Origin of the sequence: Tenuifilum sp. 4138str (assembly GCF_041102575.1) — a bacterium.
GTDB classification, from domain to species: domain Bacteria; phylum Bacteroidota; class Bacteroidia; order Bacteroidales; family Tenuifilaceae; genus Tenuifilum; species Tenuifilum osseticum.
Genome location: NZ_JBGCUE010000011.1, coordinates 57,672 through 115,342 on the forward strand (window position 1 = coordinate 57,672; position 57,671 = coordinate 115,342).

57 protein-coding genes and 1 tRNA gene (2 of these 58 cut by a window edge) are annotated in these 57,671 nt (G+C 41.1%); 35 read left to right on the forward strand and 23 right to left on the reverse strand.

The annotated features are described in order from the left end of the window. A protein-coding gene (locus AB6811_RS10675; protein ID WP_369490451.1) for a DNA cytosine methyltransferase crosses the window boundary here: on the reverse strand, positions 1–418 show its 5' end (the start). Its footprint begins 737 nt before the window's first position; the window shows 418 of its 1,155 coding nt (coding positions 1–418); the start codon lies at positions 416–418; the stop codon falls past the left edge of the window. Positions 419–589: 171 nt separating this feature from the next. Between AB6811_RS10675 and AB6811_RS10680 the strand changes: the two genes are divergently transcribed. From AB6811_RS10680 to AB6811_RS10695, 4 genes are all read left to right on the forward strand, one after another. Beyond that, entirely contained in the window at positions 590–1,300 is a 711-nt protein-coding gene (locus tag AB6811_RS10680) for a DNA alkylation repair protein (RefSeq protein ID WP_369490452.1), read from the forward strand. Positions 1,301–1,398: 98 nt separating this feature from the next. Beyond that, positions 1,399–2,634 (forward strand): hypothetical protein, encoded by a 1,236-nt coding sequence (locus AB6811_RS10685; RefSeq protein ID WP_369490453.1) that lies wholly within the window; start codon positions 1,399–1,401, stop codon positions 2,632–2,634. Positions 2,635–2,739: 105 nt separating this feature from the next. Beyond that, positions 2,740–4,680 carry a biosynthetic peptidoglycan transglycosylase gene (locus AB6811_RS10690; RefSeq protein ID WP_369490454.1) on the forward strand — a complete coding sequence of 647 codons (1,941 nt, stop codon included), beginning with the start codon at positions 2,740–2,742 and terminating at the stop codon, positions 4,678–4,680. Positions 4,681–4,749: 69 nt separating this feature from the next. Beyond that, complete coding sequence (locus tag AB6811_RS10695; RefSeq protein ID WP_369490455.1) at positions 4,750–5,418, forward strand: MBL fold metallo-hydrolase; 669 nt, start codon at positions 4,750–4,752, stop codon at positions 5,416–5,418. Positions 5,419–5,422: 4 nt separating this feature from the next. Here the strand turns inward: AB6811_RS10695 and AB6811_RS10700 are convergent, their stop codons facing one another. Continuing rightward, a complete protein-coding gene (locus tag AB6811_RS10700; RefSeq protein WP_369490456.1) occupies positions 5,423–6,121 on the reverse strand; it encodes a metallophosphoesterase family protein in 699 nt (232 codons plus the stop codon). 4 nt (positions 6,122–6,125) lie between these two features. On the opposite strand from AB6811_RS10700, the gene AB6811_RS10705 reads away from it, so the two are divergent. Then, positions 6,126–6,926 (forward strand): tRNA lysidine(34) synthetase, encoded by an 801-nt coding sequence (locus AB6811_RS10705; protein ID WP_369490457.1) that lies wholly within the window; start codon positions 6,126–6,128, stop codon positions 6,924–6,926. On the opposite strand, the gene AB6811_RS10710 is transcribed toward AB6811_RS10705, so the two are convergent. Both AB6811_RS10710 and AB6811_RS10715 read right to left on the reverse strand, forming a co-directional pair. Beyond that, on the reverse strand, positions 6,927–8,366 hold the full coding sequence (locus tag AB6811_RS10710; protein ID WP_369490458.1) for a TrkH family potassium uptake protein: 1,440 nt from the start codon (positions 8,364–8,366) through the stop codon (positions 6,927–6,929). Then, entirely contained in the window at positions 8,363–9,124 is a 762-nt protein-coding gene (locus AB6811_RS10715) for a HAMP domain-containing protein (protein ID WP_369490459.1), read from the reverse strand. The genes AB6811_RS10710 and AB6811_RS10715 overlap by 4 nt, the downstream gene beginning before the upstream one ends. A gap of 333 nt (positions 9,125–9,457) precedes the next feature. Here AB6811_RS10715 and AB6811_RS10720 point away from each other — a divergent pair, with 333 nt between their 5' ends. From AB6811_RS10720 to AB6811_RS10745, 6 genes are all read left to right on the forward strand, one after another. Next, on the forward strand, positions 9,458–10,030 hold the full coding sequence (locus tag AB6811_RS10720; protein WP_369490460.1) for an RNA polymerase sigma factor: 573 nt from the start codon (positions 9,458–9,460) through the stop codon (positions 10,028–10,030). A 64-nt stretch (positions 10,031–10,094) separates the two neighbouring features. Beyond that, positions 10,095–10,544, forward strand: a complete 450-nt coding sequence (locus tag AB6811_RS10725) for an anti-sigma factor family protein (RefSeq protein ID WP_369490461.1) — start codon at positions 10,095–10,097, stop codon at positions 10,542–10,544. Positions 10,545–10,547: 3 nt separating this feature from the next. Then, positions 10,548–11,096 (forward strand): Spy/CpxP family protein refolding chaperone, encoded by a 549-nt coding sequence (locus tag AB6811_RS10730; protein ID WP_369490462.1) that lies wholly within the window; start codon positions 10,548–10,550, stop codon positions 11,094–11,096. Positions 11,097–11,127: 31 nt separating this feature from the next. Further along, positions 11,128–11,619, forward strand: coding sequence for a Spy/CpxP family protein refolding chaperone (locus AB6811_RS10735; RefSeq protein WP_369490463.1), 492 nt, complete (start codon positions 11,128–11,130; stop codon positions 11,617–11,619). A 381-nt stretch (positions 11,620–12,000) separates the two neighbouring features. Next, entirely contained in the window at positions 12,001–12,855 is an 855-nt protein-coding gene (speB, locus tag AB6811_RS10740) for an agmatinase (RefSeq protein ID WP_369490464.1), read from the forward strand. A gap of 39 nt (positions 12,856–12,894) precedes the next feature. Then, a complete protein-coding gene (locus AB6811_RS10745) occupies positions 12,895–13,092 on the forward strand; it encodes a hypothetical protein (protein WP_369490465.1) in 198 nt (65 codons plus the stop codon). Positions 13,093–13,144: 52 nt separating this feature from the next. On the opposite strand, the gene AB6811_RS10750 is transcribed toward AB6811_RS10745, so the two are convergent. The 4 genes from AB6811_RS10750 to AB6811_RS10765 form a co-directional block, all read right to left on the reverse strand. After that, on the reverse strand, positions 13,145–13,855 hold the full coding sequence (locus AB6811_RS10750; protein WP_369490466.1) for a peroxiredoxin: 711 nt from the start codon (positions 13,853–13,855) through the stop codon (positions 13,145–13,147). A 29-nt stretch (positions 13,856–13,884) separates the two neighbouring features. Continuing rightward, positions 13,885–14,397, reverse strand: coding sequence for a ferritin-like domain-containing protein (locus tag AB6811_RS10755; RefSeq protein ID WP_369490467.1), 513 nt, complete (start codon positions 14,395–14,397; stop codon positions 13,885–13,887). Positions 14,398–14,400: 3 nt separating this feature from the next. Then, positions 14,401–14,844: a Fur family transcriptional regulator gene (locus AB6811_RS10760; RefSeq protein WP_369490468.1), complete on the reverse strand. Its 444-nt coding sequence runs from the start codon at positions 14,842–14,844 to the stop codon at positions 14,401–14,403. 725 nt (positions 14,845–15,569) lie between these two features. Next, positions 15,570–16,250 (reverse strand): Crp/Fnr family transcriptional regulator, encoded by a 681-nt coding sequence (locus AB6811_RS10765; RefSeq protein ID WP_369490469.1) that lies wholly within the window; start codon positions 16,248–16,250, stop codon positions 15,570–15,572. A gap of 154 nt (positions 16,251–16,404) precedes the next feature. Between AB6811_RS10765 and AB6811_RS10770 the strand changes: the two genes are divergently transcribed. Genes AB6811_RS10770 through AB6811_RS10800 form a run of 7 tightly spaced genes read left to right on the forward strand, consistent with a single transcriptional unit; the run spans position 16,405 to position 23,962 of the window. Then, the gene (locus AB6811_RS10770; protein ID WP_369490470.1) at positions 16,405–16,950 is read left to right on the forward strand and encodes a DsrE/DsrF/DrsH-like family protein; all 546 of its coding nucleotides are present in this window, start codon (positions 16,405–16,407) and stop codon (positions 16,948–16,950) included. Positions 16,951–16,968: 18 nt separating this feature from the next. After that, positions 16,969–17,334, forward strand: a complete 366-nt coding sequence (locus tag AB6811_RS10775; RefSeq protein WP_369490471.1) for a DsrE family protein — start codon at positions 16,969–16,971, stop codon at positions 17,332–17,334. A 27-nt stretch (positions 17,335–17,361) separates the two neighbouring features. Next, entirely contained in the window at positions 17,362–17,613 is a 252-nt protein-coding gene (locus AB6811_RS10780) for a sulfurtransferase TusA family protein (protein ID WP_369490472.1), read from the forward strand. A gap of 59 nt (positions 17,614–17,672) precedes the next feature. Then, positions 17,673–18,101: a hydrogenase iron-sulfur subunit gene (locus AB6811_RS10785; protein ID WP_369490473.1), complete on the forward strand. Its 429-nt coding sequence runs from the start codon at positions 17,673–17,675 to the stop codon at positions 18,099–18,101. A gap of 38 nt (positions 18,102–18,139) precedes the next feature. After that, positions 18,140–20,890, forward strand: a complete 2,751-nt coding sequence (locus tag AB6811_RS10790) for an FAD-dependent oxidoreductase (protein WP_369490474.1) — start codon at positions 18,140–18,142, stop codon at positions 20,888–20,890. Positions 20,891–20,918: 28 nt separating this feature from the next. Then, on the forward strand, positions 20,919–22,892 hold the full coding sequence (locus AB6811_RS10795; RefSeq protein ID WP_369490475.1) for a CoB--CoM heterodisulfide reductase iron-sulfur subunit A family protein: 1,974 nt from the start codon (positions 20,919–20,921) through the stop codon (positions 22,890–22,892). A gap of 2 nt (positions 22,893–22,894) precedes the next feature. Beyond that, on the forward strand, positions 22,895–23,962 hold the full coding sequence (locus tag AB6811_RS10800) for a 4Fe-4S dicluster domain-containing protein (RefSeq protein WP_369490476.1): 1,068 nt from the start codon (positions 22,895–22,897) through the stop codon (positions 23,960–23,962). A 43-nt stretch (positions 23,963–24,005) separates the two neighbouring features. On the opposite strand, the gene AB6811_RS10805 is transcribed toward AB6811_RS10800, so the two are convergent. Further along, entirely contained in the window at positions 24,006–25,043 is a 1,038-nt protein-coding gene (locus AB6811_RS10805) for a nucleoid-associated protein (RefSeq protein WP_369490477.1), read from the reverse strand. Between the two features lie 219 nt (positions 25,044–25,262). On the opposite strand from AB6811_RS10805, the gene AB6811_RS10810 reads away from it, so the two are divergent. The 12 genes from AB6811_RS10810 (at position 25,263) to AB6811_RS10865 (ending at position 38,635) form a co-directional block, all read left to right on the forward strand. Beyond that, positions 25,263–25,982: a 4Fe-4S dicluster domain-containing protein gene (locus AB6811_RS10810; protein ID WP_369490478.1), complete on the forward strand. Its 720-nt coding sequence runs from the start codon at positions 25,263–25,265 to the stop codon at positions 25,980–25,982. Between the two features lie 21 nt (positions 25,983–26,003). After that, positions 26,004–27,077: a heterodisulfide reductase-related iron-sulfur binding cluster gene (locus AB6811_RS10815; protein ID WP_369490479.1), complete on the forward strand. Its 1,074-nt coding sequence runs from the start codon at positions 26,004–26,006 to the stop codon at positions 27,075–27,077. A 15-nt stretch (positions 27,078–27,092) separates the two neighbouring features. Further along, positions 27,093–28,118 (forward strand): FAD-dependent oxidoreductase, encoded by a 1,026-nt coding sequence (locus tag AB6811_RS10820; protein ID WP_500812351.1) that lies wholly within the window; start codon positions 27,093–27,095, stop codon positions 28,116–28,118. A gap of 1 nt (position 28,119) precedes the next feature. Next, on the forward strand, positions 28,120–28,455 hold the full coding sequence (locus tag AB6811_RS10825; RefSeq protein ID WP_369490481.1) for a 4Fe-4S dicluster domain-containing protein: 336 nt from the start codon (positions 28,120–28,122) through the stop codon (positions 28,453–28,455). Next, complete coding sequence (locus tag AB6811_RS10830) at positions 28,452–30,290, forward strand: (Fe-S)-binding protein (RefSeq protein WP_369490482.1); 1,839 nt, start codon at positions 28,452–28,454, stop codon at positions 30,288–30,290. Before AB6811_RS10825 ends, AB6811_RS10830 begins: the two co-directional genes overlap by 4 nt. Positions 30,291–30,301: 11 nt before the next feature. Further along, positions 30,302–31,483 carry a trans-sulfuration enzyme family protein gene (locus AB6811_RS10835; protein ID WP_369490483.1) on the forward strand — a complete coding sequence of 394 codons (1,182 nt, stop codon included), beginning with the start codon at positions 30,302–30,304 and terminating at the stop codon, positions 31,481–31,483. Between the two features lie 123 nt (positions 31,484–31,606). Continuing rightward, positions 31,607–34,321, forward strand: coding sequence for a T9SS-dependent choice-of-anchor J family protein (locus tag AB6811_RS10840; protein WP_369490484.1), 2,715 nt, complete (start codon positions 31,607–31,609; stop codon positions 34,319–34,321). Positions 34,322–34,573: 252 nt separating this feature from the next. Then, a complete protein-coding gene (locus AB6811_RS10845) occupies positions 34,574–35,890 on the forward strand; it encodes an aminotransferase class I/II-fold pyridoxal phosphate-dependent enzyme (RefSeq protein ID WP_369490485.1) in 1,317 nt (438 codons plus the stop codon). Positions 35,891–35,935: 45 nt separating this feature from the next. Then, on the forward strand, positions 35,936–36,172 hold the full coding sequence (locus tag AB6811_RS10850; RefSeq protein WP_369490486.1) for a 4Fe-4S dicluster domain-containing protein: 237 nt from the start codon (positions 35,936–35,938) through the stop codon (positions 36,170–36,172). A 38-nt stretch (positions 36,173–36,210) separates the two neighbouring features. Next, on the forward strand, positions 36,211–37,296 hold the full coding sequence (locus tag AB6811_RS10855; protein WP_369490487.1) for a 3-methyl-2-oxobutanoate dehydrogenase subunit VorB: 1,086 nt from the start codon (positions 36,211–36,213) through the stop codon (positions 37,294–37,296). Positions 37,297–37,300: 4 nt separating this feature from the next. After that, the gene (locus AB6811_RS10860; RefSeq protein ID WP_369490488.1) at positions 37,301–38,062 is read left to right on the forward strand and encodes a thiamine pyrophosphate-dependent enzyme; all 762 of its coding nucleotides are present in this window, start codon (positions 37,301–37,303) and stop codon (positions 38,060–38,062) included. A gap of 27 nt (positions 38,063–38,089) precedes the next feature. Continuing rightward, complete coding sequence (locus tag AB6811_RS10865) at positions 38,090–38,635, forward strand: 2-oxoacid:ferredoxin oxidoreductase subunit gamma family protein (protein WP_369490489.1); 546 nt, start codon at positions 38,090–38,092, stop codon at positions 38,633–38,635. A 46-nt stretch (positions 38,636–38,681) separates the two neighbouring features. Here the strand turns inward: AB6811_RS10865 and AB6811_RS10870 are convergent, their stop codons facing one another. Together AB6811_RS10870 and AB6811_RS10875 are read right to left on the reverse strand one after the other, a co-directional pair. After that, complete coding sequence (locus AB6811_RS10870) at positions 38,682–39,842, reverse strand: iron-containing alcohol dehydrogenase (protein ID WP_369490490.1); 1,161 nt, start codon at positions 39,840–39,842, stop codon at positions 38,682–38,684. Positions 39,843–39,920: 78 nt separating this feature from the next. Next, positions 39,921–40,226: a hypothetical protein gene (locus tag AB6811_RS10875; protein ID WP_369490491.1), complete on the reverse strand. Its 306-nt coding sequence runs from the start codon at positions 40,224–40,226 to the stop codon at positions 39,921–39,923. 176 nt (positions 40,227–40,402) lie between these two features. Here AB6811_RS10875 and ung point away from each other — a divergent pair, with 176 nt between their 5' ends. Next, a complete protein-coding gene (gene ung / locus AB6811_RS10880; RefSeq protein WP_369490516.1) occupies positions 40,403–41,074 on the forward strand; it encodes a uracil-DNA glycosylase in 672 nt (223 codons plus the stop codon). On the opposite strand, the gene AB6811_RS10885 is transcribed toward ung, so the two are convergent. The 7 genes from AB6811_RS10885 to AB6811_RS10915 all read right to left on the reverse strand — a co-directional run bounded on the left by AB6811_RS10885 (position 41,075) and on the right by AB6811_RS10915 (position 47,013). Continuing rightward, on the reverse strand, positions 41,075–41,800 hold the full coding sequence (locus AB6811_RS10885) for a hypothetical protein (RefSeq protein ID WP_369490492.1): 726 nt from the start codon (positions 41,798–41,800) through the stop codon (positions 41,075–41,077). 259 nt (positions 41,801–42,059) lie between these two features. Beyond that, complete coding sequence (locus tag AB6811_RS10890) at positions 42,060–43,958, reverse strand: methyl-accepting chemotaxis protein (RefSeq protein WP_369490493.1); 1,899 nt, start codon at positions 43,956–43,958, stop codon at positions 42,060–42,062. A 12-nt stretch (positions 43,959–43,970) separates the two neighbouring features. After that, complete coding sequence (locus tag AB6811_RS10895; RefSeq protein WP_369490494.1) at positions 43,971–44,210, reverse strand: hypothetical protein; 240 nt, start codon at positions 44,208–44,210, stop codon at positions 43,971–43,973. A gap of 663 nt (positions 44,211–44,873) precedes the next feature. Beyond that, positions 44,874–44,947, reverse strand: a tRNA-Asp gene (locus AB6811_RS10900). Between the two features lie 74 nt (positions 44,948–45,021). After that, the gene (locus tag AB6811_RS10905; RefSeq protein WP_369490495.1) at positions 45,022–45,564 is read right to left on the reverse strand and encodes an RsmD family RNA methyltransferase; all 543 of its coding nucleotides are present in this window, start codon (positions 45,562–45,564) and stop codon (positions 45,022–45,024) included. Then, positions 45,555–46,403 (reverse strand): DUF3822 family protein, encoded by an 849-nt coding sequence (locus AB6811_RS10910; protein ID WP_369490496.1) that lies wholly within the window; start codon positions 46,401–46,403, stop codon positions 45,555–45,557. The genes AB6811_RS10905 and AB6811_RS10910 overlap by 10 nt, the downstream gene beginning before the upstream one ends. Positions 46,404–46,413: 10 nt before the next feature. Further along, a complete protein-coding gene (locus tag AB6811_RS10915; RefSeq protein WP_369490497.1) occupies positions 46,414–47,013 on the reverse strand; it encodes a hypothetical protein in 600 nt (199 codons plus the stop codon). Between the two features lie 87 nt (positions 47,014–47,100). Between AB6811_RS10915 and AB6811_RS10920 the strand changes: the two genes are divergently transcribed. The 3 genes from AB6811_RS10920 to AB6811_RS10930 all read left to right on the forward strand — a co-directional run bounded on the left by AB6811_RS10920 (position 47,101) and on the right by AB6811_RS10930 (position 51,669). Next, positions 47,101–48,510 (forward strand): ATP-dependent DNA helicase, encoded by a 1,410-nt coding sequence (locus AB6811_RS10920; RefSeq protein WP_369490498.1) that lies wholly within the window; start codon positions 47,101–47,103, stop codon positions 48,508–48,510. 99 nt (positions 48,511–48,609) lie between these two features. Further along, complete coding sequence (locus AB6811_RS10925) at positions 48,610–49,332, forward strand: hypothetical protein (RefSeq protein ID WP_369490499.1); 723 nt, start codon at positions 48,610–48,612, stop codon at positions 49,330–49,332. 237 nt (positions 49,333–49,569) lie between these two features. Beyond that, positions 49,570–51,669: a methyl-accepting chemotaxis protein gene (locus AB6811_RS10930; RefSeq protein WP_369490500.1), complete on the forward strand. Its 2,100-nt coding sequence runs from the start codon at positions 49,570–49,572 to the stop codon at positions 51,667–51,669. A 35-nt stretch (positions 51,670–51,704) separates the two neighbouring features. Here the strand turns inward: AB6811_RS10930 and AB6811_RS10935 are convergent, their stop codons facing one another. Together AB6811_RS10935 and murB are read right to left on the reverse strand one after the other, a co-directional pair. Then, entirely contained in the window at positions 51,705–52,391 is a 687-nt protein-coding gene (locus tag AB6811_RS10935) for an inorganic pyrophosphatase (RefSeq protein ID WP_369490501.1), read from the reverse strand. Between the two features lie 43 nt (positions 52,392–52,434). After that, the gene (murB, locus tag AB6811_RS10940) at positions 52,435–53,448 is read right to left on the reverse strand and encodes a UDP-N-acetylmuramate dehydrogenase (protein ID WP_369490502.1); all 1,014 of its coding nucleotides are present in this window, start codon (positions 53,446–53,448) and stop codon (positions 52,435–52,437) included. Between the two features lie 117 nt (positions 53,449–53,565). Between murB and AB6811_RS10945 the strand changes: the two genes are divergently transcribed. Beyond that, entirely contained in the window at positions 53,566–54,657 is a 1,092-nt protein-coding gene (locus AB6811_RS10945) for a glycosyltransferase (RefSeq protein ID WP_369490503.1), read from the forward strand. Here AB6811_RS10945 and AB6811_RS10950 read toward each other — a convergent pair. The 3 genes in view from AB6811_RS10950 to AB6811_RS10960 are tightly spaced (at most 30 nt apart) and all read right to left on the reverse strand, a layout consistent with a single transcriptional unit that may run on beyond the window. Further along, complete coding sequence (locus AB6811_RS10950) at positions 54,654–55,214, reverse strand: nitroreductase family protein (RefSeq protein WP_369490504.1); 561 nt, start codon at positions 55,212–55,214, stop codon at positions 54,654–54,656. The genes AB6811_RS10945 and AB6811_RS10950 overlap by 4 nt on opposite strands. Beyond that, positions 55,198–55,857, reverse strand: coding sequence for an NAD(P)H-binding protein (locus AB6811_RS10955; protein ID WP_369490505.1), 660 nt, complete (start codon positions 55,855–55,857; stop codon positions 55,198–55,200). Before AB6811_RS10955 ends, AB6811_RS10950 begins: the two co-directional genes overlap by 17 nt. Before the next feature lie 30 nt (positions 55,858–55,887). Next, positions 55,888–57,671: the 3' portion of a TonB-dependent receptor gene (locus tag AB6811_RS10960; RefSeq protein WP_369490506.1), read on the reverse strand. Its footprint extends 610 nt past the window's final position; the window shows 1,784 of its 2,394 coding nt (coding positions 611–2,394); its start codon lies beyond the right edge, outside the window — the gene reads right to left on this strand; it ends in the stop codon at positions 55,888–55,890.

Genomic DNA, 57,671 nt, shown 5'->3' on the forward strand with positions numbered 1-57,671 from the left:
TGATGATATAGCCTAATTCCTTTAAATTTTCCGAAATCACTTTCCAAGTCCTTCCCCCATCGTGCGATGCAAGATTGCGAACATTCTCAAGCACAATGTATTTGGGTCGATGATGCTTCAGAATACGCTTTATTTCAAAAAATAGCGTACCCCGGGTATCGTCAAATCCCTGTTGTTTACCTGCTTTTGAAAAGGCTTGACAAGGAAATCCGGCACATAGCACATCGTGCTGTGGGATTGAGCTTGCGTCAACTTCACGAATATCACACAAAGGGTCGAATCCAAAATTGATTCTGTATGTTTCAGCAGCGCTTGGGTCAATTTCCGATGCAAAAACACACTTACCTCCCAACCTGCCCATGGCAATATGAAAACCACCTACTCCGGCAAAAAGATCGATAAACCGAAAACTGCTCATTCTAAAAATTTATGCCAAAAATAGCATTTGTTTGGCTACATTTATTTTACTCCTTGGTTTTATAACCCTTTTTATCATATCTACACACTTAAGGGGTTCCAAACCAATTTATTACTTTAATTTCAAAACCATTGAATTAAGAATATCTTTGTAAAATCAAACATAATAGAAATGGATAATTTAATTGATAGCATCCGTAGCGACCTAAAAAGCCAAGCAACCGAGCAGAACCGAATTGCGGGCGAAAGATTCTTTAAAGAGAATGTAAAACTTTATGGGCTTAAAGCCGCACAGGTTCAAACCATTGCCAAAAATTACTACAGCAGCCAGGTAAAAATGATGAGTAAAAGCGAGATGCTTGCTCTGTGCGAACAGCTTTGGCAATCGGGATTCATGGAAGAAACCTTTATTGCATGCTACTTTACAGAGCGATTTGTAAAACATTTCTCGCCTGAGGACTTTGTAACCCTTGAAGAGTGGGTAAAAAAATACATTAACAACTGGGCGTCGTGCGATACCTTTTGCAACCATACAATTGGCGATATGCTTATGTTGCATCCGCAACTAATTGAAAAGGTAAAGCTATGGGCAAAATCCAACAACCGATGGGTTCGGAGAGCAGCGGCAGTTAGCTTTATCGTTCCTGCCCGTAAGGGCTTATTTCACAATCATATTGTTGATATTGCTACCATGCTCCTTACCGATTCCGACGATATGGTTCAAAAGGGTTACGGATGGATGTTAAAGGCCACGAGCCAATCAAATCAGGAACTTGTATTCAATTTCGTGATGTCGAATAAAGCTAAAATGCCTCGAACCGCTTTAAGATATGCCATTGAAAAAATGCCACCGGAACTTAAAGCTAAAGCAATGGCTAAATAGTTACACCCTAACGTTTTACCTTTTACATTGAAAATTTTCTACCCATTTCAACGATTTTTAAAGTGCATTTTACCAAATTTGCGCAAAAATTTTCTGAGATGAAAAAATCACTGTTTATTACTGCATTTTCTGTTTTTACTGCATTTATTTCAGTAGCACAGGAACAAACCCAAAAACCTAAAATTGAGGTTAAACCTTACGGTTACGTAGCATGGGAAACCATTTTTGATACCTATAAGTCAGTCGATACTCGCGATGGCGAGCTTTACCTCTATCCCTTAAAGCCAAATATCGATGCTAACGGAACCGATGTTAACAAAAAGCATCAGCTTCAAATGCTTTCGCTAACAACACGTTTGGGATTAAAAATATCCGGGCCCGATATACTAGGCGCTAAAACTAGCGCAATGGTTGAAACCGATTTTTATGCCACTGCAAGTGAATATACACGCTTACTGAGAGTTAGACATGCCATAATGACCCTTAAATGGCAGCATTCCGAGCTCATAATGGGACACTACTGGCATCCGATTATTGTAAACGAAGTAATTCCCTCAACCCTTGCCTTTGGTGCAGGGGCTCCCTTCCACTCACTGAATCGTTCCCCTCAAATCCGTTTTACTTACTACCCCATTGAAAAGGTAAGGTTATCGGCAACCGCGTTAACCCAAGGTTACCATAAATCGATGGGCCCAGCTGAGGCACAACGCAACTCCGGACTACCCGAACTCATGGCACAGGCTGCATTCGTAAAAAACAAATCATTTATTTTTGGTTTGTCGGCCGGTTACAAGTGGCTTACTCCCCGACTCTATATTACCAGCTCTAATACTGGCACACATAAAACTGTTGGTCAATACCTATTTAGTGTATTTACAGCAGCAAATATGGCTAAGACTAATATCAAGTTTGAAACAGTTTACGGCGAAAACCTTACTCACCTTATTATGATTGGTGGCTACGGTAGGGTTACTGAAACCAGTGCTGATAGCGATTACGACTACGCAAACCTGCGAACCCTCAGCACATGGCTAGATGTTAACCATAAATTGGGAAAATGGAGCATTGGGGTTTTTGCCGGATACTCAAAGCTACTCGGTTCCAATAAGAATTACTCAACCATTGCCAGCTACCACCGTAACGACGATATGAATTATGTTTACCGTATCTCGCCACGTGTAAGCTACAAGGAAGAAAACTTAGTGCTAGGAATTGAATACATGTTAACCACAGCGGTTTACGGTAAAACCTTCGACGCTCAGCATAAGGTTACCTCATCTCTCGACCCTGTAAGCAATAATCGTATTACAATTAGCGCAAAGTATTCCTTCTAGATTGATTTAATACTAAAACAGATTCTTTGTATTTAATTGTGGCTTGCGTATTGGCAGGCCACTTTTTTATCACTTTATGGCTAACTTTGCATAAAATTAAAGGCGATGGTTCTGGTAAAAAAGACTTTACGCATAGGTTTATTACTCCTGGTGTTAATTATTTCTCTTCTATTTCTTTCACGAAATCTTATTGTCAAAAAAATTTTTAGTAAAACCTCTGCAAGAATAAAAAACAGGTATGGTTTAACAGTTACTTCAAGCGCAGTTGAAGTTAAAGGTTTAAACACCCTTCAGCTACAAAACCTACTTATTGTTGATACAGATACTTTGCTTTGCTCTGAATCCTTTAGGATTAAGCTTAATCCGTTCCATTTGGTATTACTTAAAATCAATCCCAAGCAAATTGATATATCCAGAGCTACGATTAATATTGATAATTTGATTGCTCTAGCAAGCAAGCATACCCTTCAAAACTCAAATGAGAGAAAAAATGAAAGTTCGAGCAACAAAAGGCTATACCGTTTGGTTAAAGCCTTTTTTGGACTTTCAACCGCAACCTTCAATATTAATAACCTACACTTTACCTATTCCGATTCTGCTTATAACGGAAAAGTAACCATTGAAAAGTGGAGTTATTGCAACAATAACTTTACCTCAACGCTAACCCTAAACGATGGCGATAGAACTTCACGGGTAATTGTTACCGGAACAACCAGCAAGCGTAAAAATAGCCTTACCGCAACGGTCACAATCGACCAACCTGAAGCCTACATTCCCTTTACTACACCTGTTCTTGGTGTAAAAGCATCGTTCAAAAAAATCTTCCTTGATTTAAATGCTACCCATATTGAGCCCGGTAGAATAGAATTAAATTTAGTATCGAGCATTAATTCACTTTTGCTGGATAGTAAGCGTATTGCGCAAAAGCCAGTTATAATTGATTCGTGCGGGGCAAACATGAAAATCAGGGTAATACCCAATAGTTTCGTTATTGACTCTCTGTCAACAGTTAGCATTAATGGCTTCAAGGCAAAACTAGGGTTTGAGTATCGTCCACTACCAAGCCGCTATGTATGGTTTACACTCAACACTGGCGAAAACAGCTGGCAATCGCTCTTTGATGCCTTACCCAATGGGTTATTCACAAACCTATGGGGCATAAAGGTGAACGGAACTTTCAGCTACTCGCTTCAGGTTGGTGTTCCCCTCACAAACCCCGATAGCCTAACCATCGCACCAAACCTAAAATCGAAAGGATTTTATGTGCTATCGTACGGAAATACCAACCTTGCCATGCTCGCCGATACCTTTACCCATAGGGCTTATATCGACAATATATATGTCAGAGATATTAAAGTTAACCCCAAAAGTGCAAGCTACGCTTCACTTGACCAAATTAGTTCATACCTACAATGGGCTGTAATAACAAGCGAGGATGGTGGCTTTTACAACCATCGCGGGTTCAGCCTCGATGGTATAACCTATGCAATGGCATGCAACATACGCGAAAAAAGGTTTGCTCGGGGTGGTAGCACTATTACCCAACAGCTTGTAAAAAATGTATTTCTAAATCAGAGTAAGAATATTGGACGTAAAGCCGAAGAAATTCTTATAACCTGGATTACGGAAGATAGCGGTGTAGTATCAAAGGAGAGAATGCTTGAGGTTTACCTGAATATCATTGAGTGGGGGCCCGATGTGTTCGGTATTCGTGAGGCAAGTCAATACTACTTTGGCAAAAAGCCCAGTTCACTTACGCTTCCCGAAGCTTTATTCCTTGCCTACATAATCCCCAGGCCAGCTAAGTTTCGTTACCTATTCGTTACCGAAGGGAAGCTTAAGCCCTTTGTAACTGAAAGCTTCATGTTTGTGGCAAATAAAATGCTAAACCGCGGAAACATCACTCAGCAAGACTATGATAATCTGGCCACCAATCCTCAGGTAACCCTTACTGGGCCGGCAAAAGATTTACTGAAAAAAGAGTCATCATCGGAAAATATCGATTCTGAAGCCAATTTTACTGAACAGGAAAAGGAAACAAATTAGTATCAACCCCTTTACATCGCCCTAAAAATTCATTAAATTTATGGGTGTAAACCAAATCGGATTGATGCTATGAACACACAGGTATCAAAGAATATTGAAGCAGTTGCTGAAAGTATTCAATGGTTTGGGCAAGCAGCAGTAAAAATCATGAACTGCGGAAAGGTAATATACATCGACCCATACCAAATAAAAGGGAACGATAAAGCCGATTTAATTCTAATAACTCACTCCCACTTTGACCACTTTTCGCCCGACGATATAAAAAAAATTGTAGCCCCACATTCGTGGATACTATGTCCATCCGATGTTGCCGATGAAGCCCAAAAATTTGGAGCAGCCAAGGTGATTTCAGTTCAGCCTGGCTTTAACGATGAATGGCATGGCATTGAAATTAAGACCGTTCCCATGTATAACGTAACTAAAACCGACAAGCACCCAAAATCAAAAAATTGGGTGGGCTACCTGCTTAACCTATGCCATGTTTGGCTTTACCACACCGGCGATACTGAGCGTATTCCCGAGATGAAGAGCATTAAAACTGATATAATACTGCTACCCTTAGGCCAAACCTACACCATGAACAGCGTTGACGATGCGGTTGCCGCCGTACTCGACACTGGCGCAAGTGTTGCTATCCCTATACATTACGGGATGTATGAGGGAACCACTGCCGATGTGGATAAGTTTAAGGAATTGCTTAAAGATAAAGTTGAAGTAATAGTGCTACCAAAATCCTAGCTTGTTAGTCGAGGCACTCCACAAACTCCAGCCTCCAGTTTTCAAGCTGGAGTGCTGTTAGGTATCCTGTTCCTGGAATGTAAAGTCCCTTGTAAACACAGCCAGCGTCCAAATCATAAAGCCGACGCTGAGTATCCTTAAACTCTTCTACTATTTTTGCTAATGCCCGTGGAGTATGGCCATGAATAATTTTATAGCCGGGCATAAAGCTGCTAGGGACTTCGGTTGGACGGTTCCACAGCATAGCATACTCATCGGCAAATGGATTTGGCAGCTCATAGTTAAAACCTCCATGAACCAGTAGATACTGATTATCGACTACTACGTAAGGTTTTAGAGATGTAAAGAAATTCAAATGCCGTTTAGGCAAAAAACCATAATCTGTATCAATTGCTGTTACAATTGACTCGTACTGATGCATAGTAGCAAAGCCTGAATTCATTAACCAGAGACTCATTTCGTAATCGCCCTTAATGCAGTCGAGCATCATTTGCTCGTGATTGCCCTTTAGGCAGGTAATATTAAAACCCTCATCAATTAAGTTTATGAGATATTCTATAACACCAGGTGTGTCAGGGCCTCTATCTATATAATCACCCAGAAAGAATAGCCTATCGGTTTTACAAACCGAAAGTTTTACCTCCAATAAAAATCGAAGGGTTTTTGAACAGCCATGAATGTCGGGGATTATAAAAGTTCTCATGGTAATGGTTTATATAAATTTAACACGAAAAATTAACTTTGCCAAGTTTTTTGTAGTTATGGCAAGCGGATACATTATAAAAAAACTTCAAGGGAAAGTTAATCAGGCCATTTACGGTTATAATCTAATTGACCAGGGCGATAAAATCATGGTTGGTTTATCGGGTGGGAAGGATAGCTACGCTCTGCTGGACTTACTGGTAAACCGTCGGAAAGTTCTTCCCATCGGTTTTGAGCTACACGCCTGCCACGTTCAGGCTACCGATATGACCTACCGCGCCGATATTGAATTCATGGAGCAATACTGTGCCCAAAACAACGTGAAATTCCACTTGCGTCAAATCAGTGTAGAGTACAACCCAAACGATAGGAAACCTGCATGCTTTATTTGCAGCTGGAAACGAAGGAAAATGCTATTCACAACTACCCGCGAGGCCGGTTGTAATAAGCTGGCGCTGGGGCATCACCTGGACGATGCCATTGAAACCCTACTCCTCAACATGATTAATCACTCATCAATAAGCTCTATTCCCCCTAAGCTCTCAATGTTTAACGGCGAGGTTTTCCTAATCCGACCGTTAACTACCTGCCTGGATAAGGAGTTGGAAAAGTATAGCCAGCTTTTGGGTTTTCCATCGGAAAAGGAACTTTGCCAGTTCGATAAGGATACACACCGTAATACTGTCCGTGAACTAATCCAGCACATGGAAAAGATAAACCGCGATGCCCGCGAAAACATTTACCGCTCCATGCAAAACATCTTCGATGAGTATATTGTTACCAAGCCCCGTAAAAAGGGGAACTAGCTATCGCCACGACCTAACCATGAACAGGAGCAGCAAACCAAAAATTTCCAAACGGCCAAGCAGCATATCGAACGAAAGGACAAGCAGAGCCGAATCGGATAGCATAGAGTAATTTGACATTGACCCAACCAATCCAAAGCCAGGGCCTGCATTTCCCATACAAGCAGCAGAAGCTGAAAGCGATGTTAAACTATCGTATCCTAAACCGGTAAGAATTAGAGTGCTAACGAATAATACCAAAATATAGAAAACGATAAACTGAACCACAGAATTTACAATCTCATCGTTTATTACGCTCTTACCTATCCGAACAGGAATAACAGCCTGTGGGTGCTGAATTTTTAGGATTTGACTTTTCAGCGCATGGAAAAAGATTACCACCCTATCGAGCTTCATACCCCCGGCTGTTGAACCAGCACAAGCGCATTGAATGGTGAAGAATATTATGATTAGTATTGAAAATGGTGGCCAAATTGATGAATCGGCATTGGCAAAACCTGTTGTGGTCGATAACGATACCACTTGGAATGCTGCATACCTTATGCTCTCACCCCATGTAGGGTATATTTTACCATGCAGGTTAACTGATACCAATGCAATACCTATGATAGTAATCCAAAAGTAATACTTAACAATTGGGGAATTAAAAATATTTTTCTTTTTTAGGGTAATTGTGGAGTACAGTAACCCAAAATGAATTCCCGAAAAGAACATGAACACTATAAAGATGATATCTATTGGAACACTGTTGAAATAGGCTACACTATTGTTTTTTGTTGAAAACCCCCCTGTTGCTACAGTGGCAAATGCGTGGTTAACCGCATCGAACAATCCCATTCCAAACATTTTGAGCAGTATAACCTGAGTAACGGTAAGTCCTAAGTAAACCACCAGGATTACATTCAGCATTTTTCGAGTTCTGTACCTAAAATTTTCCTGCGCCAGCGGCGAAATCTCCATTTTTGAAAGGGTCATCTGGGCTTTACCCAACGATGGTAAAATGATTAGTACAAACACCACTATTCCTATACCTCCCACCCAGTGCATGGATGAGCGCCAAAACAGAATTCCTTTTGGTAGCGCCTCAACATTGGTTAGAATGGATGCACCTGTTGTGGTATAACCGGAAACACTCTCGAATAAGGCCTTAACAAAGGTAAACTCGCCTCCATAAAGCAATAGCGGTAAGGAACCAATAAAGCACGATAAAATCCAGCTAAGAACCACAACCAGGTAACCCTCCTTGTTTGAAAGGTCGGTGGCCTTAGGGACAAAAACCAAAGGGAATACTCCCCAAAGCAGAGTTATTAAAAAGCTGAAAAGCAAGGGCAATTGCCCAGCATCCTTATTATACAACGATATCAAAAACGATACAAAGATAAATGCTGCATTAAATAGCATTACCATACCAATGTATCGGATTATCACATGTGGTCTCATTCGTTCTTCTTTTGAATGCTCTTGGTAAGAATTAGGTCCTTAACCGACTCGTTAAGCTCAAACATCTCATCGCGGGTTTCTATTGTTACATCGTACTGTCTTCTATACTTTGTAAAATTCTGAATCCCTTTTGTTATTCTTTTTATTGGGCTTAACAGATAGTATGAAATCATGTAGTTGAAAATAATAGTAAAAATAACGCTGGTAATAACAATTATGAGTCCTGGTAAAATGGTCCTGTAAGGGCTTTTTTCCAGTACAGAAACCATTTGGTTCAGGTTTTGCTGGTTGAGGGTTAATAAATCCTCCACATTGCGTCGCACTTCTTCAAGTGCAGGATTAACATCGGTTAGGTATTTTTGAAGGCTTGGCGATGGTTCATTAATAAACCCTTCAGCCTTAGCTTTGAATTTTGAGAATGCCAAAGCAATTGAATCAACTGTGCCTGCCTCGCCAGGTATGGTCAGGTTGTTCGATGCCTTTAGCAGATTGTCGTTGAATGTTGACACCGCATTACCAAAAAGGGAATTTGCCTTTTCCTTATCACCCTGAATGGATAACATAACAGCCCTTTCCTGTAGGCTTAAGCTAAAGTTCATCTGCTTTGAGAAATCGATACTCCGGTAGTTGTCCATAAGAAGCCTATTGACCTGATTTCCCAGCTTGGTAAGCTCATAAATGGATATTAACCCTGAAATAACCAGCATTATACCAAGTATGGCAAAGCCAGTTATTATCTTGTAACGAATTTTGAACATGGTATCAGTGTATTATTGTCCTTTATACAGTATCACATCAGCAAATTCTGACAATTTAAAAATATATGCAAATGTATAACTAAAGCTCTATAGCTATTCACCAAATACGAACTAAATGTTCAGTTCACACAACTATTCGGGAAAGATAAACACATTTTGTAATATCAAAATCTGCAAATCCCAGTATTTACAGCATGACGTTAAAAAAAAGTTGATGCTAGATAACATGTAGAGTTTCTAGTCCTGCATCAACCTACGATGACATATAATCATATTAACCTGCGCAAGTTTTTTGTAACTTGGTTGTCTATTCATGAAACAGTTTTCCATTCCATGGACGAGAAAGAGTTAGTTCAACAAGTTGTTCAACATAATAATCATGAAGCCTTTAGCATTTTAGTTGAAAGGTACAAAAAAATGGTTATTACCACCTGTATGGGCTTTTTAGGTAACTTTCACGATGCCGAAGATATTGCACAAGATGTGTTTGTTGAGCTATACGAGTCGTTGCCTGAATTCCGAAACGAGTCGAAACTCTCCACCTGGCTTTACCGAATAGCAGTAAACAAATCGCTCAACTTTTTAAGGCGTAAAAAAAGGGAAACATTCTTACAAAACTTTTTGGGAAACAGGACAAAAGATAGTGCTGGACAAACAATTGACGAAATTATTGGGAAACAGCATTCTGATAGTAACATTGAATTGAGAGAACAGCATAAACAGCTTCGGCAAGCAATGGGCATGCTACCCGAAAATCAGCGAATTGCTTTGGTACTTAGTACATACCATGAACTTTCGTACAAAGAGATTGCAGAAGTAATGGAGACTTCGGTCTCGTCGGTTGAGTCGCTTTTATTCAGGGCTAAAAATAACCTGCGCAAGATAATGGTTAAAACAAAACCCTAAAAAAAGAAAAAGGGTAACGCAAGTTTTAAGATATAAAGTTGTCAAACTAAAAAAACAAAATAAAATGAGGTGCAAAGAAGTAAATAGTCTAATGGAGGGTTACCTTAAAGGCCAACTTAATGGTAATGCTCAACTTAGAGTAGAGGAGCATTTAGGCGCTTGCACCAAGTGTCAGCACAATTTTGTAATCCACAAATCACTAAAAGAACTTGCAAACGAAGAGGCTTCAGGATACACCGATAATCCATTCTTCGCAAGCAGGGTAATTAGCAGAGTTGAGGCTCGCAAAATTCCTAGCCATATTGAATTTAGAACACGTTTAATTGGATATGCTGCTGTGGCAGCTGCATTGGCAATAGGATTATTCATTGGAAACCAACTTGGTACACTGGGAAGTAAAGTTATTTCAACAAATACCAATGCCGAAATGCTTGCTGAGGAGTACATTCCATCTGGAACCGAAACCATTTATGAGTACGACTTTGAAGAGCTTCAAAATCTTAATGAAAAATAAATCATGAACTACTTTACCAAAACACGAGTGCTTGTAGCAATAATTGTAGTATTAGGAGTAACCTTACTGGCTACAATAGGCACAATGGTTTACGGCTACTACAAACAAAAACAGTTTGCTGACAATGTAGCCCGTAACCCGCAGGAACGAATGGAACAGCAAGCCAATTTTTTACGCGATAGGCTAAATCTTACACCCAGCCAGGAGGATATTTTCAGAAAATCTCGCGACGAGTTCCATGAAAAGACAGTTGATATTAACAGAAAGCTTCAAAGGGTTTCAATTGAAATTATCAATGAGCTTTCGTCGCCTGAACCGGATTTAAAACTTATCGATTCACTGGTTGAACATTATGGCGAGCTCCATAAGGCTGAAAAAAAGGTTATGATTGACCACCTGATGGAGATCAAGAGTGCATGCACTCCTGAACAGTTCCAAAAATTTCAAAGAATTGTGGAGCATTCGCAACGCCGAATGATGCAACGACATCGACAAAGATTTCAAAACGAACGCATGCGTAGGGGCGATTCTATTCCACCCCGAATTCAATAAAACTGACGTTTAACTATTAAAATTTAAGGCAATGAAACGTATTGGAAACATTATGATGGTAGTGCTACTTTTAGTATCTACAATGGGTATGGCTCAAGGGCCAAGATTCCGAGGTGGCGATGGAAATACCATGCAAACAGCTGGAAAAGGTTACTGCTACCTAAATCTAACCCCTGAGCAGGAGCAAAAAATTAACGACCTTCGGGTTAAACACCTAAAAGAAATAACACCGCTCCGTAACGAGCTTAGCGAAAAGCAAGCGCATTTGAGAACACTTGAATCGGCTGATAAACCCGATATGGCAGCCATTAACAAAACAATCGATGAGATTACCTCAATCAAAGCAAAACTTATGAAAGCACGTGTAGCCCACAGGGCTGAGGTTTCGCAACTACTAACTGATGAACAACGTGTCCTGTTTAACGCACGTGGCCAAAAAGGTAAGGGCATGAGAGGACATCGCGGTAATATGCGCGGCGGTTACGGAATGGGAATGGGCTTAGGACCATGCATGGGCAACTAGCCAATGGGGATCTAACATCCTAAAAAAGGCACTCATAATGGGTGCCTTTTTTGTTGTTCGTTAAAACGACCTCACACTTAGCCCCCCTGAGAGGGAATGGAAGGGGAAAAAGCAAACATGGACATAAAAGCCTAACCCTTGAATTGGATTACCCTTGCTATAAATATTATGTCCGTCCGGGGCTACCCACCTCAAACTTGAAAGAGATTCCTCGCATATACTAGGAATGATAAATCCCATGGCATCCTTAGTAACTTTGTCATGCTGAGCAAAGTCAAAGCTTCTCTTTGTACCTTCTACACATTTTTAATGAGATTCCATTACCTAAACTAAAATTGTTTTTTTTTAGTATTTTTGCGGGAAATTTGAAAGCATATACCTATGATTCACTACGGCGATTTACCTAAACCCTACTGTGAATTTGAAACCTCAAAAGTGGCTATTGTTCCAGTACCCTACGATGGAACCAGCACATGGATAAAGGGTGCCGACAAAGGGCCCAAGGCCCTGCTCGATGCCTCGGCCAATATGGAAATATACGATATTGAAACCGATACCGAGGTTTACAAGATAGGTATTTATACCGATAAGCCAATAACAGAGGATAGCTCACCCGAAGCAATGGTTGAAGCGGTTGAAGAACGGACGCTTAGCCTCATTGATAAAGGTAAATTTACAGTCATTATAGGTGGTGAACACAGTGTAAGCATTGGAACTATACAGGCTCATGCCCAGAAATACAAAAACCTTTCAGTGCTTCAAATTGATGCCCATACCGACCTGCGCGATTCCTACGAGGGAAGCAAAAACAATCACGCTTGCGTTATGGCTCGGGCAAAGGAACTTTGCCCAATTGTTCAGGTAGGTATTCGCAGTATGGACTCAGGCGAAAAAGCCAACCTTGACCCCAACCGGGTGTTCTGGGCTCACAAAATAGTGAACTGCGACGACTGGATGGATCAGGCTATCGATTTGCTAACAGATAATGTTTACCTAACCATCGACCTCGACGGTTTTGACCCCTCCATATTGCCAAGTACAGGAACTCCTGAGCCCGGTGGGCTTATGTGGTACCCTACCCTCAAGTTCTTAAGAAAGGTTATTGAAAAACGCAACCTGGTAGGGTTCGACATCGTTGAGCTATGTCCCAACACCGACGATAAAGCATCGGATTTTTTGGCGGCCAAACTTCTTTACAAAATACTAACCTACAAGTTTCTGAACCAGCTTAAGTAGTTAAAGCAAATATCAACCTAAACTTAAAAAGCCTAACCTATGAACCGCTGTAAGTGTATTAAAGTTCCAGAATCGAACAATGGGCAGGGTACATTTAAACTCAATGCCTACTACGAGTTCGATTACATCCCGCCCATTAAGGATAATGCCTCGTATTACAGGGTGTTTAGCCTTGAGGATAACATCAGTGAAACCTTTAGCATCAAAGCGTTTAACGAACATTTCAGGAAATACTAAAAAAAACGGCTCAAATCCTTGAGCCGTTTTTCGTTTAAAGTATACTCCCTAGCTATTTCTTAAGGATTTTCTTCATCACCGTATCCTTGTCCAACTTTTTAGTGCAGAAGAACCAATCGTAGCACTTCACATTGGGGTCTTTACCTTCCATCCTGTCCTTAGCAGTGCCACAGGAACCGGCAGGAGGAACAATTACATCGTCGCCGGGTTGCCAATCGGCAGGGGTAGCAATTCCAAACTCATCGGCAGTTTGTAAGGCGATGAGTACGCGGTATAGCTCCTCAAAGTTGCGGCCCAAGCTTAGCGGGTAATAGATGATGGTTCGTATAATTCCCTTGGGATCAATAAAGAATACCGCACGCACTGCCTTAGTGTTGCTCTCGCCGGGTTGAATCATACCGTATTTCTTGGCAACATCCATGGTAATATCCTCAATTAGAGGGAATGTTACCTCTACGTTTTTCATACCCTTGTATTCAATCTTCTCCTTGATGGTACGCAGCCATGCTATGTGGCTATATAAACCATCAACCGAAAGCCCCACAAGCTTACAGTTAGCCTCGTTAAATTTCTGCTCCATGGAGGCAAAGGTCATGAACTCCGATGTGCATACTGGGGTGAAATCAGCGGGGTGGCTAAATAGGATTACCCAGCTTCCCTTGTAATCATGCGGAAAGTTAATTTCACCCTGGGTTGTCATGGCCTTGAACTCAGGCGCTGGGTCGCCAATACGTGGCATTGCAATTACTTGATTTTCTTCCATTTTTGTTTATTTTAAGGTTTGACAAATTATTACAGCTTAAATTTCTTAATCTCCTCCTTCATGCGATTGATGTCGGTAATCCAATCCTCAATATCATTCTCATGTTCAATTTCCTCGGCAAGTATCTGCGTAGCCATTTGGTGGGTCATGTGATCCTTACCATTAGTAAAGGTGGCTATCTCGTTGTACCTCCGAATAGCACAACGCTCACCGTTCAGGTTCTGTTCCAGAATGGCTTCAATGTAAGGGTCAACGGGAGCATCGTAACTGCAACCGGCATGCTTAAACCAATCGTTGGGATGTAGCAATGGTGTGCCACCTAGCTGTATGATACGATCGGCTACCATAACGGCATGGTTAAGTTCCTGGCTGGCATGTAGTAACAATTCCGGCTCTATTTCGCTTCGCATAGGGCCTTCCATAACCTTTGCACCAATCCAGTACTGGTAGTAAGCAAGCCATTCCTCGGCTAGTGCTGCGTTAAGCATCTCGAGTAATTTTTCTAAATCAACCGATGCTATTCTAATTCCTTCTTTTCCCATAGTTTATTTGTTTTGGTTTGGTTTGTCATGAGTTGCTTTATAATTTCCAATGATTTGCAGGCTAAACTCTTTGATCTGGAAATGTGGAATTTGTTTTCTATCAAAGTATGCCTTTAGAAGCTCATCAAGCTCAGGATCGTGATAGTTTTCAATATGGTTGCAACTTTCGCAATATATATGGTGATGCTTTTCCATATCAACATCGTACCTAACAAAATCGCTATCGGTTTTTACCTTTCTAATAATGCCGTGCTCGCAGAATGTATCCAGGATATTGTATATGGTTCCTATGGCTATGCTGGGAAAACGGCTATGCAACTTTTGCCTTACCTCCTCAGCAGAGGGGTGATTCATAATCTCATACAAAGCCTCAAGCACGGCAACCCTTTGTGGGGTAACCTTTAATCCCTTTTCGGAAAGCAACTTGGTTAGTTCATCGTAATTCATCCTATATAGGAATTATTCTTGTTTAGTAGAACACAAATTTACAAAAAAGGTTTAGGCAAGTCAATAATATTTTTGAAAATCTTTAACCCATGTGCTATGAATTAACAAATTGAACTGGGTTAATTTTAGAGGAATGAGTCGGAATGAGTCGGAATAGGCAGAATATGATGGAGTTAGAGGAAGTTAGAAGAATATTTTAGTCCGTGAAACGTGAAACGTGAACCGTAAGCCGTGAAACGAAAGATTTGAGGCGGGAATGAGTCGGAATGAATCGGTTTGAGTCGGAATAGGCAGAATATGATGTAGCTAGAGGAAATTGGAGTCCGTGAAACGTGAACCGTGAGTCGTGAAACGAAAGATTTGAGGCGGGAATGAGTCGGAATGAATCGGTTTGAGTCGGAATAGGCAGAATATGATGTAGCTAGAGGAAATTGGAGTCAGTGAAACGTGAACCGTGAGTCGTGAAACGAAAGATTTGAGGCGGGAATGAGTCGGAATGAATCGGTTTGAGTCGGAATAGGCAGAATATGATGTAGCTAGAGGAAGTTAGAGGTATAGCAAAAAGTGAACGGCTAAACCAAGTGATGATGAATTAACAAATACAACCGGGCTAATAAAAATTGTGGATACATAAACTTTATTAGAGGAAAATTGTCAATTGAAACAAGCTGTTTAAATGTTTTATTGTGTTTCTATTGATTAATCTCGGTTTAAAATTGGAATGGTTAACCATTAGTGCTTATTTTTTCAAGCATCTCCTTTCTAAGAATGATTAGCTTTTTCCCGGAAGTTATTTCAATTATTCCTAATTTGATTAGCTCGGAAAACTGTCGGCTAACGCTTTCGCGCGAAGCGCTAACAAAGTTGGCTAACTCCGTGATGTTCAAAGGGAGTTCAAAGGTATTTGATTTAAAAAGATGGTTTGAGAAACAGAGGAGCAACTCGGCAATTCGGCCAGGTAATTGCTTCTGCGACAGATTAGTAAATCGCTGAAAATCGGCTAATTCGCTCCGGCATAAATCCATGATTATTTCATAAGCAAAGTCGCCATTGGAGAAAATAAATTTTTTAAAGGCATCGAGGGAAATAAAGCAAACCTCTGAATCAACTAAAGCTGTGGCAGAGTAATGGTTAACCTTATCGCCAAAGGTTGTAGGTAAGCCAAGGTAAGCAGGAGCTTTGTTCAACCTTAATATTTTTTCGCCAATAGGGCCTTTCATATGAATTTTTACTAACCCCGATCGCAAGTAAACAATATTGGTTGCAAAGGTTCCCTCGCGAAAAATTGTTTCGCCTTTTGTAAATTTTACCTGGGCACAGTTCTGTTCAAGGGTATCAATCTCATTGGGCCTAAGCAGTTCAGCCGCCGGAGACTTCATCTTACATAGCTTGCAATCGAGTTTCATAAAAACATTTTTTTCAAATATAGTCAGAAAATGTGACTTATATCATATGGTTACAAAATATATCTCACACCATTTTTTATTTAATCCATTGCATTACAACCTATTTTTGGATTGTTACTTCGATAACAGATAAATAACCTAATACCTACTCAATATGGAAGAAGAAATGCTCAAACAGCTTGAAGACCTAAAAAAAAGGGTTAGTAAGCTAGAGAAAAATCGTAAAGATCAGCTGTCGATAGCAATAGTATCGGGCGACTTAGACAAAATTTTGGCCACAATGATAATCTCTTTGGCTGCCGCAGCGAGCGATACAAAGGTTAAGCTATTCTTTTCCTTCTGGGCGCTTTCGGCATTAAGAGATCCCAAAAAGAAAGCCAAGGGTAAAGGTTTCATTCCTAAAATGTTTGGAATGATGCTGCCAAAAGGTCGTAATAAACTTAAGCTTTCCAAAATGAATATGTTGGGCATGGGACCTGCAATGATAAAAATGTTAATGCGCAAGCAAAACGTACTATCACTTGATGAAATGTTTAAGCAAGCAGGTGAACTTGGAATAGAAATTATTGTATGTGAGATGTCGATGAATCTGATGGGATTCAAGAAAGAGGAGATAATCGATTATCCGCACCTAAGCTATGCTGGTGCCGGAACTTTTGTAGCAGAGGCAAGTGAAAGTAGTATACAATTTTTCATATAAGATCAAACCTATATAGCTATGAGTGACAAACTAGTTATTATCGTTACAAATGGTCCAGATAATCAGGAAAAAGTTACTCTGCCATTTGTTATGGCAACAGCAGCACTTACAATGGATGTTGAAGTAACAGTAATACTTCAGGCAGCTGGTGTTTTAATTGCTAAAAAAGGAGGGTGCATAGAAAATGTAAAAGCGCCTGGATTAATGCCTCTCAAAGAGCTAATGGATACCTTCCTTGAGAATGGAGGAAAACTCTTGCTATGTACTCCATGTGTAAAGGAAAGGGGAATGGCTGAAAATGAACTAATTGAAGGTTCACAGTTAATAGCTGCTGGAACAGTTATAACGGAATCATTGTCGGCTAATTCTGTACTCACCTACTAATTAAACTCACTTTAAAAACCAATAAATATGAATGCAGAAGAATTAAAAAATCTAGAAGTGGCACAAACAGTTGATGCACGTGGAACTTCGTGTCCTGGGCCACTGCTTGCTGCAAAAAAGGCAGTAGGTGAAATTGAATCGGGCGAAATTCTTGAAGTGCTATCATCCGATGAGGGTACCAAAAACGATATCCCCAAATGGTGCGAAAAAATGGAACATGAGTTTTTAGGTATCATTGAAGAGGATAGCTACTTCCGCCTATTTTTAAGAAAAGCTTAAAACAAATTGGCGCAAAAGGGATGTAATCCTTTTGCGCCTTTACATCTAAAAAAAATAATATGAAAACCGAAGGCTACGCACCAAGAATTCTGGTATTCTCAACCGATAAAATTTCGGACCCGGGAATTGATCAGGCTGGGTTGAGAAAACTACACTATTCACCAAGGGTCTATGTTATTAGTCTTCCCTGCTCTTCTGGGGTTAAACCACGCTGGATAATGAAAGCCTTTGAGGAAGGGTTCGATGGTGTTTTTATAGCTGCCGACGGGCATGAATGCTCTTACAGCCCGAAATGTGCCGAACACACCAACAATATTATAGTTGAGGCCCAGCGGCTTATGAGGGAACGAAATATCAACACCAAACGAATCCGTATGGCAGCCATTTGCTCAGTTTGTGCTGAACCATTTGTAAACCATATGGGAACATTCTCAAAAATTTTAGCGGAACTGGGTAGTGTTAAAAATGAAATTGCAAGTAATTCTTAGCATTTGCTAAGCCAAATAATAAATCAAATAAGGCAAAAATGACAACCAATAATAAATACGATGCATTGGTAATTGGGGGCGGAATTGCCGGCCAGGAGGCCGCTCTTAATCTTGCCGACATGGATTACAAGGTTCTGCTGGTTGAAAAAGAACTTTCCATTGGCGGTAAAATGATACAGCTGAGCAAGGTATTCCCCACCCTCGACTGCGCAGCTTGCATCACCACGCCAAAAATGTCCGAAACGGCTCGACATGGTAATATTAAGGTGATGTTAAACAGCACCGTAAAAGAAATCCAAAAGCACAACGGTGCTTTTACGGTGAAAGTAAATCATGGTGCCCGTTATGTTAAACCGGAAGCCTGCACAGGTTGTCAGCAATGCGAATTTGCATGTCCTGAGGTTAGACCCGATGATTACAATACCCATTTGGCAGGCCGAAAGGTTGCTTACATTCCATTTAGCTTAGCAAATCCCCGTATTGCAGCAATTGACCGGAATGGAACATCGGCACCTTGCATAAGTGCATGCCCGGGCGGTGTAAAACCATATGGGTATGTGTCGTTGGTGCGAAATGGTCAGTATGAAGAAGCCATGAATCTTCACCTTGAAGATATTCCTCTACCTGGGAGCCTTGGCCGTGCATGCTATGCTCCCTGCCAGGGTGAATGCACCAGAGGCAACCTTGAAGGTGCAGTTGATATCCGACGTATCAAGCGTTTCTTTGCCGAGCATTACTACAACAAATTCCCCGAACCCCCGACTCGTGAAATTAATGCAAACACAAACAAAAGGGTAGCCATTATTGGTTCGGGACCAGCAGGATTAACTGCAGCATACCATCTTGCCCTGAAAGGCCATAAAGTTAAAATTTTTGAGGCAGCACCTAAGGCCGGTGGTATGCTTATGCTCACTCTTCCTGAGTATCGATTACCCAAAACAGTAGTTGAAAGGGATATTAAGAATATTACATCGCTTGGCGTTGAAATTGAGTGCAATAAAAGGGTTGAGAATATTACCGAATTGAAACAGCAAGGTTTCGATGCAGTATTTGTTGCAGTTGGAACTCACCAGAGTAGCAAAATGCATATTGAGGGCGAAAACCTTGAAGGAGTTGAAGGGTGTTTAGACTTTCTTAGAAATGTAAATATTGGCGAAAGGTATAACCTTACCGGAAAAAGGGTAATAGTAGTTGGGGGAGGAAACACTGCCATTGATGCATCGCGAACTGCCCTGAGGCTTGGAGCAGAACAGGTAACGGTTGTTTACCGCCGTAGCCGTGAGGAAATGCCCTGCTTTGCCCCCGAAATAAAAGAGGCAGAAGAAGAAGGCGTCAAAATTGATATTCTTTGCAACCCAATTCGGTTTATAGGACAAAATGGGAAGGTGAGCAAGGTTGAACTGGTTAGGATGAAACTAGGCGAACCCGACGCAAGCGGCCGTAGGAGTCCCATTCCTATTGAAGGTTCCAACTATTTGGTTAATGCCGATTTGGTTATTGAGGCAGTTGGGTTACAACCATCAACCCAACCATTTGCAAACGAATTGGAGCTGGCCAAAGGAGGAACCATAAAAGTAAACGGCAAAACCTTTCAAACTAACATCCCCTATATTTTTGCCGGAGGCGACAGCGTAAGCGGTGCTTCAACCATAATTGAAGCAGCAGGACAGGGTAAAAAAGCAGCATTCTATATCGACAAGTACTTAAATGGACTTGATATCGATACCTTTGAATTTGATGAGAAACTTCCTGCCGCTGACAAGAACGAGGTTATTGCCAAGCGACACCCCGCACTAAAAAAACCTGTAAACGATACTTATAGGAGACCGGCTGAAAGGGTTAAGGATTTTAATGATGTTGAGCATACCCTTACAGAGCAGCAAGCCAAGGAGAGCGCAGAGCGCTGTTTGGATTGTAGTAATTGTCGTGAATGCCACCAATGTAAAACGGCATGTCCTGCCGATGCAATCGATTTTGGCCAAAAGGATGAACTGATTACAGTTGATGCCAAAACGGTAATTGTTTCAACCGGGTTTAAGCTCTTTAAACCCGAGCACAAACCGCAATACGGGTATGGCATTTATCCTAACGTGATTGATGCTATGCAAATGGATAGGCTCATAGCGCCTACCCGCCCCTTCAACAATGTTTTGCGCCCGGGCGACGGAAAAATACCCGACAAGATAGCCTATATTCTGTGCACTGGCTCAAGGGATTCCAGCCTTGAGAATGCTATGGCTTGTAGTGGCGAATGCTCCAATAACCCTATATGTTCCCAAATATGCTGCATGTATTCCATCAAACAAGCCCAACTCCTTATGGGTGCTTTGCCAATGGCCGATATCACCATATACTACATGGATATCCGAGCATTTGGTAAAGGTTACGATGAATTCTTCCAGGAAGCCAAATCGATGGCAGTAAACTTTGTTAAGGGTCGAATTGCAAAAATATTCCCAAAAGACCAACCCAATGGCGACTTAATACTCCGCTATGAAGATGTAACAACCGGAAAGTTAAAGGAAAGCAAACACGACCTTGTTGTCCTTTCCGTTGGTGTTCTGCCAAATAGTTCCATTTCCAGGGTATTCAGCAATGCAACCCTTGAGCTCGACGAGCAAAAATTCATCAAGCAGATAGATGAATTGGTAAACCCAGCCCAAACAAGCATTCCGGGTGTATTTGTTGCCGGAACCGCTTCAGGGCCTAAGGATATCCCCGATTCTATTCTATCGGCAGGAACTGCAGCTGCTGAAGCCGCAAGCTATATAAACATGTTAACACATTAAACCAACCACATCGAAACATCAGCAAACCATGAAGCAACGAATAGGAGTTTACATATGCCACTGCGGCGGAAATATATCCGATTATGTGGATGTTGAACAGCTGAGCAAACTTATAGCAAACGAAAATAACGTTGTTATTTCCAAGGATGTTATGTTTGCCTGTTCCGACTCCAACCAAAAGGAGATGATACAGGACATACAGGAAAAACAACTCGATGCAATTGTGGTTGCATCATGTTCACCAAAACTTCATACCCATACTTTCCGGAATGTGGCGCTAAGAGCAGGAATAAACCCCTACAACTATGTTCAGGTAAATGTTCGCGAGCAATGCTCATGGGCTCACTCCGATACTCCACTTGACGCAACCGTTAAGGCTTACGGGCTAATCAGAGCTGGTATCAATAGGGTTGCCTACTCTGAAGCACTTGATAATATTGAAATAAAAGCGCAAAAAGCTGTTGCTGTAATAGGAGCAGGAGTAGCTGGCATGCGCGCCGCTATTGAACTTGCACGGTTAGGTAACAACGTTTATCTTATTGAAAAGGAAGAAAAAGTGGGTGGAAGGGTTGCCCAAAATGGTAAACTTTTTATGACTGGCGAAGATGGCAAAGCTCTTACTCAAAGACTATTAGACAATGTAAAGAGCTATAGCCAGATAAACCTCTTCACAAAGGCAACACTCGAAAAAGTTTCGGGAAGCGTAGGTAATTTTAACATAGATGTTAATGTTGAAGGGAATCTTTTAAAACTTAACGTTGGAGCAATACTCGTAACAACCGGTTTCGATTATTATCAACCCTCCGATAATGAATACGGTTTTGGACAAACCAATAGGGTTATCACCCTTCAGGAATTTAACAAACTTGTTGAAAATAACTCTAAAGAGTTAAGCTTTGATGGTAAACCAGTAAATAACATTGCCTATATTTACTGTGTTGGGAACAGACAATCAAAAGGTCCAAACAGGTATTGTTCCCGTTACTGCTGCACAGCCGCCATTCACTCATCAATTACAGCCCACGAAAAGTTTTCAGGAATAAAAGCCTTCCATTTTTATCGCGATATCAGAACGTATGGAAAACAGGAATTACTTTACCGGCAATCATCGTTAAACGGTGATGTATACCTTAAATTCGAAGAAAAAGAACCGCCTGTAATTGAAGTTGAAAATGGTTACCCAGTAGTAAAAGTAAAGGATTACCTTACATCAAAGAAAGAAATTGCGTTAAAAGCTGATTTGGTAGTCCTAGTAACAGGCATGGTTGCACGTTCCGATAGCAATAGTGTTTCGGACAAACTAAAAATTCCGGTAGGAAACGATAAGTTTTTCAATGAGATTCATCCTAAGCTCCGTCCGGTAGAAACCGTAATAAATGGTGTGTACATCGGTGGCGCCTGTCAGGGGCCTAAAAATATTAGCGAGTCAGTGCAATCAGCACTTGCAGGAGTTTCGAAAATTAACGCTTTACTCAAAAAAGAGGTAATTGAACTGGAGCCAATTGTGGCAAGAGTAAATAAAGAAACCTGCTTGTGGTGCGGTAAATGTGCCGAGGTTTGCGAGTATGATGCCATAAAACCCCTTGAGGTAAATGGTAAAATGGTTGCTGAAGTAAATGTAGCTACCTGCAAGGGTTGTGGCATTTGTGCGCCCGTTTGCCCAAACGATGCCATTGAGATAGCAGAGTATTCAAATCAAGGTATTGAATCGATGATTGCAGGTTTTGCAGCTCAAGCTGAAATCAATCAGACTGAAACCCAACACGAGGAAAAAGATGAAAACGCCCTTGTGGGCATGAAGGAATACCCAAAGGAGTGGAAAACCATACTTGAAAGTTTTAATGGCACCCCACTAACAATTCCACAAATATCCAATTTGTCGGGTCTTGCCAAGGAATTGGTAACCTATCACCTAATGACCATGAACAGGTATGGCATAGTTGAACCTGCTGGGTTAAACGATGAAGAATCGTACTATTTGTATAAACCTAAAAATCACTAGTTATGCCCACTATAAACCCAAACTTTGCTGAGGAAATTAAAAAATTCGGAGCAAAAGATTTTAATCTTTGTTTTAACTGTGGAAACTGCACAGCCATTTGCTCACTTTCTACAAACGATGAAACTTTTCCTCGTGAACTAATTCGTTACAGCACGCTTGGTCTGGAGGACGACCTAAAATCATCGCTCAAACCTTGGCTATGTTACTATTGTGGCGAGTGTAGCACCGATTGCCCCAGGCAAGCCAATCCTGGAGAACTGATGATGTCGCTTAGGCGTTGGCTAACTGCCCAGTACGATTGGACAGGGTTATCAGGTTTGCTTTATAAAAACCTCTGGGCCTACATTCTAGCAATGATAGCCATTTTTGGCGCAGTTGCGGGAATTTCATACTTTTCAGAATTTACCCATTCCGAGCTGATGCACATTGGCCATCTTTTTGAGATGGTTGCCATAGCCGGAGTTTTCGCAATTATACTCCTGCCAAACATAATCAGGATGTGGTATTTTACCATTATTAAACCTGGAATAAAAGTAAATCTAAAAGCATATTTTCTTTCCTTAAAGGACCTATTTATCCACATGTTCACACAAAAACGATTCCTGGGATGTGAGCCCACCCGCGAGAATAAAATGCGCTGGTTGCTTCATCTTATACTTGTTATTGGTTACCTCTCACTACTTTTCACAACGGTCTTTCTAAACTGGTTTTCCACTACAAGTAATTTCATAGTATGGCTGGGTTACATTGAGAGTGCAACTATATTTTTAATCACAATTCTGTTCATGCAAAAACGAATGCGTAAGGTTGATGCCATGCACAAGCACTCCCAACCATCGGATTGGTTTTTTGTAATTTGGTTATTCCTAATGGGTTTTACAGCATTTATGGTTCGTCTTTTAATTGACACCCAGCAAATAGATAGTTTCTTTTGGGTTTATGTCATTCATATTACTGTGCTTGCTCAGTGGGCATTAATAATAGTGCCATTTGGTAAATGGACTCACTTTTTATATAGATCCTTTGCCATGTATTTTGATGCACTTACAATGATCAAGGAGAAAAAATAGTATTACTATGAACGAAAAAGGCCGGCAACGTCCGGCCTTTTTATTATACCTCTTTGTCAAAGAAAAGCTTGTAGTAGTTTAGCCCCGTATCGGGATCAAAACCGCGCTCCACGCGGTCGCGCCCCCCATGAATGTATATGTGAAAATTCTTATCGAGTTTAACTACACTTTTAAAAAACTTTTGCGATTGCCGGGTGGCATCGGTTGATATCTTGAAACTATCAGGGATATTACAGCCAATTGCTTCCTCATACTTTTGCTTAAAATCGCGGAAGGTCTCAGCCATCTTGGGCTCCTCCAGAACCACCTCTTCAAACTCCTTTAGGTCAAAAACCTCGTTTGCCTTAAAAAAATCACGCGTTTTACAAAGAATATCAGCCTGGTCAACTTTTACAAAGTTGTTCTCAGGCCTAACTACCTCCTCCACAAACTCGCGGCAAAGATTAATTGCCTGCTTGGTTTGGTAAAAATCGTCGTTACGAAGTTTGGCACGCAGAAAATCGTTTAGCCAGTACTTGGCTTCGTCGCGGTTGGTATTATCAATTACGCAAAGCTTATAGCCAAAATCCTTTTCGGTGTTAAAAACTAAGCAAGCCTTATCGAGCTTGCGGGGTGTAGTGCCAAACTGACAAGTTACCTTCAATCCTTTGGCATCGCGGCTTACATGTAAAAAACGCTCCTTGCTCTCGGCCTTAAAAATTCCAATGCCATCAGTAAGTTCACCATCAACAACCATATCGGTAAAAGAGGCAATGTATAGCTCCCCTCCCTTAATGTTAGGATGAACAGATACATGCTGAAGGTGATTGGCCACATTCCTTGAAAACTCAATGAAGTTAATATTCCCCTCAAAAAAATCGCTGCAGTAACTATACAATTCATTAAGTTCAAGGCTTGAACTGTGCTCAAATGAGTAAAATCCTTGATTCCTAAAACTCCCTAGAAAGTACTCCCTTAGCAGGCTGTTCAATAGATTATCATCAATATCTGAAGGTGCATCTGATAAAATAATATCATCAGTTTCTATCCCAACTGAGTGGACTATAACCTCGGTTAGTTCAGCATTTGAAAAGTCAAGCATGGTAATTTTAAATTAATTTCACGAAATTATGGATTTGGAATCACCTATGCAAAAGCTATAACAACTAATAATTTAGACACCATAAAAATTACTTTTATAAGTAATTAACATTTTATCACTTAGCTAATAGGGTAATTGGGAAATTGTAAAAAATTGCTAAGGGTTCTAAAAAAAATATAACTTTGCTTGTTAACAAACTAACAATCAACCCAGAAAACCATGGGTAAACTTTTTGACAGGTTAAACTCCGATGTTCGCTTTGTTGAGGGGATAAACGGATGCATAAACTGTGGTACCTGCACAGCAATATGTCCTGCAGCTGAGGTTTACGACTATGAACCCCGAACCATAGCAAACCTCGTCCAAATGCGCGACGATAATGTCATTGAGGAATTGCTTAAAAGCGATACCATTTGGTATTGCGGCGAGTGCATGAGCTGTAAAACACGATGTCCGCGAAACAATGCACCCGGCTTACTGATACAAGCGCTAAGAGGATTATCCATAGAAACAGGGCTTTTTGTTGAATCGGAAAAGGGACGTCAACAGCTCTCGCTAAAGCGGATGTTGGGCAACTCCATTCTGGAAACAGGCTACTGTGTTCATTTTGACCACGCAGAATTGAGCATGTTCCCAGAATTAGGCCCCGTTTGGCAATGGGTTAGGGATAACCGCGAAAAGGTTTTAGCAAAAGTAGGGGCTAACTACAATGGTTCGGGGCCTGGCGCCATGCGCAAAATCTCAAAGGAAAACCTCGACGAACTTGAAAAGATATTTGAAGTTACGGGCGGCTTGGATTGGTTTGATAAAATTGAGGACGTATCGGCACAAAAAGCCAAAGAACTGGGCATGGAAAAGGGTGATGCTACCGATAAAAAATCGGCTTACTTTACCCATGTTTATAGGTATAACAATGCTGAAAAGCATCGCCGTAAGTAGTTTCAAAAAAGGATAAATTCAATGAAACAGGAAGGTAAAAAACGTATATGGAGCGATTACCAAAAGGAAATTGCTGATGATAAATTTTACTTTGTCAGGAGTTGTATAAGGCAAACCTTCTTCCCGGGTAGCGATACCACCTTTATCAGAATTTTAAGGGATGTGCTTGGTAAAGACATTTATGAGAATCCTGACCATACCACCTGTACCGGCATTGGTTACCATACCGAGGTAGTACCATTTCCAACCATTCAAACTGTTGTTGCCCGTAATTTTGCTCTGATGCGTGAAAAGGGTTACGTTAACTATACCCCATCGTGCGTAACCTCCTTTGGTATTTACACCGAGATACTTGAAACATGGCATCACTTTCCACAGGAAAAGGAAAAAACCCGAGAGTATTTAAGAAAAGCAACAGGAAGGGAATTTGAAGAGCCTGACAATTTAGCTCATACAAGTGATGTGCTGTATAAATTCCGTAACGAGATTGCTGCAAAGGCTAAGTATAGGTTAATTAACAAGCACACTGGAAAACCGCTAAAAGTTGTTGACCACATCGGCTGTCACTATGCAAAAATGTTTCCAAGCAAGGGGGTTGGTGGTGCTGAATACCCACAGGTACTTGCCGGACTAGTCGAAGCCTTTGGTGGTGAGGTAATTGACTACCCGGAACGTAGGCACTGCTGTGGTTTTGGCTTTAGGCAATACTTTGTGCAGGCTAATCGAGGTTATTCCATATCGGCATCGAAAAAGAAATTTGAGTCCATGGAACCCTTTCAGCCCGATTTTATTATAACTAATTGCCCTGGCTGCAACTACTTTATGGATAGGTGGCAGTACGCCCTTGGCGAAATGGAAGGAAAAACCTATGGGCAAAACGGCGAAGGTATTCCAGTACTCACCTATGAAGAGGTAGCCGGTTTAGTGCTTGGCTTCGACCCCTGGGAAATGGGCATGCAAATGCACCAGACCGATGTAGAACCCTTGTTAAAGAAAATGGGTGTTGAGTACGATCCCAACCAAAAGTATAAGGGGCCCAACAGCGAAGATCTTGGCGTACCAATGAGTCCCCGTTTTGTGAATGAAAAGGCATAATTAAAATATGAAAATATAAATACTCCCATGAAAAAAGTAGCAGTAATAGGAGGTGGTGTTACAGGGCTTGAAGCAGCAAACCAGCTTGCTCAAATGGGTTATTCTGTAACAGTTTTTGAGAAAAAAAACGCTCCTGGAGGCCAAGTATCAAAGTGGGACAGACTTTTCCCAAACCGTAGGCACTCTTTTGATGTGGTGAACGAACTAAAATCGCATCTTAATGGAAACCCGGCCATCTATCTATCAACCGCAATAAATAAAATTACCAAAAAAGATGAGCGCTTTCAGCTTGAAGCTTATAACCAGATTTTTGAAGCCGATGCTGTACTCATAGCAACAGGATTCGAACTATTCCCTGCTGAGCGCAAGGAGGAATACGGCTACAGAATTTACGACAACGTGATAACCTCGGCAGAGCTGGAAGGTATGTTCAGGGAGCATGGGCATCCTATTATGCGAAATGGAAATGCTCCTAAAAGAATTGCTTTCATCCACTGCGTGGGTAGTCGCGACGAAAAAGTGAAACGCCCTTACTGCTCAAAGGTTTGTTGCGTTACTGCTGTAAAGCAGGCAATTGAGGTGAAAGAGGCCATTCCCGAAGCGGAAATATTTTGCCTTTACATGGATTTGCGGATGTTTGGCCCGGGTTACGAGGATTTATACAAGGAAGCGCAACAGATAGGCATAAACTTTATCCGGGGACGCTTATCGGAGGCTAGTGAGCTCGATGGGGGTAGAGTCCTCATAAAAACAGAGGATACGCTCTCCTCTAAACCCCTAAAAATGTCGGTCGACATGGTAGTGCTAATGGTAGGGATGTCGCCAGCTGAGGGAACTGATGAACTAATTGCAGCCCTGGGACTTCAAACCAACAAGGACGGATTTGTTGAAATAACTGACTATCACCTAAACCCTGTTAAAACCAAGGTGAGCGGCGTTTTTACAGCAGGTGCTTGCACGGGGCCAAACAATATAACCGATTCCGTTAATGCTGCCCGTTCGGCTGCCATCGAAATTCATAATTACCTAAACAGCAAGTAGTATGATTGATTTTGGTTTTGCCCCAATGCCAATCAGTATCCACAACCTTGATACTGCAAATTTATCGTTGGCACAATGGATAAACCAACACGATGAAACCTTTAACCACTGCATTGCCTGCGGGAGTTGTACTGCAACCTGTACCGCCGGACAATTTACAACCTTCAGCTTTCGGGAATTATGCCATGCCATTCGGAGAGGCGAGGTAAAGAACGCTATTGATGAATCGGAAAAGTGCATGCTTTGTGGCAAATGCACACTGGTTTGCCCGCGAAATGTAAACACCCGAAACATCATCATGCTAATTCGTAAAGCTAACCTAACATTCAGGCCATGAGGTACCATCCGTTCACATTACCCTTTTCAATTGGGCTTGGTTTTATAGTTCTCTACATCGTAGTGATGTGGACTATTTGGATCATAAGGCTTAGCCGGCGTGAGCAAAAAATAGTTTGGAAACGGTTATTCTCCCTCCGAACAGTCTCTGCCATTTGGGAATCGATACGCGAGGGGTTACTCCATCGGAATATATTCAAGCGCAATATACTTTTGGGTTACATGCACATGAACTTAGCTTTTGGCTGGTTTATGCTTATTGTGCTCGGAAACCTTGAGGCTCGTTTGTACCCCCATGGAGTAATAAATCCGCCTTACTACCCTATCTTTTTTGAGTTTTTCAGGCACGACCTAACCCCACTCCATGAGTATGAAGAGATTTTCACTTTTCTGATGGACTTCTTCCTGCTTATGGTGATATCGGGGGTTAGCTTAGCCTTTTTTAAAAGGTTCCGCAGCCGCACCCTAGGCATGAAACGCACAACAAGGCATATTTTAATCGATAGGATTGCAATTACGGCTCTTTGGTTCATCTTTCCGCTAAGGCTATTTGCTGAAAGCGTAACTGCTGGACTTTATAATACCGGACACTTTTTTACCAACTTTCTTGGTCAGTGGGTCATATACAATCTTCCGCTCGATTACCTGTACTACCCTGCATGGTGGGCATACTCAATAGCTTTAGGTGTTTTCTTTATTACTATGCCCTTTTCACGGTACATGCACATTCCCGCTGAAATCCTACTCATTTTCCTTAGAAAATATGGCGTTAAGGAAAAGGATACCCACTCAACCTTCACCAAGTTAGAATTGAGTGCATGTTCGCGCTGCGGAATTTGCATTGATGCGTGTCAGCTTAGCACCTCGTTGAATATCTCCGATACTCAACCAGCATATTTCATTCGCGATTTGCGTTACAGCCAACCAAGCGAAAGGCTCAGGGAAACTTGCATGATGTGCATGCGATGCCTTGAGGCATGCCCAGTTGGTATCGAAATAACCCGAATACGTGAGAACGAACGCAAGGAGTATCCATTATTCACATCGTCGAGCTACAGCTACATCAATGGTTATAAATACCCAAAAGCAAAGGTGGCATTCTTTGCAGGATGCATGGGGCATTTAACACCATCGGTGATAAAATCGACCCTGGCCCTGTTCGATGCCGCAGGTGTTGATTACACCTTTATTGACAAAAACGGAAGTATTTGCTGTGGTAGGCCACTACAAATGAACGGCCAGGCCGATGCTGCCAAACAACTTATAGCCAAAAACAACCATTTAATTGTTGAAAGTGGTGCCGAGGTGCTAGTAACCTCCTGTCCAATATGCGCCCGAGAGTTTGCCAGTAGCTATCACCTTACAATACCTGTTTTACACCACAGCCAGTACCTACTTCAATTAACCAAACAAAACAGGTTGAGGTTTAACCAGTCGGGGTTAAAAGTTACCTACCACGACCCCTGTGAGCTGAGTCGTGGACTAAATATTACCCGAGAGCCTCGCGAACTCCTGCAAAATGCAGCGATCTTATCAAACGGAAGCAAAGAAATTGAAAGCAAATCGTTATGCTGTGGTGGCAGCCTTGGCATAACCAATATCTCCATGACCGACCGTTACAAAATTGCTAACAACACTCTTGATGAAATTGTTACTGAGAGTAGTAGTTACCTAGTAACAGCCTGTCCGATGTGTCGCAAAACTTTTACCAACGCACAAGAAAAAATAAAAGTGCTTGATATTGCTGAAATATTGGAAAAGAATTTAAACTTTGCACCCGAAAAAGCGTCAGATAAAGTTCAGACGCAAGCTAAACATCAAGCAGTAACAACATAAAGTAAAAAGCGATGCATAACGAGAAACTTGGATTTAACAGCCTTCTCATTCACGGGGGCATGGAACCCGACCCAATGGGAAGCGCAACAGTACCCATTTACCAAACATCAACCTTTGCCTTTGAGAATGTTGACGAAGGGGCAAGGTGCTTTGCAGGAGAAAGCAATGGATTTATCTACACCCGAATAGGCAACCCAACCATTTCGGCGCTTGAGCGCCAGGTGGCTATTCTGGAAAATGGTTTTGGTGGAATTGCCACTGCCTCGGGTATGGGCGCAGTATCGTCAATTTACATGGCTTTTCTGAAAGCAGGTGACCACATTGTTAGCACCGATGCGGTATACGGGCCCTCACGCGGTATTATGGAAACCTACTTCAAGCGGTTTGGGGTTGAAAGTACTTATATCGACACATCGAAACTCGAAAACATTGAGGCTGCCATTAAGCCAAACACCCGAATGTTATACCTTGAGAGTCCCACTAACCCTACCATGGTTATCACCGATATAAAAGCAGCCTCGGAGCTAGCCCATAAGCATGGGTTAGTAGTGGTGGTTGATAATACCTTTTGTAGCCCTTACCTGCAGCGTCCCCTCGATCTTGGCGCCGATGTAGTATTTCATTCAATGACCAAGTTCCTTAACGGTCATGCCGATATTGTTGCTGGTATTATTGTAACTAAAACCCAGGAACTCTATAAAACTGTTCGCCCAGCCATGGTGAATATGGGATGTAATATGGATCCGCACCAGGCCTACATGGTACTTAGGGGTATCAAAACCCTTTCGCTCCGTATTGAACGCGCCCAGCAAAACGCTCAAAAAGTTGCCGAATATCTTGAGAAACACCCCAAAATTGAATGGGTTAAGTTCCCGGGGCTAAAATCGCACCCTCAGTTTGAGCTGGCTCAAAAGCAGATGAAGGGACCGGGTGCCATGATAAGCTTTGAACTAAGAGGCGGCATTGAAGCCGGTAAAATACTCATGAATAATGTACGGTTGGCCATGCTGGCGGTTTCACTTGGTGGAGTTGAAACATTAATTCAACACCCAGCCTCTATGACTCACTCAAAGATGTCGCCTGAGGCCCGACTAAAAGCCAACATCACCGATGGCCTAGTCCGTTTTTCAGTTGGTATTGAGGATGTTGAGGACATTATTGCTGACCTGGATCAAGCTTTAGCCAAAATTTAATGGAAAACCCAAAACAATATTTTACCCGCAATTGAACATTGCGGGTTTTTTAATACCAAAAAAATATATACCTTTATTTTCAATTTTCGTAAAAAAAAGTATTTGAACAAAATTTTACCCAATATGAAAAAGTACATTGCGCTGGTAAGTTATGTTCTAATGTGTGTTTCCGTTTACGCACAGGTAGAGAGAATGCCCTTTAGTGATAAAATGAACTATACTGCCAATAAGTTAATCATTGGAAATTCTAAAGGCCCATCTACTCCAGGTTCAGCCCTTTTTTATGAAGATTTTGAGGGTACCACCTACCAGCTAACTGATAAGTGGGAAGTACTAAGGAGTTCAACATTAGACTTTCAACAAACCACTGGGGCTGCCAACCCTGCATGGTTCAGATGTACACCTCAAAGCTTCAACGGCAATGGATCAACTTATATCAAGCATGGCGAAGCCTCAGGGGCAATATCATTTACTGCTCCCGATTTTACTTGGCTCATTACTCACGATACTATTGCTATTCCATCCGATCCTGAAGCATTTCTGAAGTTTTGGCTTTGGTACTACAGCAACTATGATCAGGGTTACATAACCCATTTTTATGTATTGGCATACGATGTAGATGGCCAAACCCTTGATACTCTATTGTACTATGGTAATGATCAAGCCACATCGGTACCCAACCAGTATAAATCGCTATTCAACCTATCACTTTCAAAAGTAGCGGGTAAAAATGTTCGGCTAGCATTTGTATATGAGAATCGGAATAACCAGAATAAAGGAACACAACTTGCAATCGATGATATTCTAGTAACCAACACAAACATTCCTGATATTGAATTAAAAGTAATTCCCTACAAGTACTCAAAAGTACCTCACATAACTTTTGACTCCCTTTTTGTCGATCTTAAAGCAAATATTTATAACCTGGGAACAGTTCTAAACGATACATTGACAATTTCAGTATCGTGCGATAAAATACCCAACTTACAATCATCCGCGGAGATTACCGATACCATTGAAAGCGGGGAGCAGAGAGTGATAACTCTCAGCCCTAAAGTGAAGATTATGTCCACCGCTGAAAGTTATACTTTCAACCTTAATGCTTCTACCCCACCCGATACCTTAACTCAAAATAATACCGATAATACAACCCTGGAGGTAAGTAGTTCAATCTTTGCTACCGATAGGGGTGTAAAAGGTGGCATATCATTTAATCCAAACACTCAAATAGGTAACCTTTATGAGTTTCAACGTGATGGTTTTATTGAAGGCGTTGAAATTGGTTGGGCTCAAAACACTACAATCCCTGAAACTGCCTACCCGCTAGATTTTGTAGTGTATGTACTTGAGATTAACCCTGCTAGTCCAAGTGAAGCCAAAACTTTAACCCAGGAATATTTCACAAAGGAATACTCAGCCAATGGCGGTTCAATTATTTACTTCTTGCCTAAACCTGTTTATTGTCATAAAGGGTTCTCGTATTATGTTCTTGTAAAGCAAACCTCCGATACTCCTCTTGGTATTGGGTACGATGGAGATCCTTACGGAGCCTTTTGGAAGGTTGATGAATTTTTCCCGCTGAACGCCACATATATGGCCAACCAATCCATTGGCAACATAGCGGTAAGAGCACTCGTAAGCGAGCCTGTTGAAAATCCAACTGTTTTCTTCAACATTAAGAATGAGCAAAAGGAACCCGCTCAAAATGTTAAGGTACGAATTGTTGAGCTCGATTCAACAATTACAACAAACGAACAGGGGCAAGCCTCCATTGAGCTAAACAATGGTAAATACACCTATAACATCGATTCCACGGGCTATTCATCGCTCAGGAAAGAATTTACCGTGTTCTCGCAGAATCTTATTATTAACGATTCGCTTGTGAAAGCCTACAATGTGAAGTTTAGGATTGTTGATACTGACTCCGTACCACTACCTGGAGCTAGAATTAATGTTTACCCCATTACCCTCATAAGTAATGAGAATGGTGAAGATAGTACCATGCTACCTTCAGGAAACTACTCGCTTAAAGTAATGCTTTCCAACTATATGATGAAATACCCGGTTGATTTACTGGTTGAAGATAAAGATACCCTTTACATTGTCGTAATGGAGCAGGCTACAACCTACAACCTGACTGTAAATGTAAAAAACACTAAAGGTGAAAGCTTACCCAATGCTGATGTTAGTTTAATGGGCTATGGAACCCTTAAAACAAATAACGAGGGTAGCTGTGCCTTCAATGGACTACTTCCCGGAAACATAATGGGTTCTGTTAAGTATTACAATTATATTTGGGGATCAATTTTTGTGGATCTTACCTCCGATAGCACTATCAACGTAACCCTAATCCCTGAGCACTATACTGCCACTTTTTACGTTACATCCAAGGGAAATCCTATTATAAATGCCGAAATTATTATTGAGGGTTTAGACACCTTGCATACTGGATTAAATGGTTATGCTCAGTCCACATACATTCCCTTCGGGAACAGCATACCATACACAGTAAAAGTGAAAGACTACTACACTTACACTGGTACCTTTGATATTTGGGATACCGACGTTCTTGTTACTGTAAACCTGACACCTCTTGGAGTAGATGACAATTATGATGATCTACATCCTACAATTTACCCAAATCCGACCACCGATTTTATTACAGTTACCGGCCTTAACAATTATTCCATCACAATTTTCGATATAAACGGAAGGGTAGTTTACCAGAATAGTAATCCTGACAGCAAGATTGATATTGGTTTCTTACCAAAGGGAATGTACATAGTTAAGCTTAATACATCAAAAGGTTTTAGTATTCATAAAGTTCTAAAGCAGTAATTCTAAAATAATGTAGTTAAAAAAGGAGTGCTAAGCACTCCTTTTTTGTTACATTCTATAAGCATAAATTCATTTTTTATCAATATTATTTTAATTATCAATTTAAATTGATAACAAATTATCACTTTTTTTTGCGTTTTTCTGAAAGACTAAAAGAAATATTTTGTAAACTTGTAGTGCTTAATTCGTGAAGTGTGAACTGTTGATATGTAACTGTAATAAACAAATTGTCAATACATTATAAAACATACCATGAAGAATACGCCCATCCCCTTCGAAGTTGTAAAGCAAAAGATTCAGGAATCAAAGTTACCAAGTGTAGGTAAGGCCTCGATTCGTGAGCTGGTTAAACTTGTCAATGAGATTGAAAAGGAAACCGGTATCAAGTACGTAAGAATGGAAATGGGAGTGCCCGGGCTGGAGCCATCACAAATTGGCATTGATGCTGAGATTGAAGCATTGAAGCGAGGGGTTGCCTCCAAGTATCCAATGATTGACGGTGTGCCAGAACTAAAAAAGGAAATTGCACGGTTTGTAAAAAACTTCATCAATATTGATGTTGATGAACAGGGATGTATCCCTACAGTAGGTTCCATGCAGGGTGCTATGGCCGCTTTTCTGGTGGTAAACCGTTGCAATGCAACAAAAGATACCATTCTATTCATCGATCCGGGATTCCCTGTTCAAAAACAGCAACTTAGGGTTCTGGGAATGAACTACGAAACTTTTGATGTATATAACTTCCGTGGCGATAAGCTCCGCGATAAGCTTGAATCGTACCTCAAAAAGGGAAATATTTCAGCAATCCTTTACTCAAATCCCAATAATCCCTCATGGATTTGCTTTACCGAAAAGGAATTGCAAACAATAGGCGAGCTAGCCACAACCTACGACACCATTGTTATTGAGGACCTTGCATACTTTGCCATGGACTTCCGCAAGGATCTATCCAAACCCGGACAGTCTCCCTTCCAGCCTACTGTGGCTAACTATACTCAAAACTGGTTAATGCTTATCTCCAGTTCCAAGGCATTTTCCTATGCAGGTCAGCGTATTGGCACCATGGTTATTAGCAATGGTCTTTACAAGCGCCGTTACCCTGACCTAAAACGCTACTTCACTTCCGATGAGTTTGGCTACGCCATGCTTTACGGGGCTGTTTACTCCCTATCGTCGGGGGTTTGCCATTCTACACAGTACGGTTTTGCAGCCATGCTAAAAGCAGCCAACGATGGAACCTTCAACTTTGTAGAATCGGTTCGTGAGTACGGTGAAAAGGCCAGAATAATGAAAAAGATTTTTACCGAAAACGGTTTTACAATAGTTTACGATATGGATGAAGACAAACCCCTGGCCGATGGATTTTATTTCACCATATCGTACCCGGGTTTAACCGGAGAACAGCTAATTGAAGAGCTTCTTTACTACGGAGTTAGCGCTATTTCATTAGCCATAACCGGTAGTGAGAGGACTGAGGGCTTACGTGCCTGTGTATCGCAGGTGCAGCGCAACCAGTTCTCCGACCTGGAAGTGCGTTTAAAACGATTTAACCAAGATCACAGGAACTAAAAGTTTCAACCAAATAGTAAAACAACAAAAATAAATTTGACCAATATGGCAAAAGTAAGAGGAGCAATTGTGGTCGATGTAGAAAAATGTAAAGGATGTGGCCTTTGTGTGGTAGCCTGCCCTTCAAAAGTTATTGAACTGGCAAGGGAGGTAAATGGCAAAGGATACAACTACGCCTACATGGCCAACCCCGAAGCCTGCACAGGCTGCGCAAACTGCGCATTGGTTTGTCCCGACACGGTTATCACTGTTTACAGGGTTAAAACTGAAGCTGAGGCTTAAAACCGACATTTTGTATAAACAAAAACTCATTAAAGAAAATGGCAGAGTTAAAATTAATGAAAGGGAATGAGGCCATAGCCGAGGCAGCCATACGTTGTGGTTGCGATGGTTACTTTGGCTACCCCATAACCCCACAATCCGAGGTGCTTGAAACCCTTATGGCTCGTAAGCCATGGGAAGAAACCGGTATGGTTGTCCTACAGGCCGAGAGCGAAGTTGCCGCTATTAACATGGTTTACGGCGGTGCTGGTTGCGGTAAAAAGGTCATGACATCATCATCAAGCCCCGGGATAAGCTTGAAACAGGAAGGTATTACCTACATTGCCGGTGCTGAACTACCTTGCTTAATTGTTAACGTAGTACGTGGAGGTCCCGGGCTGGGAACCATTCAGCCTGCCCAGAGCGACTACTTCCAGGCTGTTAAGGGTGGCGGACATGGCGACTATAAGCTGATTGTTCTTGCACCAGCATCGGTTCAGGAGATGTACGATTTTGTTGACCTTGGATTTGAACTCGCTTTCAAGTACCGTAATCCAGCCATGATTCTTTCCGATGGTATCATCGGCCAAATGATGGAAAAGGTTCAAATTGGCCCATATAAACCCCGAATGACCGACGAGGAAATAGTAGCCAAGTATGGTTCATGGGCCACAACCGGTAAAACCCCTAACCGCCAACGCAATATCATAACCTCGCTTGACCTCGATGCAGGCCGTCAGGAGCAGTTCAACCTAAAACTCCAGCGCAAGTACAAAGAGATTGAGGAAAAAGAGGTTAGGTTTGAAAAAATTGCATGCGACGATGCAGAGTACCTGCTAGTTGCCTATGGTTCATCGAGCCGTATTTGCCAGAAAGTTGTTGATATGGCCCGCGAAAAGGGAATAAAAGTAGGATTACTACGTCCCATAACCCTATTCCCCTATCCTACCAAGGCAATTCAAGCAATGCTGGGGCAGCTCAAGGGAATCCTTGCAGTAGAAATGAGTGCCGGCCAAATGGTTGAGGATGTTCGTCTGGCTGTTGAAGGTAAGGTTAAGGTTGAACACTATGGCCGTATGGGCGGTGTTATCCCAACACCACACGATGTGTTAAAGGCTTTAGAAGAAAAATTTATTAAAGGCTAATAAAATGGACATTAAAGATATTATCAAGGAAGAGAATTTGGTTTACTCCAAAACCAAGCTCCTAACCGACAATATTATGCACTACTGCCCGGGTTGTACCCATGGTGTAGTTCATAAGGTTCTGGCTGAAGTTATTGATGAGTTGGGCATACAGGAAAAGACCATTGGTGTTGCACCGGTTGGGTGCTCTGTGCTTGCATACAACTATATTGATATTGACTGGCATGAGGCAGCCCACGGTCGTGCTCCTGCGCTTGCTACCGCTATCAACCGTTTATACCCCAACAAGTATGTATTTACCTACCAAGGCGATGGCGACCTAGCCTCAATTGGTACTGCTGAAATCATACACGCCTGCAACCGTGGCGAAAATATTGTGGTTATTTTCATCAATAATGGTATTTATGGGATGACCGGAGGTCAAATGGCTCCTACCACCCTTATTGATATGCCCACTTCAACATCACCTTACGGACGAAAAGCCGAGCTCAACGGTTACCCCTTAAAGATTACCGAGCTAATAGCCCAACTCCCCGGAACATGCTACGTTACACGCCAGTCGGGACACACACCCGCTGCCGTTCGTAAGCTCAAAAAAGCCATTACTAAGGCCTTTGAGAATACCGGAAAGAAAAAAGGTACATCGTTCATTGAGGTAGTATCGACCTGCAACTCCGGTTGGAAGCTATCGCCCGTTAAAGCAAACGAGTGGATGGTTGAGCACATGTTCCCATATTACCCGCTTGGCGATTTGAAAGACGAGTAGTAGTTAATCAATTTAAAAACTAAAAAAATGACCGAAGAAATCATCATAGCCGGTTTTGGTGGGCAAGGTGTTCTATCAATGGGTAAAATCCTTGCTTATTCAGGCATAATGCAGGACCAGGAAGTAGCCTGGATGCCCTCATATGGTCCCGAAATGCGTGGCGGTACTGCAAATGTTACTGTAATTCTTAGCGATTCACGTATCAGTTCCCCAATTCTTCAGGAATTTGACACCGCAATCATTCTTAACCAGCAGTCGCTCGATAAGTTCGAAAAGATGGTAAAACCGGGTGGCACGCTGATATATGACCCCAACGGTATTACTCGTCACCCGCAGCGTACTGATATCAACATATTTAGGGTTGAGGCTGCCGAGGAAGCTGCTAGAATGAAGAACGCTAAGACCTTCAACATGATTGTTTTGGGAGCTTTCCTTAAAGTGAAACCCATTGTTAAGCTTGAAAATGTAATAAAAGGGCTTGAGAAATCGTTGCCCCAACGTCACCATCACCTAATTCCCATGAACCAGGAAGCAATAAGCAGGGGAATGGAGATTGTGAAAAAAATCAACTAGAAGATGAATGATAAATAAAAGCCTGACCTAAACGTCAGGCTTTTTTTTATTTTCTGTATGGCTCCGCGGCCCGTTTTAGTATTTTTTCAACAATATCGGACGTGATGTTTTTATTTTCGCCCATCTTCCATCCTCTTGCAGCAAATCGGTCAACAATTGGTTTAGTGTCGGCAAAGCTGATTCCATGCTCTGGCAAACGTGTTTTTACGCCCAAACCCCTAAAGAATTTCTCGGTTTCCTCAATTGCCCGCTCAGGGGTTAAATTTTCTCCGTTTAGGTTCCAAACCCTACTGCCATACTGTAGTAGTTTCTCTTTTTTGAATTCAACCATTTCGGTTAGTAAAGCCGGATAAATTATAGCAAGAGTAACTCCGTGATCAAGTCCAAAGAATGCGGTAAGCTCATGACCTATCATGTGGGTAGCCCAATCGGTAGGCACGCCAGTGGAAATCAATCCATTGAGAGCCATGGTACAACTCCACATAAAGTTAGCTCTTAGGTCGTAATCGGTTGGATTTTCCAAGGTTTTTGGACCAACCTCAATGAGCGTTTGTAGAATACCTTCGGCAAATCGATCCTGAATGGGCGAATTAGATGGGTATGTAAGGTACTGCTCAAGCACATGGGCAAATGCATCAACAACCCCATTAGCTACCTGATTCTGAGGAAGCGAATATGTAGTTGTAGGATCAAGAACCGAGAACTTTGGGTAAACTGCAGGACTACCAAAAGCGTACTTTTCCTTGGTTGCCTCCCGGCTAATAACTGCGCCAGCATTCATTTCAGAACCAGTTGCTGGGAGTGTTAACACTGTTCCAAAGGGTACAGCTTTCTCAACCTTTATGCCTTTAGTAAGAATATCCCAGGGTTCACCCTCAAACGGAATTGATGCCACAATAAACTTTGTTCCATCAATAACTGAACCGCCGCCAACAGCCAGCAAAAAATCAACATTATTTTCACGGGCAAGCTTAACAGCTTTTATGAGGGTCTCGTACCGTGGGTTAGGCTCAATTCCGCCAAATTCTAATACTTTTTTCCCCTTTAAGGCGCTAATAACCTTATCGTAAACGCCATTCCGTTTAATACTTCCACCCCCATAGGTTAGCAGTACCGTTTGATAAGGCAACAGTTCCTGTGTAATCATATCAATTTGGCCTTCGCCAAATAGAATTTTTACCGGATTGAAAAACTCAAAATTCTTCATGGGCTTAACATTTTTACTAAAATAAACAACCCATCGTTCAAAATGTTACGATGGGTTAAACAAATTCGTTCGGATTGATTAGATTACTTGAATAGCTCTTTGTATATCGATAATGATAGCATCTTCCTCATCTTTGTACTCTTTTTTCACCTCCAATTGCAAGTTATCATCATCGGCCCCGGCAAGCCTAACAAAATCAAGCTCTGGTATTGATGTGCTCAAAAACTCAAACAAATCCTCATCGGAAAGGTATTCAAATCCACCTATTGCATTGTATCTGAGCACTGTAATCAAAGCATTCTCATCTGCATCCACAATACTTCGTGCTAGACGTTCTGAGAGGTAATTCTTCACCTTGTTTTTGGAAACCTGAACTTTCTTCATGGCTTTAATTTTTTGCCGATTATACTACTTTTGTATTGGTGCATTCAATTAACTTTTCCCAATGTTCTAAATACAAATTTAATTTTTTTTACGTGTGATTTATTAAAGTGGTTACTATTTACTTTACTTTGTTTTAATTTTTTAATTTCAGGAATATGAACATAGCAACAGGTGATATCAAACCTCAAATTGAGGAGACCTGGAAGAAAGTTTTAATGGATGAGTTTAAAAAGGATTACTTTATCAAACTTAAAGAGTTTTTGGTAGAGGAGAAGAAAAAATACACTGTATACCCTCCAGGTTCCCAGATTTTTGCAGCATTTAATCATACCCCATTCAATAGCGTAAAGGTGGTTATCTTAGGTCAAGATCCTTACCATGGACCAGGGCAAGCCCACGGGCTATGCTTTTCGGTACCTAAAGGTACTCCTGCCCCACCCTCGCTTCAGAATATTTTTAAAGAGATAAACAGCGATTTAGGACTTCCCATACCAAATCACGGTAATTTGGAAAAATGGGCAAAACAGGGCGTGCTGCTTTTGAATGCAACGCTTACGGTCAGGGCAAATCAGGCTGGTTCACATCAGAACAAGGGCTGGGAAACCTTTACCGATGCTGCCATCAAAGCGCTTTCCGATCACCATAAGGGGTTAGTGTTTATCCTCTGGGGGAACTATGCTCAGGCAAAAACGAGTATTATAGATGCCAACAAGCATTTTATTTTAACGGCTCCACACCCGTCGCCACTTTCGGCTAGCAGAGGTTTTTTTGGGTGTAAACATTTTTCAAAAACAAATAGGCTCCTTACCTCCATTGGTAAAGAGCCCATTGATTGGTCGTTAGATTAATTACGAATGGGTTTTATTGAACCGTTCAATTTCCTGTAGGTATTTGGAACGTATTTCCGATATTCGTTCCAGGTTGGCCTTTAAATCGTAAATTCTTATTACATCCTGTGGGCCGTCAACCTTCCAGAAATACCCTAAGGCAGCATCAAAAAAACTATTCTGTAGGTTATTCTTAACATGACTGGTAATCAGTTTAAAGTCGTCCCATTTCAGTTCCTGGGGAATTTCAATGTAGTACTTGTTATCGCCAGCTAAATCGAGATAAATACCCTCATCGAATCGTTCAACAAGAAATGTTTTTTCTATTGTAATAAGGGCCATACTATTTACAGGCTTGCTACGTCTAAAATCGATGCCATGCTCAGCAAGCTTTTGCTGGATTATTGGAATCTCCTCAAAACACCTGAGGTTTTTAATCCTTATACAGTAGTATCGATGATCTTCCAGGTCAATATATCCGTATGTACCCATGCAAGCATGTTTAGCCTCACGGGATAATTTTTGCATAGTCCGAGCTAAAAACATATGGTCGTACTCCCTAACTAGGATTAAAAAGATTGACCTAGGTATTACATCGGTTGGTACATTCTTACCGTAGTAGCCCGGGTATGGTTCATAGTTTTCCAGAACCATGGTGTTGGAGTATATTCGCTCCGAAAGCGATTTAACCTTTTCCTCCTTAACCATTACTCCACGGGTTTCAAGTATCTTAGCAATGGCTGTCATAGTATTGAATTTTTCTCAATTTACAAAATAAACCGAGGTTAGTCAATAGATGCACCATAAAACATTTAAATAACGTGATTCTATTGGCATATCGAGGTAATCCAGGCTTATCAAAGTCTTTCATTTCGAGGTTTCAGAATTATCAGATTATGTTAGTCGATTCCTCAAGTGTAAAATTCAATTGGCGAATTTGGAATACAGTAAGTAATGTCATGTAAATTCCCAAAACAAAAAAAAGAGGCTTACCGCCTCTTTTCTTCTAAAACTTTTCGTAATTAGTGTCGTCGCTGTTGCTTGAAAGCTTAATGTCGATACCATCGGAAAGCTTAGGTTTTGACTTTGTTCGTTTGGATTCCCTGAATTCGGTTTTAGGAGTAATTGAAGTTTGAGCAATCTTTCTAGTAACATTCTTAAGGTTACTCAACGTTGTTAGGGTTTCTTTTCCACCAGTGTCAAAAAATGATACAATATCAATTAGTTGCTGGGCCTGGCTGTTGAGTTCCTCAGCACCTGAAGCCATTTCCTCGCTAGCAGCAGCATTCTGCTGTGTAACCTGGTTAAGCTGCTGAATGGCAGAGTTTATTTGATCAGCTCCAGCATTCTGCTCCATACTTGCAGCAGCAATCTCCTGAACTAGCCTTGCGGTCTTTTCAATGTCGGGAACTATCTCTGAGAGCAACCGACCAGCATCGTCGGCAATCTTAACGCCATCGTGGGTAATTCTGTTAATTTCCTCGGCGGCCAGACGGCTGCGTTCGGCAAGCTTACGAACTTCGGCAGCCACCACGGCAAAACCCTTGCCATGCTCACCTGCCCTGGCTGCTTCAACTGCAGCATTAAGGGCAAGTATGTTGGTTTGGAAAGCAATATCGCCAATAATGGTAACCTTTTCAGCAATCTTTTTCATGCTATTCAGGGCATATGTAGTAGAATCATATCCCTTACGGATGCCCTCTACGCTCTTAAAGGCAATGATTTCGGCTTGCTTGGCATTTTCAGTGTTGTTTTGAATATTTGCAACCATTTGCTCCATTGAGGCAGAAACCTCCTCAGCAGAACTTGCCTGCTCCGATGCTCCCTGCGATAGCTGTTGGCTAGTGGTACTCAATTGTTCGCTTGCAGCTGCAATGTGGTTTGAGGATATATATATTGTCGATATAACCTCCTTCAGCTTCTCGCTCATGTCGTTAAGGGCACGTGAAAGCTTTCCTAACTCATCGCCTCTTTTAGCTGACTCGCTTGCATGAATAACCAGGTTTCCTTTGGATAGGCTATGGGCTAGCTCTACACCTGAGTTTACAGGTTCGGTAATACTACGGGTAACCCTGTATGCAATTAGTGAACTCAAGAAGACAATAGACAAAACCACAAAAATTATTACCGTTAATCCATATTTAGCTGAATCGTTCAGTAATCCGGCCGATAAAATCACTCCCTTTTGGAGCAAACTTTGGTTATGGGTTACCGCTTCAAGGGATTTACTTTTGGCATCAAAAATAGCTTTTTTGGCCTCGACATGCTTTATGAAACTTTCTTTATACTGCTCAAGTGCCCTTACTATCTCACTAAGCCCTAATTTGGATGCTAATCTGGTATTATCATCAATTTCCGTTAGCCATTTTCTATACAGTTCATCATTACCTGAAATCAGGTAATTCTTTTCCATTATCCGAATGTTCAAAAACTGCTGAACGCCTCGTGAAACCTCACCTCCCATAACTCGGGCAGCAATGGAAAGTGCAGTGTTCGATGAGTTTTCCAGAACTGTAGAGGTTTGAGCTATAAGCTGATTGCTATTTTCAAGTGTTGCGAATTGATCTTCAACTACCTTAATATTTCCTTCAATAATTGTAATTAGCCCATAATTCTTTTTCGTAACAACGGGCTTAAGAATTTCGAGTTGGTTTTTAAACTTGGTAAAGTAGAGCTTAGCGGAGTCGAGTTCAACCTGATTACCTGATTGAATAAAATCGAGCAAATGGGAACTTAAAGCAGCGTTACTAGCTAGCAAATTGTTAAGCATAACCTGCTTGCTGCTCTCCAACCTTACTTTACGATTCGAAATGAAAACAGCAATGGCCACAACTAATATTAAACCAATAATTAATGAAAAACCCAATGCCAATCGTTTCCCAATTGGTAAATTGTTTAAGTTCATAAATAGTTTGATTTAAAGATTATACTTAGCTATAATTTCATCCACTGTTAAGGAGCAATTAAGCATAACGGATTCAGGTACTGGTTTACCAACCTTCTCCGACACAAGGAAGCGTTTACAGCTTGTATACTTCTCTTTACCAGCTGTGCAGTAAATTTTTCGGTAGGTTTCGCCCGCATTCGGATTGAAAAAAACATTTTTCAGGTAAATGGGGCACTTTTCCAGCTTTGGACAGCTTGATATTGTTTCCATACATTATTTTTTTAGATATAATAAAATTAATCAATTCTTTATCAGAAAAAAAAACTTTCGTCAAAAAAATATTTTAGAAAATCAATTTAAATGTTATCTAAATAACAACACAACAATTGCTATAAATACGTTAGTGACTTATTTATTGATTAGCGGTAAATATTATACTAAAGAACCTTCAAATAACAAATTCAACCGGGAAAATTTCTAGAGGAATGAGTCGGAATGAGTCGGAATGAGTCGGAATAGGAGGAATATGTTGGAGTTAGAAGAATATTGAAGAATATAGAGGAAGTTAGAGGAAGTTAGAGGAAGTTAGAGCCCGTGAAACGTGAGCCGTGAAACGCCAAGCTTGAGACGGGAATGAGTTAGAATGAAACGGAAAGAAACGGAATGAGTCGGAATGAATCAGAATAGGAGGAATATGATGGAGTTAGAGGAAGTTAGAGGAAGTTAGAGGAAGTTAGTGAGAAAGGGAACAGTTAAATCCTGTACCTTGGATTTTCAAGCTTTTACGGTCTAATAAAAATAGGTATGTAGTAAGACTTTAAGAGGAGATTCGTCAATTGAAAAAATCAATTGAATATTTTGGATTAAAATGAGGCTCATTGACCTGTGTAACGTAAAAATAAAAAGGCCCCAGAGTAACCCGAGGCTTTTTTGCGGTCCGGACGGGACTCGAACCCGCGACCCCATGCGTGACAGGCATGTATTCTAACCAGCTGAACTACCGGACCAATCTTTTGCTTTAACTTTTCCCTTGAAAAGCGATGCAAAGGTAATACCTTGTTTTTAATCTTGCAATAGTCAGCTAAAAATTTTTTTTCTGAAAAATACTGAAATTAACACTTCCGTAAACCCGGTGTTCCAAAAAATGCTGATTATCTGCAAAATTGTACTTATTGGAGTGTTCAAGAATAAACCATCCTCCATCGACAATTACGGGATGATTAAAGATGATTTGCGGTAAGGTATCAATTCCCTGCAAATCGTAGGGGGGGTCGGCAAAAATAATATCGTACTGCCTGTTACAAGACTTAATATAGCTAAAAGAATCTCCCTTAATGGGATTTAATCCAATAAGTTTAAGCTGGTTTGCAGTGTTACGGATGAATTGCCAATGATGGAAATCCTTTTCAACTGAATCCACTAAGGCGGCTCCGCGTGAAATGAATTCGTAGCTTATACTACCTGTGCCCGAAAACAAATCAAGAACCCTTAACCCCTCAAAATCGAAATGATTGGCAATTATGTTGAAGAGGCTCTCCTTGGCAAAATCGGTAGTAGGACGAGCACGAAAGTTCTTTGGAGGATTGATAAGCCGTCCACGTAAACTTCCGGATACTATTCGCATGTAACACCCAAATTGAATAGCCTAAAGTATTCTGTCCGGTAACGTAGAAGTCGGTATGAGAAAAATACCGGTTTATAAAAATTAGCCTGATGGGTAACAGAGTTAACGTATTTAACTATCTCTTCGGGCAACCCTGCCATTAACTCTCCATCACCGGTCAGGTTAAGCTGTAAGTTATAAGTGTTATCAATAACTGACCTAGCTAATGCATTGGTGTAATAAACAACATCGGTTGTTGATTTACACAAATAGCTATTGGCCGCAAGAAGCTGACCGTTGTTGTGAAGAATTATGGCTAAATGCTGTTGGTCAATATCAACCTGTAAAAAGGGTTTAGCGGTGTAACTGTAGGGAACCTGAATAAATGACAGCAATGAATGAGTAAATAAAGAGCCACCATGTAACGATTTCCACTCGTTAATAAACTCATGGGGTGCAGCGTATATAATTACTAGCGATAGGTTTGGCAATTCGGTAAAACCCAATTCAAAGCCATCGGGTGTGGAATGAACCTGCTCAAGGAGTAATTTCGATTTACTTGGTTCAAAGAATTCATTGGGAACAATTGTAAAGTAAGGTAGGTTAAATGCAACTATAACCTTTTTAAACTCCCCCTTAAGCCAGGGTTTAGCCTCAGTTAGCTTACCAATAAAATTACGGAAATCAACACTACTGATACTAAAGCCCTGCCAACCCGTATTGAATAGTGCTATGAAAGTGTTGCGTATGGTATCCTTCACCGCATACGAAAATCCATTCAGGGATACCTGAATGGATAGTTCGTATGTAGATGTCCGATCCCTATCAAAGGTTTCGTCTATGATGTCAATTTCTTGCATTGCCAATATACTACTCCCAGTTACCGGCATTATTGGTGGCCTCGGTTAAGGAACCAACTTTTAAGCCAGGATACTTATTAAGTTTTTTAGCAAGGTCGTCCATATTAATAATTTCCTGACGATCAAGGTTCTTTAGGATAACCTTGTTCGGTGCTTTACACTCAAAAACCTTAACGCTTACACCCGATTGTGTTTTTAGCTCACCTGCTGCCAGCTCAAACTGTTCGCCACCAGTAAACGGAATAAAACGTAGCGAATCGTAAGGATACCCCTTAAGAATGGTATCGCGAACCGGAATGAGAATGGTATCGCGGAAAACTTTTTTCTGAATTACAGCAAGGGAGTCGTCCTCCGAACCAATCTGCTTAACAACCTTAATCTGACCTTCCTTCATGAAGTTGATAAGGGTATCGAAACTACCGGTGTACTTACCAAAACGCGAGCGGTAAGCATCCTGAGCAGTTCTAATACTTTTTAAACGCTCAATGGTAGCATTGTACCTACGATTTTTTTCCTTTTCAAAACGGATTGGCTCCATTATGCTCTCATACAGGAAATAACCAAGTATCGCTATGATAACTGCAAGTGCAATTTGGTAAACTGTTTTCATTTTTCGTGTTTTGGTTTATGTTTGCGTGCAAATTTAAAAACATCTGGTTAAATTCTAACTTAAATTTACAAAAAATATTGCATTGCTGTGATTAAAACACATGTTATTAAGGAAATAGTTGAGAGGTTGGGTTTTGCCCCTACAGTTGGGCAACTGGAAGCAATTAACACCTTATCGGAGTTTACTGTTCAGCCTACCGGTAATGATTGTATGTTGCTTACAGGTTATGCCGGAACCGGTAAAACATCGCTTATTGCGGCATACGTTAAGGCTTTGGATAAGTTTGGTATAAACTACCAGCTCCTTGCTCCTACCGGAAGAGCAGCAAAAGTATTAGCTGAATACTCCGGATGTAATGCTTACACAATCCATAAAATAATTTATCGGCAACTATCCAATACCGATGGTTTTGGACGCTTTACCCTAAACTTTAACAAATCAAAAAACACCATATTTATTGTTGATGAGGCTTCGATGATATCGAACCAATCGTTCGACGATAGCGCATTTGGATCGGGCAAGCTACTTACTGACCTTATTGAGTATGTCAGTATGGGCAAGGAGTGCAAGCTGATGCTTGTGGGCGATACCGCTCAGCTACCTCCGGTAGGCCTTGATATTAGCCCGGCATTGAACCCTGCTGAGTTGGAATCGTTTGGTTTAAATGTTAGGTTTGCACAGCTCTCCGAGGTAATTAGACAGCAGTTCGATTCAGGAATTTTGCAAAATGCTACTTGGCTGAGGGAACTGGTTGACTCGTCAAAAAATGTATTCCCTAAATTCAACACTGAATATGCCGATGTAAAAAGAATTTCAGGAGGGGAACTCCTGGAATACCTCTCCGATGAGTACAGTAAAAACGGGCGCGAAGGGAATATTGTAATTTGCTACTCGAACAAACGAGCTAATAGATATAATCAGGGAATACGGGCAAAAATTCTATTCCACGAGGAGGAACTCAGCGTGGGTGATTACCTAATGGTTGCCCGGAACAACTACTACTGGGTGAACGATAGGCCAAATATTGGCTTTTTGGCCAATGGTGAAATAGTAAGGGTTAAGCGGATAGGTAAAAGAACTGAACTTTATGGTTTCCGGTTCGCTGATGTTACATTTGAGCTGCTTGACTATAACAACGAAGAGTTTGATGCTAAATTAATACTCGACTCACTATACATGGATGGCCCATCGCTGGGGAGCGAAAGCATGAAAATGCTTTACCAGGAAGTATTGGCCGATTACATGCACCTTAAAACCAAAAAGGCTCGCATGAAACAAATTCAGAACGATCCCTACTTTAACGCCATTCAGGCAAAATTTGCATATGCGGTTACCTGCCATAAAGCTCAGGGTGGGCAATGGCCAACCGTTTTCGTTGACCAGGGGTTTTTCAACGATGACATGTTAACACGTGAGTACTTGCGCTGGCTTTACACTGCTTTTACAAGGGCCACCCAAAAAGTTTACCTGGTAAACTTTGACGATAAATTTTTTTAGCGAGTTAAAATTTCATAAAACAGCTCTACAACATTAACATAACCATACTCCCTTTCGTTTTGCTGTTGAATCTTTGCAGTCAATTTTAGGGAAAGAGGTATGAAGCGTGTTTTTTATGTTTTAATTACCGTACTGGCAACTTTTAATGCTGAGGTTAAAAGCCAAGATAGTCAAAGTATTAAAACTCAACTAAAATTCGATTTTGTAAGCCGTCACCTATGGCGTGGCATGCGAAATAATACAACCCCCGCCGTACAGCCAACTATCCGATTCGATGGCAATATGTTTTTTGGTGGCTTTTGGGCCTCGTATTCCTTAGGTTCCGAAAACGTTCAAGAAATTGATATATACACCGGTTTTAAGTACAAGAATGTTGATCTTACAATTATTGATTACTACAACCCTATTGATACTGCTGGTTGGAAGGGTGACTTTTTCGAATTCAGTAACAGTAAGACCCGCCACACCCTCGATGCTATAATTACCATTAACCCAACAAGCCATTTCCCGCTAAGTTTAACCTTTGCAACCATGTTTTATGGTTTTGATAAGGACTCATTAAGCAAAAAGAACCTTTATTCCACCTACCTCGAGGCGGAGTACACTTTCTTCAGAAACGACAATACTCGTATTTCATTTCATATTGGTGGAACGCCCTATAAAAGTTACTACGCCAGCAAGACTGCAATTACAAATACTGGAATAACAGTTACTAGGAATATTCACTTTAACTCAAACATAACCATTCCGGTTAAGGGAAGCTTTATTCTTAACCCCTACACACACCAAGTGTTTTTACTAGCTGCGTTTACCATACAGTAAGGATAAAGGATAAAGGATAAAGGTTAAAGGATAATGGATGTCTAGTCCTGAAATAAGTCTACAGGTTAGTTAATAGATTTAAGCGACACACTGACCCTTCCCGAAAAGCATCTACCAAACATTGTTATTTAATTAACAAATGTTTAAAACGAACATTTAATTAAATAAAATTTGACTTTTAATTGCATCAACCGTATATTGCGGGAAGCACAGTGCAGAATATCAAAAATCAAGAGTATGAGATACAGGAGCTTAAGGACAGAAATGATGGTAAACATTCTAGGTATTACCATTGTAATAATGGCTGTGACTTTAACCGTTGTGGCTTACAAAAGCCTAAACACAGCAAAGAAAACGGCAAGGGAAACAAGCTCGTTGATAGCATCGGATGTTACACGGAGTGTTGCCAGCTACCTTGAAAAACCCTTTGAAACACTATACAATATCAATGTTACATTTAGCTCTCTTAAATTGAGCGGTGTAAAAAACAGAGAAGTTTATAAGGATGTTCTCAAAAAAACACTTGACTTAAATAAGAATTATCTTGCCCTATGGGCAATGTATGAACCAAACATGCTTGATGAGAATGACTCAAAATATGCGGGTAAAGATGGTTATGATGAAGAGGGTAGATTTGACATCTCTTTTTACAAAGCAAACAACATCATAAAAAGCGAAGCGGGGGAGGTTTCAATGTACAGCGAGGATTACTACCAGATACCCTTCACATCGGGCAATGAAACTGTACTTGAGCCGTACTTTTATACCTACACCGGCGACGAAACTGGCCATAGCTACTTTGAAACCTCGGTGGCTATCCCAGTAAAAGAGTCCGGAAAAACAATAGGGGTAATTGGTTTGGATATTGACCTTTTAGAACTTTCTGAGAATATCAAGAATCAAAAGGTTTACCAAACAGGCTATATATTTATTGCTTCATACGATGGGATTATAGCCGCACACCCTAATAAGGAATTAACTGGCGATACGCTTTCAAATATTTTGAACATTGAAATTGCTGATTACAAAAAAATTGTTAATAGCAATTCATTCAGCACAATAACATTGGGTAAGGGAAGCAAGCAATCGTTTGTATTTATAAACCCTATAAAGATTGGGAAAACCCTTAAGCCTTGGTCGGTAGTTGTGGTCGTGCCCGTTAATGAGGTTTACTCGGAGAGTCGAAAATTAATAATCACAATCGTTATTGTTGGCATAATTGCTATTGCGCTTCTTATTATGATAATACTATACCAAGCCGGCAATATTACTATGCCAATATTTAAAGCCGTAAAATTTGCCAACAATATAGCCAATGGCGATTTAACCCACAAGCTGGAGCACAATCGATCCGATGAGATTGGAACACTCCAATCGTCACTCCTTCAAATGCAGCAAAAACTAATTGAAATGGTTACAGAGTTCAAGAGCAGTAGTGGAAGTATAGCTGATGCCAGCTCGCACTTAAACTCTACAGCCCAGCAGGTATCGCAAAGTGCTGAGGAGTTAGCTTCATCATCGGAAGAACTGTCGAGCACCATGGAGGAAATGGTTTCAAATATTGAGCAAAACTCGCACAATGCCATTGAGGTTGAAAAGATATCGCTTGAACTGGTAACTGATGCCCAAAAGGTGAAGGATGCCTCGGAAAAAAGTATGGCATCAATTGGTTCAATTGCCGAAAAAATTCAAATTATTAACGATATAGCATTCCAAACTAACCTGTTAGCCCTAAACGCCGCTGTTGAGGCTGCACGTGCAGGTGAACATGGAAAAGGGTTTGCAGTTGTGGCTGCTGAAGTGCGAAGGTTAGCCGAACGTAGCCGAATGGCAGCCGACGAAATTAATAGACAATCGGGTGAGAGCGTTCAAATTACAGCTAAAGCCACAGAGTTACTGAATCAAATTATTCCAAAAATTCAGAAAACAACCGAACTGATTCAGGAAATTGCCCACGCTAGCAAGGAACAGCTTACAGGCTCAGAGCAGGTTAACAATACTACCCAACAGCTTAGCGGAGTTACTCAACAAAATGCCACTATTTCAGAGGAATTAGCTGCTAGTGCAGAGGAACTTGCTGCACAGGCTGAGAAATTGTTGGAATTTGCAGAGTCATTTAGGATTGAAACCGTTCATGGTGTTAAAAAGGATGACTCTAAACACCAAGCATACGAAAGCGAGAAAACAACCCCAAAGCTTGAACCTAAACCAAAAACATCGGAAAAGAAGGTTATAAAACCCCTTACAAAAAAGAAGGTTGAGGAACCCAAGCAACCCCACAAGGGGATTGATATTAAGTTAAAACCAAGCGATGATTCTGAATACGAGAGTTTCTAACAATTGAGGGCTGCAAATGGCAGCCCTCAATTACTTTACGGTTTCATCATCCCGTATTGCGATAGAATCATATCCAGATTTTCAAACTTCTTCCGGTAATCGGCAAGGGCTGCATTTATGATTTGGTGTGCCTCATCAACTCCATATACATGGGTAATCTCGCAATCGCGGTGAGTTCCCGGTAAATCCTTGTAGGTTAGAAAGTAATGCCTCAGTCGAGTAATAATTGCCTCAGGGCATTCATCAATATTTCGGATATGCCCATAAACCGCATCATCCTTTAAAACGGCAATTATTTTATCGTCGGCCTGGTTACCGTCAATCATCCTCAACCCCCCAATGGGGATTGCGTAAGCTAGTAAATTCCCATGGGCAATGTTTTTTTCGGTTAACACGCAAATGTCAAGGGGGTCGCCATCGCCGGCTAAATCGTTTCGCCCGGTTTTATCGCGGGCAATTTGTGCCACATTCTCGTCGCAGAGGGTTTGTGGAATAAAACCATAAAGTGCTGGAAGCACATTTGAGTACTTTTGCGGACGATCGATACGAAGGTAGCCCGATACCTTATCAACCTCATACTTAACCGTATCGGTTGTAACCATCTCAATGAAAGTTGTAACTATACTGGGGGCATTAGGCCCAACGTCAACCCCATGCCAGGGGTGCGATTTATACCTCAATCCCATTAGCCTGCCAATGGGATCCATAATCCTATTTGTCATTGCTTAAAAATTTTAGCCCGCAAAGGTAATAAATGAAACGAGATTAGAAAACGTTCACCTCCCGTTCAAGCTCTATACCGAAAAGCTCCTTCACGGATTTTTGGATTGATGAGGACAATTCTAGAATTTCAGTACCATTTGCACCTCCATGGTTTACAAGCACCAAGGCCTGCTTATGATGCACACCGCACCTACCTACTTGCTTACCCTTCCATCCGGCTTTTTCAATAAGCCAACCAGCAGGAATTTTATAGAAACTCTCTGAAACCTGAAAACCATTTAAATCGGGATGTTCCGATTTAAGCGCATTGTATTTATCAGCATCAACAACGGGATTCTTGAAAAAACTACCGGCATTACCTAACTCAGCCGGGTCGGGCAATTTACTTTTCCGGATGTTGATAACGGCTTTGCGTACATTTTGTACTGTAACCTCACCAAGCTTTTCAACTTCCTCAGCAAGGTTCCCATAGTTCAATACAAAACTCGGGTTCCTTGAAAGCCGAAACCATACGTGGGTAATTATTACCTTCCCTTTTAGCTCCTGCTTAAAAATACTATCGCGATATCCAAAACGGCACTCAGAAGCATTGAACTCAATGAGTTTTCGAGAAGATACCTCGATTGCTTCAACCTTAACTATGGTATCCTTTACCTCAACCCCATATGCACCAATGTTCTGTATGGGCGATGCGCCAACTAGCCCAGGTATATGGGATAGGTTTTCAATTCCACCAAGATTGTTCTCTGCAGCAAATTCAACAAATTTATCCCATACAACACCCGCGCCAACCCTAAATACGTAGTTTTGCTCGTCGTCGGTTTGGAGTTGAACTCCTTGAATAGCCGGATTAATTACTACGCCCTCAATATTCCTTGTAAATATAATATTACTACCTCCTCCTAGAACAAAGATTGGCAACTTATTGTACGACGCAAAATTTATGGCATATAGAATCTTTTCAACGGTGTTTGCTCTGGCGTAGTAACTTGCCGTTACATCTATTCCAAAGGTGTTGTAGGGTTTAAGCGATATATCTTTCTTAATAACAAACATTTGGCTTTTAGTTTGCGATAACAAATATAACTTTTTTATGTAAAATCGTAAATTTTTATAGCTTTACTAATACTAAACCTTCAAAGCCATTCATTTGTTATTAAGTAAACTTCACTTATGCGAATCCAAATATTTAGCACATCATATATAGTAACCGACCAGCGGTTACAACGTGTTGCCAATTCACTAGCAACTTATGGATACTCCGTTAAGGTATTCTGCCGCAAGCATAAAAACTTGAGCTATGAAAACAATAAATTCAATGTAAAATACATAAACCCTCTCTTTGAAAAGGGGCCTCTTTTTTATTTCTTTTACAACCTAAGAATTTTTTTACGAATCCTTTTTTCGCGTTCTGACATAATTTACTCAAACGATCTTGATACCTTGCCAGGATGCGCATTAGGCTCAATAGTAAGGTGTAAAAAGTTGATTTATGATAGTCACGAACTTTTTACCGAAGTGCCAGAGCTCATTGGACGACCTATCACAAAATTCTTCTGGCGTATTCAGGAAAAAATCTTTGTTAAACGTGCAAAAGCAGTAATTACAGTTTCAGAGGGTGTAGCCAATGAGCTAAAGAAAAGGTATAACCTAAAAAACGTTGAGGTAATCAGGAATGTTCCCATACGAACTTCCACGGAAGTTTTTAAAGATAAACAACCAATAATTATATATCAAGGTGCCCTGAATATGGGAAGAGGTATTGAACTGGCCATTGAAATGATGAAACAGTTACCTTGCTACAAGCTGCTCATTGTTGGTAAAGGAGATATTGAAATAAAACTGCGCCGACAGATGCTTGAAAGTGATCTATCTGGCAGGGTTCAGTTTTTAGGGCAACTAACACCAGAAAATTTAAGGCTTGTTACCCCTACAGCCTGGTTAGGTCTATCGCTCGAAGAGGATATGGGACTGAACTACAGGTACGCTTTGCCCAATAAACTATTTGATTATTTAGCTGCACATGTGCCAGTGCTTGTAAGTGATTTACCTGAAATGAAAAGGGTAGTTGAGGAATATGGAATTGGCATTGTTGCTCAAAGCCGGAAACCAATAGACCTTGCCAACCAGATTGCCGACTTTTTTGAGGATAAGGAGGGTTATGAAATTACTCTGAAAAATGTAAAGAAAGCGGCAGAAAAACTATGTTGGCAGAACGAGGAACCCAGGTTGCTTAACCTGATTAACTCGTTAAAAAAGGGTTAGTACTTGTTGAACGATACTATTTCGTTAAAGTCCTTACGCCGTTTCTGGCGAACTTCGTCACTTGCAGGGTATCCAAGGGTAATAATTAGGGGAACCCTGCGCGACTTAGGAATATCCAGCAACTTTTTCACAGCGGGCTCATCAAACCATCCCAGCATGCAGCTACCAAGTCCCTCTGCCTTGGCAGCAAGGCAAATATGCTCAGCAGCAATTCCAATATCAATAAGAGGGAATGTTTTGCCCTTTACAAAACTCCCGAAGTTAGAATTTAGATTAGCGGGTTCCATAACAATTACGATATGAACGGGAGCCTGTTTGGTAAAGTGGTTGATGCCCAATACTCTGTTTGCAGCAGCATCGGCTAGTTTATTCTTTAGTTCAGGTTCATCAACTACAATAAAATGCCAGGGTTGGGCATTACATGCCGATGGAGCCAAACGGGCTGCCTCAATAATTCGAAGAATTACTTCCCTGTCAACAGGACGTGTATCATAAGCCCTATCGCTCTGACGGTTTTGAACAAGGTTGTAAAAGTAATCGCTATGGTTTGTAAACATCTGCTATTTGCTTTAAAACTTCGGACTCTACAGTTACTTTGCCCTTGGCAGTTAAAGCAAGCTGAACCATGGCTTTGGCCACATCGCTTGCCTCAATGCCTCGGTATCGCCTTAATGGGCCTACAAATATAAACCTAAACGTTCGAAAGAAGCAAATCCCTATACTCTCACCTAGTCTATATTCATTCCGCTTACCAAGTAGGATTGATGGACGAACAATTGCAACCAGCTCAAAATCGAGTTTTTTGAGTTCCTCCTCCATTTGTCCCTTTGTCCGCAAATAAAAGTTACGTGAAATTTGATTTGCGCCTATGGATGAAATAGCAATAATTCGTTTAACTCCTGCCTGGTAAGCTTTGTGTGCAATTTCAATAACCATATCAAGATCTACAGCTTTAAATGCCTCTTTGCTCCCAGCCTTCTTCATGGTAGTTCCCAAGCATATGAAAACATCATTAGTATCCTGCTCAATTGAGATATTCGCTCCAAACTCAACAAATCTGACCTTTTGGAATGGATTTGATTGGTTTAAATTCCTTCGGTAGGCAACTATCTCATGATAATTTCTATTCTCATCGAGCACACGGAGCAGGCTATAACCAACTAGACCAGTGCTTCCAAATACAGCGGCTTTTCGTTCCATAACAGTTTTTAAAAAGTAACAAACAAACTACTAAAAGGTTATTCTGTATTGGGGTATAACCATTATTCCAAGCTGGTAGACCCACTGCGATTCGCCTGTGCGAGTATTAAACCTATCGCCATAGATATTCTTATTGTTAAACAAATTTGTAACCTCAATTGCCCATTCCTGGGTAAATCCTAACTTGTTCAACTTGTACCTAATAGTCAAGTCAGTTTTAAAATAATCGCGAAGCTGTAATTCATAAGCTTTACTTGTATCCCATTCCCTGGAATACCTGTTCTCAGTAGGGTTGTAAACAGCTGACCAAGGAGTGGCTCGCTTTCCACCACTGTATGACACCTTGGCATCAAAACTAAAAGTCTTCTTTGACTTTTTGCTATTGGACAGATTAAACTCCTTACCAAATAGAGCATTTGTAATGTAGTGGTGGTTAAATGCAGTGCTGTGGGTAATACCATCGCTACCCTGATACTGGGAATTAAAAAGTGATGCAGTTAATAGGTAATAGTAGCCCTTGTTTAGGAAACGCTCCAATGTTAACTCAACACCATAGTTTTGTCCATTGCCACCGTTCTTAACATAGTCCGGTAATTCCAGAACAAAACTTGCACCCTGGTTTAACAGCGAGTAAGAATTAGATTCAGCTGCATCTACAGCAGCATCAAAAATATACTGGTAGTAAACCTCCGCTTTAAGCCGGGTATGCGAGGCTAGTAACCAATCGTAACCCGCAACAAAATGGTGGCTACGAACAAAGCCCAAATCCTTGTTTGGCTGAATATAAGAGTCGTCGATAAGTCGTACACGCCCCAGCACAATGGGTAACGACACAACCTGACTATGTAACCCATACCCTAGATTAATTGAACTATTGGACGATATTGCCCACTTTATTGCAATGCGAGGCTCAACAGACCATTCCCTGTTCAGGAAAAAGTACATGGCCTGTAAACCAGTATTGAACGTAAGCGTGTTGGTTGGGCGATACTGCCAATTAATATAAGGCTGTGTTAACAACGCATCACCCTCATCGTTCCTTAGAATACGGAATGCGTTATCGTTCTTTTTAAAAACGCTATCATAATAGTTAAATGCTAGCAGCTTGGCTATTACCCCAATTTTTATTTGGCTTTTAGTTGAGAAACGTTTATTAAATGACAGGTTTCCTGATATTGTGCTCTCAATAAAGTTATTGCGGTAGTATGGAAATTTTTGTAATAAATCGGTTGAAAGCGAGTCCATTACCGTTTTAAACTGGTGAGCGCTAACAGCAACCGAAAGTTTTGTGTAAGTACTCTGATTTACCATATATGAATGGTTTAACCCCACAACACCCATATTGGAACCATTAGTAAGGTCAAACCCTTCGCCACCATAAAAATCGATTTTATCTTTAAGGGTATCTCTACGGCTATCCCAAATTTCAATATTGCTTAATCCGCCTAATCCAAACAAGGAGATATTTCCAAGCTTAGTTCGAGGGAAATTTATTTTAAAAGATATGTCCTGGTAGTATGGCACACCCACTGTTCCCAGATCCATTCCTAGCTTATCAAAAACACCAAGGGTTGAGTACCTGTAATTAACAATGAACGAGGAACCATTACTTTTAGCAATCGGCCCCTCAGCTCCAAACTCAAAACCATTAAAGCCTATTTGACCCAAAAACTCATACTTTTCGTTGTTTCCGCTACGCATCTTCAAGTCAAATGCACCCGAAATGGCATTACCATACTCTGCCGAAAATGCCCCTGAAATAAAGTCGGAGTTTTCCAAAAGGTTACTGTTAAGCATACAAACAGGCCCACCTG

What these genes read in the sequence shown, in the direction of transcription:
- AB6811_RS10680 (WP_369490452.1), top strand. Translation starts at nt 590, where the DNA reads ATGGATAATTTAATTGATAGCATCCGTAGCGACCTAAAAAGCCAAGCA.
- AB6811_RS10685 (WP_369490453.1), top strand. Translation starts at nt 1,399, where the DNA reads ATGAAAAAATCACTGTTTATTACTGCATTTTCTGTTTTTACTGCATTT.
- AB6811_RS10690 (WP_369490454.1), top strand. Translation starts at nt 2,740, where the DNA reads ATGGTTCTGGTAAAAAAGACTTTACGCATAGGTTTATTACTCCTGGTG.
- AB6811_RS10695 (WP_369490455.1), top strand. Translation starts at nt 4,750, where the DNA reads ATGAACACACAGGTATCAAAGAATATTGAAGCAGTTGCTGAAAGTATT.
- AB6811_RS10700 (WP_369490456.1), bottom strand. Translation starts at nt 6,121, where the DNA reads ATGAGAACTTTTATAATCCCCGACATTCATGGCTGTTCAAAAACCCTT.
- AB6811_RS10705 (WP_369490457.1), top strand. Translation starts at nt 6,126, where the DNA reads ATGGTTTATATAAATTTAACACGAAAAATTAACTTTGCCAAGTTTTTT.
- AB6811_RS10710 (WP_369490458.1), bottom strand. Translation starts at nt 8,366, where the DNA reads ATGAGACCACATGTGATAATCCGATACATTGGTATGGTAATGCTATTT.
- AB6811_RS10715 (WP_369490459.1), bottom strand. Translation starts at nt 9,124, where the DNA reads ATGTTCAAAATTCGTTACAAGATAATAACTGGCTTTGCCATACTTGGT.
- AB6811_RS10720 (WP_369490460.1), top strand. Translation starts at nt 9,458, where the DNA reads ATGGACGAGAAAGAGTTAGTTCAACAAGTTGTTCAACATAATAATCAT.
- AB6811_RS10725 (WP_369490461.1), top strand. Translation starts at nt 10,095, where the DNA reads ATGAGGTGCAAAGAAGTAAATAGTCTAATGGAGGGTTACCTTAAAGGC.
- AB6811_RS10730 (WP_369490462.1), top strand. Translation starts at nt 10,548, where the DNA reads ATGAACTACTTTACCAAAACACGAGTGCTTGTAGCAATAATTGTAGTA.
- AB6811_RS10735 (WP_369490463.1), top strand. Translation starts at nt 11,128, where the DNA reads ATGAAACGTATTGGAAACATTATGATGGTAGTGCTACTTTTAGTATCT.
- speB (WP_369490464.1), top strand. Translation starts at nt 12,001, where the DNA reads ATGATTCACTACGGCGATTTACCTAAACCCTACTGTGAATTTGAAACC.
- AB6811_RS10745 (WP_369490465.1), top strand. Translation starts at nt 12,895, where the DNA reads ATGAACCGCTGTAAGTGTATTAAAGTTCCAGAATCGAACAATGGGCAG.
- AB6811_RS10750 (WP_369490466.1), bottom strand. Translation starts at nt 13,855, where the DNA reads ATGGAAGAAAATCAAGTAATTGCAATGCCACGTATTGGCGACCCAGCG.
- AB6811_RS10755 (WP_369490467.1), bottom strand. Translation starts at nt 14,397, where the DNA reads ATGGGAAAAGAAGGAATTAGAATAGCATCGGTTGATTTAGAAAAATTA.
- AB6811_RS10760 (WP_369490468.1), bottom strand. Translation starts at nt 14,844, where the DNA reads ATGAATTACGATGAACTAACCAAGTTGCTTTCCGAAAAGGGATTAAAG.
- AB6811_RS10765 (WP_369490469.1), bottom strand. Translation starts at nt 16,250, where the DNA reads ATGAAACTCGATTGCAAGCTATGTAAGATGAAGTCTCCGGCGGCTGAA.
- AB6811_RS10770 (WP_369490470.1), top strand. Translation starts at nt 16,405, where the DNA reads ATGGAAGAAGAAATGCTCAAACAGCTTGAAGACCTAAAAAAAAGGGTT.
- AB6811_RS10775 (WP_369490471.1), top strand. Translation starts at nt 16,969, where the DNA reads ATGAGTGACAAACTAGTTATTATCGTTACAAATGGTCCAGATAATCAG.
- AB6811_RS10780 (WP_369490472.1), top strand. Translation starts at nt 17,362, where the DNA reads ATGAATGCAGAAGAATTAAAAAATCTAGAAGTGGCACAAACAGTTGAT.
- AB6811_RS10785 (WP_369490473.1), top strand. Translation starts at nt 17,673, where the DNA reads ATGAAAACCGAAGGCTACGCACCAAGAATTCTGGTATTCTCAACCGAT.
- AB6811_RS10790 (WP_369490474.1), top strand. Translation starts at nt 18,140, where the DNA reads ATGACAACCAATAATAAATACGATGCATTGGTAATTGGGGGCGGAATT.
- AB6811_RS10795 (WP_369490475.1), top strand. Translation starts at nt 20,919, where the DNA reads ATGAAGCAACGAATAGGAGTTTACATATGCCACTGCGGCGGAAATATA.
- AB6811_RS10800 (WP_369490476.1), top strand. Translation starts at nt 22,895, where the DNA reads ATGCCCACTATAAACCCAAACTTTGCTGAGGAAATTAAAAAATTCGGA.
- AB6811_RS10805 (WP_369490477.1), bottom strand. Translation starts at nt 25,043, where the DNA reads ATGCTTGACTTTTCAAATGCTGAACTAACCGAGGTTATAGTCCACTCA.
- AB6811_RS10810 (WP_369490478.1), top strand. Translation starts at nt 25,263, where the DNA reads ATGGGTAAACTTTTTGACAGGTTAAACTCCGATGTTCGCTTTGTTGAG.
- AB6811_RS10815 (WP_369490479.1), top strand. Translation starts at nt 26,004, where the DNA reads ATGAAACAGGAAGGTAAAAAACGTATATGGAGCGATTACCAAAAGGAA.
- AB6811_RS10825 (WP_369490481.1), top strand. Translation starts at nt 28,120, where the DNA reads ATGATTGATTTTGGTTTTGCCCCAATGCCAATCAGTATCCACAACCTT.
- AB6811_RS10830 (WP_369490482.1), top strand. Translation starts at nt 28,452, where the DNA reads ATGAGGTACCATCCGTTCACATTACCCTTTTCAATTGGGCTTGGTTTT.
- AB6811_RS10835 (WP_369490483.1), top strand. Translation starts at nt 30,302, where the DNA reads ATGCATAACGAGAAACTTGGATTTAACAGCCTTCTCATTCACGGGGGC.
- AB6811_RS10840 (WP_369490484.1), top strand. Translation starts at nt 31,607, where the DNA reads ATGAAAAAGTACATTGCGCTGGTAAGTTATGTTCTAATGTGTGTTTCC.
- AB6811_RS10845 (WP_369490485.1), top strand. Translation starts at nt 34,574, where the DNA reads ATGAAGAATACGCCCATCCCCTTCGAAGTTGTAAAGCAAAAGATTCAG.
- AB6811_RS10850 (WP_369490486.1), top strand. Translation starts at nt 35,936, where the DNA reads ATGGCAAAAGTAAGAGGAGCAATTGTGGTCGATGTAGAAAAATGTAAA.
- AB6811_RS10855 (WP_369490487.1), top strand. Translation starts at nt 36,211, where the DNA reads ATGGCAGAGTTAAAATTAATGAAAGGGAATGAGGCCATAGCCGAGGCA.
- AB6811_RS10860 (WP_369490488.1), top strand. Translation starts at nt 37,301, where the DNA reads ATGGACATTAAAGATATTATCAAGGAAGAGAATTTGGTTTACTCCAAA.
- AB6811_RS10865 (WP_369490489.1), top strand. Translation starts at nt 38,090, where the DNA reads ATGACCGAAGAAATCATCATAGCCGGTTTTGGTGGGCAAGGTGTTCTA.
- AB6811_RS10870 (WP_369490490.1), bottom strand. Translation starts at nt 39,842, where the DNA reads ATGAAGAATTTTGAGTTTTTCAATCCGGTAAAAATTCTATTTGGCGAA.
- AB6811_RS10875 (WP_369490491.1), bottom strand. Translation starts at nt 40,226, where the DNA reads ATGAAGAAAGTTCAGGTTTCCAAAAACAAGGTGAAGAATTACCTCTCA.
- AB6811_RS10885 (WP_369490492.1), bottom strand. Translation starts at nt 41,800, where the DNA reads ATGACAGCCATTGCTAAGATACTTGAAACCCGTGGAGTAATGGTTAAG.
- AB6811_RS10890 (WP_369490493.1), bottom strand. Translation starts at nt 43,958, where the DNA reads ATGAACTTAAACAATTTACCAATTGGGAAACGATTGGCATTGGGTTTT.
- AB6811_RS10895 (WP_369490494.1), bottom strand. Translation starts at nt 44,210, where the DNA reads ATGGAAACAATATCAAGCTGTCCAAAGCTGGAAAAGTGCCCCATTTAC.
- AB6811_RS10905 (WP_369490495.1), bottom strand. Translation starts at nt 45,564, where the DNA reads ATGCGAATAGTATCCGGAAGTTTACGTGGACGGCTTATCAATCCTCCA.
- AB6811_RS10910 (WP_369490496.1), bottom strand. Translation starts at nt 46,403, where the DNA reads ATGCAAGAAATTGACATCATAGACGAAACCTTTGATAGGGATCGGACA.
- AB6811_RS10915 (WP_369490497.1), bottom strand. Translation starts at nt 47,013, where the DNA reads ATGAAAACAGTTTACCAAATTGCACTTGCAGTTATCATAGCGATACTT.
- AB6811_RS10925 (WP_369490499.1), top strand. Translation starts at nt 48,610, where the DNA reads ATGAAGCGTGTTTTTTATGTTTTAATTACCGTACTGGCAACTTTTAAT.
- AB6811_RS10930 (WP_369490500.1), top strand. Translation starts at nt 49,570, where the DNA reads ATGAGATACAGGAGCTTAAGGACAGAAATGATGGTAAACATTCTAGGT.
- AB6811_RS10935 (WP_369490501.1), bottom strand. Translation starts at nt 52,391, where the DNA reads ATGACAAATAGGATTATGGATCCCATTGGCAGGCTAATGGGATTGAGG.
- murB (WP_369490502.1), bottom strand. Translation starts at nt 53,448, where the DNA reads ATGTTTGTTATTAAGAAAGATATATCGCTTAAACCCTACAACACCTTT.
- AB6811_RS10945 (WP_369490503.1), top strand. Translation starts at nt 53,566, where the DNA reads ATGCGAATCCAAATATTTAGCACATCATATATAGTAACCGACCAGCGG.
- AB6811_RS10950 (WP_369490504.1), bottom strand. Translation starts at nt 55,214, where the DNA reads ATGTTTACAAACCATAGCGATTACTTTTACAACCTTGTTCAAAACCGT.
- AB6811_RS10955 (WP_369490505.1), bottom strand. Translation starts at nt 55,857, where the DNA reads ATGGAACGAAAAGCCGCTGTATTTGGAAGCACTGGTCTAGTTGGTTAT.